Origin of the sequence: uncultured Thiodictyon sp. (assembly GCF_903946935.1) — a bacterium.
Lineage (GTDB): Bacteria > Pseudomonadota > Gammaproteobacteria > Chromatiales > Chromatiaceae > Thiodictyon.
Map to the genome: position 1 here is coordinate 1 of NZ_CAJAXH010000087.1, position 40939 is coordinate 40939.

The window sequence follows — 40939 nt, forward strand, 5'->3', positions numbered from 1 at the left end:
CAAACTCGTTCATGGTAGCGACCGGTGTCCAAAGATCCGACGCCCATGATCGCAGGAAGACCTCGGCTTTTCAACTGAGTGGCCGCCGCTATACATAGATCGCCGGAGCTAACATGAGTAACTTCTTAGTGAACCGTTCCTAATTGATTTGCCGCGGCGAGGATCGCATTGGCCGCGGGCTCCGATAGGGCATAAGGGTCCTGACCCAGGCGTGCCGCCGCGATGCAGAATGCGGTCTCCATCGCATCGGCCGCCTGGATGGTCTGCCATTCCTGGTGCAGACAGGTATCCGTCACGGCCTGCTGGTCGAGTCGCGCCAATACGGTCTCAATCAGGTCGGCGAGGGCGTTACGGATGTCCTCCAGGTCCAGGTCACGGGCGCCGCTGGTGGGAAAACCGACACGCGCCTGCGGCAGCTCCAGTGCGCGCCATTCGATCAACGCGCGCTCCCCCATCGGCTTGATCAGCAAGTCCGGAAGTGCAAAGCCCTCGCGGCCGAAACGCAGATTATGCCGATGCTCATACCCGTCGCGCCCAGGCGCTTGCGCCTCATAAAGCAGGGACCACCAGTGTGTGGCAATCCACTCGGCGAGCGGATAGACCGGAATCAGTAGGTGGTCGCGCAGGCCAAGCGAGCGGTAGTCGTTGACGCGGGTGATGGTGGCGTCCTCAACGCGGATGGCGAGCCGCGCCCAAGTGGCCGCCAGTTCGTCACCGCGGCTACCATCCACCCGTTCCCATTCGATGTCGAAGCGTAGTTTATTCATAGTAGACCGCGATGTCCTTGGGCCACTCGTCCGGCAGCAGGCCATAGCCCTTGTAGTTCCCCTGTGTGCGGTTGACCAGACGGGCCTCATAAACGGTATCCCCTTGCTTATACCAGGCGTACCGCGGAAACTCGCCTTCCCAAGGGCCGCCGATGACGCCCTTGGTGATGGCGGCGCGCAGCCATTGCGTTAGCTGGTCGCGACTGTCGGCGAGCGCGCGATAACACAGGGTTGCGTCGGGCCGCGGGCGCGGCGGACGAGGGCGTGTCCTTGTGCTCGACGCTGCCGACATAACTGGCCACGAGCGTCAAGCGCCCGAGCCGCTGCGGATTGATCGCGGGGAGGATGCTTCGAGCAAGAGGTCGACGGCGTTGGGTGGCTCGCATCGGTTTAAGCTGGATTGATCTGGGGTCTTCGCCATCATACCTGTAAGCGCGGATCGACGGTGGGTCGCCATGGCTGCGCTGAACCTCCGTCGATTTGCGGACGCTCGGTCTTTCTCTTGGGATATCAGCGGTATGTCAGGGGTAGACCACAGATATCTAAGGCGCATGAGCACCGGACCGGTTGTTGCCGGAAAGCGTCCCAACAGCGAGGGTGCCTGGTCGCCATGGCCCCAGGGGTTAGGGTGGCGGCACTACCTCAGCCTCCCGCATTCCCCCCAAAAAACCGAACCTTCAGCTCTCACACCCATCCCCCCTGATCGGGCACCCTGACGGCACCTTCACAGCCGGTCCGGGTCTTCGTCAATGCGCTTCTCCAGGTTTTCAGGGCTTCTCGCCGCGGCACTCGCCGCGCCGCCCCACGCCCTCTGGGCCGAGCCCGCCGCCACCTTGGGCACGATCCTGGGCAGCAGCGACATCGCGATCAAGGACCGCTATTGGTTCCGGTTAGTCCCCTTGCCCATCGGCGAGGACTCCCAGTCTCAGTTGCTGGCCTTACACTGCCTGGCCACCACCGACCGCGCCGCCGCGCTCGCGGCATTGCTGGAACACTGCGCCGACGGCCACCACGATGGCCGTCTGGCTCGCGGCCTGGGAGGACGACAAGGGCGATCGCCACGCGCCGACGACCGTCTATGTCGAGGTGGACCCAACCCGCTGGAGCTATGCCGACCAGTTCACGACCTCGCGTATGAAACCACAAGCACTCCAGTTGGGGCTCTCGCCCCGGCAACACACGACGCTGATGGCCCTCGGCCTGCTGGCGTTGGTGGTCACCCTGATGCTGGTGTCCCACCCCAGCTTTGTCGGTACCGGGGGCGCCGAGTTCAACCCGCTCTACGCGAAGTTGTCCGACTGGATGACCGGCTACCCGGGCCGCGTCGTGGCGGCGGTGTTCATCATCGTCGGGCTGGTGGGGGGGTCGCCCGCGGGTCCGTGATGGGTTTTGTGTTCGGGGTCGCGGCCGGGACCGGCCTGTTCCTGGCGCCGAACGTCATCGACGCCACGGTGTCCGGCACCCTTGATCCATCGCCAGTTTCGCGGTTCGCGTGCGGCCGAACTCTATCCGGTGCTGGCCTATGAACCCTGCCAGCAACGCTTCGTCCTGGACGACCTGTCCCTGGGCTTCGGGTTCGTGTGCGAGCCGCTGTCCAGCGCCGATCACGCGCAGGCCGATTCTTGGTGGTCCGGGTCCTGTGCTCGGGCGTCCGTGTTGGCTCGTCCTGGGCAGTGGCATTTGCCGGTGTCCCGTGAGTGTCCCACGGCAAAGAAAAAGGGCCTAGGTTTTACCCTAAGCCCTTGATTTTATGGTGCGCCCTGCGCGACTCGAACGCGCGACCGCCTGATTAAAAGTCAGATGCTCTACCGACTGAGCTAAGGGCGCGAGGACTGCACAGTATAGGCGAATCGCATCGAGTTTTGAAGCGCGTTGTGAAATTCCAGCAGTTTCAAACTTCCTGTGGCTAAGGGTTACGGCGGGGCGTCGCACTGGTGTGGGGGATTGACGGGGCGTAGCTGGTGGGCTCCTTGCGCTCTGGCCCAAGTTTCTGCAGTCGGCTTTGGGCGAGCCGTGCCTCGGGCGTGCCGGGGTATTTGGCGATGACCTGGCGGTAGGCGTTGCGCGCCTGTTCGCGGGCGTCCTGCTCCGACTGAATGTCACCGATCTTGAGCAGTGCCGCGGCAAGCCTGGTGCTGCCGGGGTTCAACTGCACCAGGCGATCGAATTCGGCCAGGGCCGCCGGGTAGTTGTGCTGGGCATAGTAGGTCTCCGCCAGCCAGTAGCGGGCGTTGTCGGCATACTGGCCCTGCGGATAGCGGCGCAGCAGGTCGTTGAAGGCCGTCACCGCGTCCGGGTATTTGCGCTGCTTGAGTAGCTCGAAGGCGTCGCGGTAGGCGTCGCGCTCGTTGCCGCCGGTGGTCTCCGGGCTGGGCAGGGAAGGGATGCCGACGGCGCCGGGCGAAGAGGGGATGGGGGCGGTGACCGGCGGCGGTGTCTCGTTGCCGACCGGGGGTTTGAGGTCCCTGCCGCTCGCATCGATGGCGCCGTTCGGGCTGGCGGGCGGTGCCGCGCCCCCGGGGCCGCTGTCGGTGCCGTTGTCGGTGCCGGGTGCTGCGGGCGATTGGCCGGCCGGGGCGTCCAGACCCTTGCCGGTGCCCAGGCGGGAGTCGATGTCCAGGTATTGGTCGCGCAGTTGCCGCTGAAGCTTCTGGATCTCGAACTGCTGGGTCTCGACCAGGCCGCGCAATTCCTGCATCTCCTGCTGGAATTGCTGCATCTGCAACTGCTGGCCGGCGGCGCTTTGGTTTTCCATGATGCGCTCGATGCGAGCCACCCGGTCCTCCAATAGCGGGTTGGCAGCGGCGTATCCGGCGGCGGATGCGCTGGTGGGGAGAGCGGTCGCCGCCCCGAGGGCCGCGATCAGCAATAAGGTGGAGCGTGCGTTGTTCATATCGGTCTTGCGCTCATTTGCGGATGAATCAGCCTTCTGTGTCCGGCGTGGCCAGCATGCCGGGCGCCTCAGTATTGAATGGTCACCCGCCGACTGAGCCGCCAGGCATTCTCACTGTGCCCGGGCTCGGCGGGTTTTTCCTCGCCATAGCTCAGGGTGGCCATCTGGCCCGGGCTCACGCCCTCGGCGAGCATCAGCTTGCGCACGGACTCGGCGCGTTGGTCGCCCAGGGCCAGGTTGTATTCCCGGGTGCCGCGCTCGTCGGTATTGCCCTCCAGCGTGACACGCTGACCGGGGGTCGTGCCCAGGTAGGCGGAATGGGTGCGGAGCACGTCCAGGTACTGCGGCTTGATCTCGGCGCTGTCGTAGTCGAAATAGATGGTGCGGTGGTAGAGCGGATTGGATGGGTCCTCCCAGGGGCCGCGATAGGTCGGCCGCGGCGCCTCGGTGCTTGCCACCGGGGCCGTCGCCCGTGGGGTGGCGTCCAGCGTGGGCGGGGGCATGCGCTGCCGGGGCTCGGGTTCTTGTGGTACCTCGGCGCAGCCGCTGAGGCACAGGGTTAAGACCAGGCCGGGGCCGATCAGCCCGGCGGCGATGCGGGCCGTTGCAGGGGCGGGGCAAGTCAGGATCGGTGTCACGGGGGGCATCCTCATTTCATTGTCGGCGACCAGGCGGGCTCGCGCACCTCGCCCGTGTCCTGGGAAATTCGCTGGCTGCCGCCGCCTTCGACCGCGGCGGTCGCGAGTACCCCGCGTCCATTCTGCACGGTGGCATAGATGACCATGCTGCCATTGGGCGCGAAACTTGGCGACTCGTCCAGCCCGCCATCGCTCAAGACCTTGCGGAAGCCGCGCGCCAAGTCTTGGACGGCGATCCGGAACTGGCCGTTGACCCGGGTTACCATGGTGATGGACTTGCCGTCCGGGGCGTAGGAGGCACGGCCGTTATAGTCGCCCTCACCGCTCAACCGCGTGGCCGGCCCACCGGCGGTGGACATCCGGTAGATCTGGGGGCTGCCGCCGCGGTCGGAGGTGAAGATCAGATCGTTGCCGTCGGGGGACCAGGCGGGCTCGGTGTCGATGGCGAAGTGGTCGGTGAGTTGCGTCAGTTCGCGGGTCTGGAGGTTCAGCACATAGATGTTGGCGTTGCCGTCCTTCGACAGGGTCATGGCCAGACGCTGGCCGTCGGGTGAGAAGGCCGGTGAGCTGTTGATGCCCGGGTAGCTGGCGACCAGGTCGCGGCGCCCGCTGGTCAGGTCCTGCACATAGATGGCGGCACGGCGATTCTCGAACGAGACATAGGCGAGCCGACGCCCGTCCGGCGACCACGCGGGTGACATGATCGGCTCATTGGACGAGACGATGGTCTGGGGGTTGCTGCCGTCCGCGTCGGCCACCCGCAGTGTCACCGTCTGGCCCTCCCCGCGTCCGTTGGCGGTGATATAGGCGATGCGGCTGGCGGCGACCCCGGGCTGACCGGTGAGTTTTTCATAGACCTGGTCGGCGATACGGTGGGCGGTGAGGCGCAGCCCCCCGGCCGTGGTGCTGAGGCTGGAGGAGGCGATCTCTTTGCCGCCGACCACGTCGAAGAGGTTATAGCTTACGCGGTAGCCGCTGCCCTCCTGTTCCACCCGGCCGATCACCAGGCTGTTCATCTTGAGCAGGCCCCAATCGCGCAGGTCCACCTCGGCCGCGGTGCTGGGCATGGCCATCATGTCGCGGGTGGGCAGGGCGCGGAATTTGCCGGTGCGCACCAGGTCCGCGGCGATCACGCCGGCCACGTCTTCCTTGGGGATCAGGCCCTCCGAGACCCCAAAGGGCACCACGGCGATCGGCTGGGCGGCCTCGACCCCGCCGGTCACCTCAATCGTGAGCCGGGCCTGGGCGGGGGCGGAGAGTCCCAGCGCGCCCAGCGCCGAGCAGGCCAGGGCGGCGAAAATCGTGAATAATTTGGCTTTAGTCATGGGCCTATAGTCTCCGGGCCGGATCAACACGAGCGAGGTTCGTCCATTGTGCCATAATCCAAGACCGCGGCGGTCGGCTGGGAAATAGGACAAGATTAACCCTAAGAAAGGGTAATTGTCACGTCAAGGCGCCAAGCTCGCCAAGGTTTTTTAGTGTGTTATCGACGCTGGGTCATTCACCCGACGGTCGATCTGGATGCCTGGTCGATCTTTTTGTATTTCTTGGCGAGCTTGGCGCCTTGGCGTGAGCAATTGGCGGCCTTTAGGATAACCGGGGCGGCAGGCAAGGCACGTTACTATCCTGTAAATCTTGCGAAATCCTGTTAATCCTGTCCATTTGTTCTAAGCCTGCCGTAGCGGCTTTGTGGGACGCGCCGTCGTCTTTGATTGCAGTCAGGGCGTGAACTTGAGGTTGAATTCCCGGAAGCGCTCGAAGGCCGGACCGGATGGTATCGGTATCGGCGAGGCATTATAAACCGCTGCGATCACCGATTGGTCGAAGGCGGCATTACCGCTGCTCTGCACCACGCCCACCGAGTTGGGTACCACCTCCCCACCCGGGATCAGCCGCAGCGAGACGACCGTGACCAGTTCGCCGGTCAGCGCCAGGGGGCGGACCCAGAACTCGCGGACCTTGTCCCTGATCACGGGGATGTAACGGTCCACCTCACGGGCGATCTCCTGGGAGGACGACTGCGACTGGTCGTCGGCCTCACGGGCGCGTTGGGCCTCCGCCAGCGCCAGGCGCTGACGGTCCTCCTGCTCCATCTGGCGCGCCTCCTCCTCAATGCGCTGCTGGGATTCCTCTTCCGCCAGGCGGCGCTCTTCCGCGGCGGCCATGCGTTCGGCCTCGGCCTCAATCTGGCGCAGACGCTCGGCCTCCGCCAGACGCTGTTGCTCCTGGCGGATCTGCTCGCGCTCCGAATGCATGCGCCGCGCGGCCTCTTCCTCCTGACGCTGGGCCTCGGCGGCCTTGGCTGCGGCCTGCTGCGCCTGGCGCTGCTCGGCCGCTTGTTGCCTGGCCTGGGCCTCGGCCTGGCGGCGGGCCTGGGCTTGCGCCTGGCGCTGGGCCGCCGCGGCCTGGCGGCGCGCCTCCTCGGCGGCCTGTCGCTGGGCGGCGAGTTCGGCGGCGCGGCGTGTGGCAGTCTCGGTCTCGCGGCGCGCCTGGGCCTGGGCTTCGCGCTGGGCCGCGTCGGCGGCGGCCTGGCGCTGGTCCTCCTGGCTCTTGCGTTGCGCCGCCTGGGTGGCCGCACGCTCGGCCGCGGCCTGACGCTCCGCCTGAAGTTTCGCCGCCTGTGCCGCCGCCAACTCAGCCTCGCGCTTGGCCGCGGCGTCGGCGGGCGGCGGCGACTTGGCCTCCTGGCGCTTCTGATCGGCCGCGCGTTTGGTCTGTTCCGCCTGGAAGCGCGAGACCATCTCCTCCATGGCGCGGTCGCCGACGACGGTTGCCTGCACCACCTTGGGGGTCTGGCCTACCGCGTTGGGGTCCGCCGCGAAGTGGACGCTGACGAACAGGAGCACCCCAAAGAGCAGGTGCAGCAGGAGCGACCAATAGAGTGCGCGCCGGTTCTGGCGCAGGACCTGCCACATGGTCAGGGTGTACGGCGCGCCGGCGGGGCGGTGATCAGGCCCACATTGGGCGCCCCGGCCGCCTGGGCGACCACCATGGCGCGCACCACTCGGCCGTAGTTCACCTCGCTGTCCGCGCGCACCAGGACCGGTGTTTCGCGGTTGTTCTCCAAGACTGAGCGGATGCGGTCGTAGAGCGACTGGTCGGTGACTGGCAGCCGCTTGTCCTGTCCCACATCGACATAGAAATCGCCCATCTGGTCGATCGTGATGACCACCGAGGCCACGGTCGGGCTCGGAATGCCGCCGGCCCGCGCCTGTGGCAGGTTGACCTTCACCCCCTGGGTGATCAGGGGGGCGGTAACCATGAAGATCACCAGCAGCACCAGCATCACGTCAATGTAGGGCACGACGTTGATGTCTGACATGGGCCGACGGCGGCTGTGACGGCGAGAACGCTTGAGCATGGAGAGTCCCCGGGCGCGTCAGCCGCGGCCCTGGCGCTGCAACAGGGTGGAGAATTCCTCCATGAACTCCTCATAGCGGTTGTTGAGCCGCTCCACCTGGTTGGAGAACCGGTTGTAGGCGATGACCGCCGGGATGGCGGCGAATAGCCCGATGGCGGTGGCGACCAAGGCCTCGGAGATGCCGGGTGCGACCAGGGCCAGGGTCGCCTGGTCGACGTTACCCAGTGCATGGAAGGCGTGCATGATGCCCCAGACGGTGCCGAAGAGCCCCACGTAAGGGCTGGTGGAACCGACCGTGGCGAGGAAGGACAGGTTGGCGTCCAGCCGGTCCATCTCCCGGCTCAGGGCCACCCGCATGGAGCGCTCGGCGCCTTGCAGGACCGCCATCAGGTCGCTGCCCTCGACCTTGCGCAGCCGCACATAGTCCTTGAAACCGGCGCGGAAGATCGCGGCCAGGCCCAGGCTGCCCTGATCCTCCGCGCTCAAGTCCTTGTAGAGTGTGCTCAAGTCCCCGCCGGACCAGAAGCGCTCCTCGAATGCGTTGGCGGCCTTGCGCGCGTTGCCAAGCACCCGCCCGCGGTCCAGGATCAGGGTCCAGGACATGACGGAGGCCAGCACCAAGACCAACAGCACCAGTTGCACGACGAAGCTCGCGTGCATGATCAGGTTCAGCAGCGAAAGGTCGGAACTCATCTGGGTCTCTCTTGGGGGTCTCGGCTTAATAGGGTCTCGCACGGCCAGGGGCGCGGTGCGGGGTTGGATGGCGCGCGCGGGTAGCCGTCCTGATTGGGGGCGGAGCTTAACCGGAAATGCCCGTGCGTGCGCGGAAGAAGATGGTTGGACCGGGTTAGCGGCCGATCGACGTTCAGTCGCGCGCGTCTGCAAACAGGTCGCCGATGGCTGGTCCGGCCGGCGGTGGCGTCGACGGGCGCACCGGGACCGGCAGTCCCAGGTGCAGATAGGCGGCCGGGGTCGCCATGCGCCCGCGCGGCGTGCGCATCAGATAACCCTGTTGGATCAGATAGGGTTCCAGTACGTCCTCGATGGTACCGCGCTCCTCGCCGATGGCCGCCGCCAGGCTTTCCACCCCCACGGGTCCGCCGTCGAACATCTGCACCACCGCGGCCAGCAGGCGCCGGTCCATGTGGTCGAAGCCCAGCGCGTCCACCTTGAGCATGGCGAGCGCCTGGTCTGCTACCGTCACGGTGATGCGTCCGTCCGCCCGCACCTGGGCGAAGTCGCGCACGCGCCGCAACAGCCGGTTGGCGATGCGCGGCGTGCCGCGGGCGCGCCGGGCAATCTCCGCCGCGCCCTCCGGGTCGGTGGGGATGGCCAGGATCTCGGCGGAGCGCCGCACGATGGTGGACAGGTCGGCCGCCGAATAATACTCCAGCCGCTGGACGATCCCGAAGCGGTCGCGCAAGGGCGAGGTCAGCAGTCCCGCCCGGGTGGTGGCGCCCACCAGGGTGAAGGGCGGCAGGTCGAGCTTGATGGAGCGGGCGGCCGGTCCCTCGCCGATCATGATGTCGAGTTGGAAGTCCTCCAGGGCCGGGTACAGGACCTCCTCGACCACCGGGCTCAGGCGGTGGATCTCGTCGACGAACAGCACATCCCCCGGTTCCAGGTTGGTGAGCAGCGCGGCCAGGTCGCCGGGCTTTTCCAGCACCGGCCCCGAGGTCTGGCGCAGGTTGACCTGCATCTCGTAGGCGATGATGTGGGCGAGCGTGGTCTTGCCGAGCCCCGGGGGGCCGAAGATCAGCACATGGTCCAGGGCCTCCTGGCGGGCGCGGGCGGCGCCGATGAAGATCTCCATCTGCTCGCTGACCGCCGGCTGACCGACATAATCCGCGAGCCGGCGGGGGCGGATCGCCCGGTCGATGGCGCTGTCGTCGCTTGCGGCCAGGGGGCTGATGACTCGGTCTGGGTCGGTCTGCATGGGGCGTTGGGGGGTCCGTGGGGGAGGGCCGTTAAGATATTCGTCCGCAAATGAACGCAAATGAACGCAAATATCAATTGGTATGCGCGCCTGACACCTCGCCACTCGTGACACCGCTACGAGATTGCGCGCGTGACACCGCTAAGCGGTGTCACGCATGTGTCAGGCGCTCCGCGCCGCGACTGCTCGCTCAGTCTGAGGTTTTCTGGTTGTCTTCGTTAGGCTTTTCGGACGGTTGCCGCGAACTGCCGAACTGATAGAACACCAACCAGATCGCCAGGCCGATGAAGGCAAAAAACTCGATTTTTTCAGCATCGATGGTCATGATTCGATCTCCGTGGGTAGTAGGGCGATCCGGAATCTCTCACGCCAAGGCGCCAAGCTCGCCAAGTTCTTGAGTGTGAGCGCAAGATCAGGCATACCGGCAACCGCGTCAGTGCGTCAGTGCGTCAGTGCGTCAATCCGGGTTCCCGGTATCGACTTATCGACTGTTTTCTTGGCGAGCTTGGCGCCTTGGCGTGAGTAATTTCCTGATTTAGATTGAGTTGCATGCCCGTATTCTGGTCACTGGCGGTGGTGCGCCTCAGGTCCTCGCTCTGGCAACTGCCGATACTCGGAGCAGTGCCGCGGGGTTGGTATCCCCTTGCCTGGGTTCAGCAACTCCAGCGGGTCGAAGGCGCGCTTCACGGCGCGGAACGCCGCGAGCTCCGCCGGGCTGAACTGGATGCACATCTGGTTGATCTTCTCGATCCCCACCCCGTGCTCGCCGGTGATGGTGCCGCCCACCGCGACGCACAGCTCCAGTATCTGCCCGCCCAGGGCCTCGGCGCGCCCCAGCTCGCCGGGTTTGTTCGCATCGAAGAGGATCAGCGGGTGCAGGTTCCCGTCTCCCGCGTGGAAGACATTGGCCACCGGCAGGCCATACTCCGCCGCCAACTCGGCGGTGCGGCGCAGCACCTGCGGCAGGTGACGGCGCGGGATGGTGCCGTCCATACAGTAATAGTCCGGTGAGATGCGCCCCACGGCCGGAAAGGCGGATTTGCGCCCCTTCCAGAAGCGCAAGCGCTCCGCGTCGTCCTGGGAGACCTGCACTGTGGTGGCGCCGCTCGCGAGCAGCAGGGCGCGCACGCGCTGGGCCAATTCAGCCACCTCGTCCAGGGTGCCGTCGATCTCGCAGATCAGGATGGCCGCCGCCTCGGTCGGGTAACCGGCGTGGGCGAAGGCCTCCGCCGCCTGGATCGCCGGCCCGTCCATCATCTCCAGTCCGGCCGGGATGATGCCGGCGGCGATGATGTCGCCCACCGCCTGGCCGGCGCGCTCCACGTCGTCATAGGCGGCGAGCAGGGCCTGGGCGCGCTCCGGCACCGGCAGCAGCTTGACCGTCACCTCCACCGTCACCCCGAGCATCCCCTCCGAGCCGATGATGAGCGCCAGCAGGTCATAGCCGGGCGAGTCCGGGGCCGCGGCGCCGATCTCGACCAGTTCCCCATCCATCGTCACCAGTGTGACCGCCAGTACGTTGTGTACCGTCAGCCCGTATTTGAGACAGTGTACCCCACCCGAGTTCTCCGCCACGTTACCGCCGATGGTGCAGGCGATCTGGCTCGAGGGGTCCGGGGCATAGTAGAGCCCGTGGGCCGCCGCCGCCTCAGTGATCGCGAGGTTGCGCACCCCGGGTTCCACCCGCGCCGTGCGTGCGACCGGATCCAGTGCCAGGATGCGGGTGAAGCGCGCCAGACTGAGCAGGACCCCATCGCCCACCGGCAGGGCACCCCCCGACAGCCCGGTACCCGCGCCGCGTGCCACCACCGGCACCGCGCGTGCGTGACACAGGCGCAGGACCTGCTGCACCTCCGCAACCGTCCGCGGCAGGACCACCAGCAGCGGGAGTTGGCGGTAGACCGACAGCCCGTCGCACTCATAGGGTCGCACCTGTTCCTGCTGCTCCAGCACCGCGTCGGCCGGGAGGAAGGCGCGCAACGCCCGGACCAGGTCCGCGCGGGTGGCGGCCAGCCGGGGGTCGTTGAAGTCCGTCTGGGACGGCTGGGGCAGGCTCATGGCTGGGGCACTCTGGCGCGGCGGCTTGGGCAAGGTTGTAAGATGCGGCATCTGCGCAGCCGCATCAACCGAAGGAACTCTCCACCATGTCCGACGACGAATTTCATGTCCACGGTCCCCACGAGCATCTGGCCCACGAGCCGGGGCATCGGGCGCACCCGCTCGCCCAGTATGTCGCCATCTTCACCGCCCTGCTTTCGACCCTGGGGGCCGTCGTCAGCTATCAGAGCGCTTACACGTTGAGCGAGGCAATGCTGCAGAAAAACGATGCCGTGCTCAAGCGCACCCAGGCCGCCGACCTGTGGAATTTCTACCAGGCCAAGAGCGTGAAGGCCCACCTGATGGAGATGGCCACCGAGCTGGCGCCGCCCGAGCGGCAGGCCAGCTATCGAGCGGAGGCGCAGCGCTACAACCGTGAAAAGGATGAGCTCAAGGCCAAGGCAGATGCCTTTGAGAAGGAGTCGGAGAAGGTCAACTGGGAGAGTGCCGCGTCGCTCGCCCCACACCACCGCCAGGCACAGGCCATGACTCTGATCCAGATCGCCATCTCGGTGGCGTCCGTGACCGCGCTGACTCAGCGCCGCTGGCTGTTCATCGTCGCCGGCATCGCCGCGGCCGGGGGCGTCGGGCTCTGGGTTTGGTCACTGTTCGGCTGATCAATCATCGCAGAACGCCTATTTGTCACGCCAAGACGCCAAGCCGCCAAGGTTATGCAGTGCGTTATCGGCGTCGGGCGATTCACTCAGCGGCTGGTCGCCGAGCGCGGGGATCTGCGTTTTTTTTCTTGGCGTCTTGGCGTCTTGGCGTGAGCACTTCTCTCTTCCAGGTTCAGCCGTCGCGCTGGCCGAGGAACATGGCGTCCCCATAGCTGAAAAACCGGTAGTGCTGGGCGATGGCGTGGCGATAGGCCGCGCGGATGCGCTCGACCCCGCAGAAGGCGCTGACCAGCATCAACAGGGTGGACTCCGGCAGGTGGAAGTTGGTGATCATGGCGTCCACTACCCGGAAGCGGTAGCCGGGGCGGATGAAGATCCGGCTGTCGCCCCGAAAGGGCTGGATTTCACCGTCTGCGGCGGCGCTCTCCAGGCTGCGCACGCTGGTGGTGCCGACGGCGATGACCCGCCCGCCGGCCGCCCGGGTGGCCGCGATGCGGGCGCAGGTGTCCTCGCTCACCTCCAACCATTCAGCGTGCATCCGGTGCTGGTCCAGGTCCTCCACCCGCACCGGCTGGAAGGTGCCGGCCCCCACATGCAGCGTGACCTCGGTGCGCGCCACCCCCAGCGCGGCCAGCCGCTCCAGCAGCGCCTGATCGAAATGCAGCCCCGCGGTGGGGGCGGCCACCGCCCCCACCCGAGTCCCGAAGACGGTCTGGTAGCGCTCCGCATCCGCGTCGTCGTCCGGCCGCTCAATGTAGGGCGGCAGGGGGAGATGGCCTTGCGCCTCCATGAGTTCGGGGAAGGGGCGGTCCAGTGCGCGCAGCCGGAACAGGTCGCCGTCGCGTCCCAGCATCTCCAGTCGCTCCCCGCCGGCCAGCTGGATCAGCCGTCCGGGTTTGAGCGCCTTGGCGGCGCGCGTCTGCGCCAGCGCCTCGTTCGCTCCCAGCAGGCGCTCGATCAGCACCTCGACCGCGCCGCCCGTGTCCTTGTGGCCGAACAGCCGGGCGCGCATCACCCTGGTGTTGTTGAACACCAGCAGGTCGTCGGGGCGCAGCAGCCCCGGCAGGTCGGTGAACAGCAGATCGCGCGGGGGCGAGTCGTCCCCGTCCAGGGCCAAGAGTCGCGAGGCCGAGCGCTGCGCGAGCGGGCGCTGCGCGATCAACTCGGGGGGGAGGTCGAAATGGAAGTCGGAGCGCTTCAAGCGAATCGGTCGGTTGGTGCGGCGAAGCGCGCATCCTCATAGATGGCATCCAGGCCACAGTCGAAACCGATGGCATCGAGGGTGAGCCGTCCTTCCTCCGGTACCTGTTGCAGCATCCAGCCCTCCGGGTGTCGCCGAAAGACCTCGACCGAGCGGGTGCGCGAGTCGATCAGTACATATTCCTCAAGGGTCGGCAGTTGCCGGTAACAGGCGAACCTGGCGCCCCGGTCGTAGGCCTCGGTGGACTCGTCTGCGCGGTGGCGGATCAATTCCAGACCTCGGCGCACTTCGCCGAGTGCGATCGCCGACAGATAGAGGGGCGATCTCGTGGTCTTGGCCTGGGCAAAGAAGCGGCGCACACCTGGATCAGCCTTGGCGGCTTTACGCGCCTCGCTGATCACATTGGTATCAAGCAAATGCATCGTCGGCCCGTTCATCGGCCTGGACGCGCGCGAAGTCACTGTCCAGTCCGACGTTGGGCATGGACGCCAGAACCTCAGCGAAGCTGCGCTTGCGCAGCCGCCGCAGAACTTCCTCCAAAATCAGGCGATGCTCCGCCTCGGCGCTGCGTCCGTGGGCGGATGCGCGTTGCTTGAGTGCGGCGACGAGGTCCGCATCCAGGTTCCGTACGATCAGGTTAGCCATGTTCTTGCCTCCACGCTCGACGGCGATGGCAATGCTAGCACGCCCGCGGCCGATCGGTCGGCGGGCGGCGCGCTCGCCGTCACTCCACCCGCGGCAACCAGCGCTCGAAGGCCGACGTGAGGTCTTGCTGTTTGAACGGCTTGGAGATGTAGTCATCCATACCGGCGTCGATACAGTGCTCGCGGTCCTTTTCCATGGCGTTGGCGGTCAGTGCGACGATGGCGGGTCGGTGCGTCCCGTCCAGTGCGCGGATCAGGCGGGTGGCGGCGAAGCCGTCGAGGATCGGCATCTGGCAGTCCATCAGGATCAGGTCATACTCGGTTGTGCGGCAGCGGGCCACGGCCTCCTCGCCATTCTCCGCCGTGTCGGCCTCGATCCCCAGCTTGCGGACCATGCTCAGTGCGACCTTGCGGTTGATGGCGTTGTCCTCGGCGAGCAGGACCCGCCCGCGATAGTGCCCCAGTACCGGCGCTCGCCGGGGGGGCGGCGTCACGGCCTCGGTCAGTGCGGGCGGCTGCGTCGGCGGCGGCGCAGGCAGGGCCACCCGCGGCGGGGTCAAGACCCGCGCCAGGCACTGGCGCAGGGTCTCGATCAACACCGGTTTGACCAGATAGGCGGCGAACCCGGCCTGGCGGAAGCGCTCGGCGTCCCCGCGCTGTCCGGACGAGGTCAGCAGGACCAAGGGCAGACGCGCGAAGTCCGGTTCGGCGTGGATCTGGCGGGCGAGTTGTTCCCCGTCCAGGTCCGGCATCTGGTGATCGAGTACGGCGAGTTTGATGGGGTCGCCGGCCGCCGCCGCGGCCCGCAGGGCCGCGTGGGCGAGTTGCGGGTCGCCGACGATCTGGGTGCGCATGCCGAAGCTGCGCAACTGCTCCTGGTAGACCCGTTGATTGACTGGATTGTCCTCGACGATGAGTGTGTGGACACCCGCCAGGTCACCCAACGGCGGGGGCGCCACGGGGGCCGTGGCGACCGGCAGGGGCAGGGTGAGCCAAAAGCGGGAGCCCTGGCCGAGCTCGCTGCTGACCCCGATCTCCCCGCCCATTAGTTCGACCAACTGGCGGCTGATGGCGAGCCCGAGCCCGGTGCCCCCGAAGCGGCGGGTGGTGGAGGCATCGGCCTGGACGAAGGACTCGAACAGGCGCGCCTGGACCTCGGGTGCGATTCCAATCCCGGTGTCCTCCACGCGCAGGTGGATGCGGGCGATGTCGCCGGCCTGTGACAGTCGGCGGACGCTGACCAGGACGTGCCCTTTGGCGGTGAACTTGACCGCATTGCCCGCCAAGTTGAGTAGGATCTGGCGGATACGCCCGGCGTCGCCGACGACATAACGCGGGCAATCCGGCCGGTAGTCCAGGATCAGTTCCAGGCCCTTCTCCTCGGTCCGGCTGGCGAGCAGTTGGGCGACTTCGTGGGTGGCGTTGCCCAGATCGAATGGCAGGGGCTCCAACTCCAGGCGCCCGGCCTCGATCTTGGAGAAGTCCAGGATGTCGTTGATGATGGTGAGCAGGGCCTGGCCGGACTTGCAGATGGTCTCCACGAACTCCCGCTGCTCCTCCCCCAATGGCATGTCGGCCAGCAGTTCGGCCATGCCGAGTACACCGTTCATCGGGGTGCGGATCTCGTGGCTCATGCTGGCCAGGAATTCGCTCTTGGCGCGCGAGGCGGCCTCGGCCGCGTCGCGGGCGACCCGCAGTTCGGCCGCGGCCTGGCGGCGGGCCAGCCCGCTGCTGAGCACGTCCGCCACCCGCCCCAGGAACTGGAGTTCACGTTCCGATCGCGGGTGGCCCGGTGACAGGTAAAGGACCAGGACGCCGAGCACCCGGGCGCCCTGCACCAGCGGCACGTTGTAGTGTCCGTGATCGCGCAGGTCGGCCAGGCAGTGGGTGTGGTTGGGGCTGATGCCGTCGCTATGGATCGCCTCGCGGGTGGCCGCGGCCCGGCCGCACAGACAGGTGCCAAAGGGGATGGCGGCGCAGGCCGCGATCCGCTCCGTGGTCAGATTCTGCGTGACGGCGAGCCGCAGTTGGGGCGGGGCCTGGGTGTTATCGGCGAGCAGGATGCCGCCGCGCGGCTGGAGCCGTAGCCAGGGCACCGCCGCGAGCAGAGTGGACAGGCTGGCCTCGAGGAAGGGCCGCGTGGGGGACTCCTCCAGGGCCAGATGCAGCAGACTGCCCAGGGTCTGCTCTTCGGCCACGGCATGTTCGCGGTGGGTGGACTCATCGGCCAGGCGGCGCTCTTGGGCGATCAGGCGCGCCTGGTCGGCGCTTTGGTTCGCGATAGTGCCCTGCAGCTCGCCATAGAGCCCGCCCAGGGTGTCCTGGATGTGTCCGAGATAGAACCAGAAGAATCCGATCAGCAGGGCCGCCAGCCCCAGGGTCAGAGCGGCCAGCGCGACGATGGTGGAGATGACCCCGGCGTAATCCAGGGTCATGTCCGCGACCACCAAGGCGAGCCCAACCCGCCGGCCGGCGATATCGCGCAGCGGCAGCGATTGCACGGCCAGTTCACGCCCCGCCATGCTCAGGCCCTGGGGGCGGCCGGTTGGGCCCGTGGCCACGGCGGCATAGGCGGCGGCCAGGGTGGCCGGCGCCGGGTCCTGCGTACCGCCGGCCAGCACCATCCCCGGGAGCAGGTCCCAGTTGCCGCGATGCCCGGCGGCCTGACGCCCTTCCTCCCAGCGCGCGCGATCCAGGATGCCCTTGTCGATGAGCATGAACACATCGACCCCCAGGACGGCCTTGATCCGGGGGGCCAGGTGGTCGATCTCCTCGCCCAGTTCGAGGTAGCCGACGCGGGTGCCATCGATCACCCAGGGGGCGACCACGCGCAGGGTCAGGGTCCCAAAGGGCCCGAGTTCGACCCCGTGCGCGACGCCCCCAGTGGCGGCGGCCTGGCGCAGGGTGGCGCGCTCGACCCGGTCGCCCTCACTCTCTGGGTTGTGTACACGCAGCCAGGTGACCCCCGCCGCGTCATGCACATAGAAATGGGTGACACGGTCCTCGGCCTTGAGATCGGCAAAGAGGGGTAAGGCGCAGCCAAGCAGGCGCTTGCGGTCGCGTGCCAGGTAGGATTGGCGCAGGCAGGGGTCCGGGGCGAGGGCCTGGAGTAGTCCGGTCAACAGGGCCGCATCCTGGTCCAGTGTCGATTGCAGCAGGGCCTCGACCTGCCGGCCGGTCTCCCGCGTCGCGTGCCGCAGGTCTGACTGCGCGTGGTGGTAAAACCCCAGCACGGCGGCGAGCAGGAAGAGCCCCAGGGCCAGGGCGATCGGCCAGAGGATACGGGTGCGGATGCGCTGTGCGTGGTCCGGGGCGATCATGAATGGCGATGGCTCGCATGGTGGCGCCCCCGTGGTGCGAGGGTCAGGGTTTGTCACGGCCGCCGGCTTGACTGAATCGACCGCCACAGCCGCTGCTACCAGCCGCTGCTACCCTGGGGCGATTCTAACAGCGTGCGGACCCCGATAGCGGGTTCAGCGTCGCAGAATCGCGATCCGCACCTCGCGCGCCAATGCTGGTAACTTAGGCACCGCCCGCGCACCCTCGCCAACGCCTTGCTACCGATCGCCAGGGACTCATCCCATGACCGCACCCGCCATGATCCATCATCAGGTCGCACCCTTCCTTACATGGTGCGACGGGCACTGTCGGGTCCAGTTGTGGCTGGCCGCCGTCGCCCCGCCTCCAATCGGGGTTTACCTGCGGCTGGAGCGGGACAACGAGGAGCGTCTGCTGCCCATGGCGGCGATCACGCAGCGTGGGCGCTTCCAGGTCTATCAGGCGGCCCTCGTCCCCGCTCCGGCCTGTCCACTGACGGTCTATGCATTCAAGGTGTTGCTGGCGGACCGGCAGTGCTGGCTGGACGCGGCCGGACCGAGCCCCCGCATGCCGCTGCGCGAACGCTTCTTTCGCCTCAACACCGAGCAGGCGCCGCCGGATTGGGTGCCTGACCAGGTCTTCTACCAGATATTCCCGGAGCGCTTCCGCAACGGCGACCCCGGGTGCAGCCCGCGCGCCGGTGCCTATGCACCGCGCGCCGAGCGCCCGATTCGGGCCAAGGCGTGGGGGGAGCCGATCGACCCGGAGCGGCCGGACAGTGAGTTCTACGGGGGCGACCTGATCGGTGTGCGCGAGTCGCTCGACTATCTTGACGACCTGGGTGTCACCGCGATTTTGCTCAACCCCATCTTCACTTCGCCCAGCGTACACAAATACGACATCGAGGATTTTGAACACGTCGACCCCTACCTGGGCGGCAATCATGCCCTGGCGGACCTGCGGGTGGCCGCGACGGGGCGGGGCATGCGCCTGGTGCTGGATGCGGTCTTCAACCATACCTCGGACACCCATCCCTGGTTCAACCGCTGGGGTACCCATGCCGCGGTCGGGGCCTACCAGGGCGTGGCGGCACCCTTGCGCGGTGCCTACACCTTCCACGACCCCGCCGATCCCGAGAGCTACCACTGTTGGCAGGGTGCCAAGTCACTGCCAGTGCTGGATTTCGGCGATCCCTGCGTGCGGGAGTATTTCCTCGACGGCGAGGACGCCATCGTCCGCCGCTGGCTGCGCCCACCCTATTCGGCGGACGGGTGGCGGATCGATGTGGCCCACATGCTGGGGGAGGGTACCGGCGCCCGGCACAATGCCCGGGTGCTGCGCGCCTTGCGCCACGCCGTGCGCGAGGAGAGCCCGCGCGCCTACATCCTGGGGGAGCACTTTGCCGAGGCGACCCGCTGGCTCCAGGGCGATCAGGAGGACGGGGCCATGAACTACTATGGCTTCGCCGTGCCGGTGCGTGCCTTCCTGGCCGGGCAGGACGTCAACTATCACCCCATCGCGCTGGATGCCGCCGGGTTCGAGGCGTGGCTTACCGATGCCCGCTCCCGCATTCCGTATGCCAACCAGCTCTGTCAACTCAATCTGCTGGGTTCACACGATACCACCCGCTTCCTCACCCTGGTGGGCGAGGACCCCTTCCTGATGCGCCTGGCGCTCCTGTTGCTCTTCACCTATCCCGGGGTGCCCTGCATCTATTACGGCGACGAGATCGGCATGGCCGGCCGTGACAATCCCTACAACCGTGCCTGCTTCGATTGGGATGAGGACCATTGGGACCGGCCGCTGCGCGCCTGGGTCCAGACCCTGGCCCGCCGGCGTCGGGAACACCGGGCGCTGCGCCGCGGCGCCTACCAGGGCCTGCTCGCCTGCGGCGACCTGTTCGGCTACGCCCGCTACCTAGGGAATGAGTTGGTGATCCTGATCGTCAATCGCGGCGCCCTGCCGCAGAACGGGGTGCGGGTCCCGCTGGATGGCCTGCCGGGCCGCGCGATGAATCTCGGTGTGCTCTTGGGCGAGTGCCCCTGGGGTCTGGGCGGCGACATCCTGACCCTGGACCTGGGGCCGAAGGAGGGGCTGCTGCTGCGGGGTGAGTTGACGGTGGACTTGGAACCCGCATGACCGCCGCCCCCGCCTGGCTGGTCCCTTTCGGGGCCTTTGTCGCCGCCCTGGTGCTGGCGCTTGCGGTCAACGCCGCGGTCGTCGCCTGGCGGCCGGGCCGCGACAGCGGCGAGCTCTGGACCGGGGTGCTGGTCTGGACCGGTGGGTTGTTGGCCGCGTTGCTGCTCTATGGCTGGACCCTGCAACTCTTGGATTCCGCCTGGTGGCAGAAGGGCTGGCACCCGCTGTTCGATGCGACCGGGCTCAAGGTGGAACTACCCGGGTGGCCGCCCTTGGAGCTGAAGGTCCCATCACCGGTGGATCCGGATGGGCAGCGGCTGGCACATCCGGAATGGTGGGCGCTCGCGCTCCCCTTTGCCGTCTGGTTGCTGGTGCTCTTGCTGCGTCTGGCCATGCCCGCCCCGGCGCGGACCCCGGCGCTGACCCCGGAGCAGCCGCGCCCCGGCGCCTGGCTGGCGGGGTCCGCGGGGTTTGAGCATTCCCGGCACTGGGTCCTGTGGGTCCTGGCGTCCCCGTTTCTGTTATTGCTCATCTGGAGCGCGCCCGATCTGGGTGAGGGCCTGGCCCAGCAACGGGCCGCGCCCTGGGGCCTCTCGGCGGTCATCGCTGTCACCCTGATCGTCATTGCCTTGAGCCGCGGCCGCCGCGGCGCGGTCAGCGACAGCGCGGCCGTGGCCGAGCCCGCGGCCCCCGGTGACTGGGTGGCCGCGCTGCGCCGACGCGGCTTTGCCGTCCAGACCCTGTGCCGGCTGGCGCCCACCGACACGGCGGTGGAGACGGCCGATCCCGGGGCGCGGGCGCTGCTTGAGCAGTGGCCGTTCCTGCGCACCCGCCGGGTGGCCCCGGAGCTGATCGAGGCCCTCGCCGACCTGTTCGCGGCGGACGCGGGCCGGCGTCGATCGGGATTGGACCGTCTGGTTCTGGCCCCCGACGATAGCGGACAGTGGGAGGCCCTGGCGGTGGCGATCCAACTGACCCATGTGCGTCTGGAACTGGTGACCCTGGTCATCGTCCCGCAGGCCCCCGAGTCCTGCGTGGAGCGTCTTGCCCCCTGGCTGCCAGGCCCTGAGGCCATCCACCTGCCGCGGGCCGCCGCGCCCAGCGAACCCGCCGCGATGGTCTGGCTGATGGAGGTCGGCACGCTGTCCGACCACCTGGCGGACCTGGCGGACAACCCGCTGTTGCTGGCCCGGATCGGGCTCACCGTCTGGCTGGACCTGGACGCCTATTCCGGGGTCCGGGCGGCCAACTTCTGGGCGGTGTCCCATCGCCTGCATCGACTGCTGCGGCGTAAGGGACACCAGGAGACGCGCTCGCTGACCTTCGCCCGCAGCGACCGCAGCCACGAGGCCAACCTGGCGGCCTTCGTGTCGCAACTGCTGCCCTATGACTACCGGCCCGCGGATCGGGTGGTGGTCGAGCGGCGCCGTTACCACCCCATCGCCATCCACCTGCTGGAGCCGACGGCGGGGCTCAAGGGCGCGGATGCGGCCGATCTGGACCACTGGGACCCGAGTCTGCTGGCCGCCCGCGTAGCCGTGGAGGCGGGCTTGAGTACCTGCTATGAGGCGCCGCGCGCGCTGGACCTGGTCAAGGCCCGCGACTTCATGCAGCAGGCGGTCGACGGGCGCCGGCTGGCCGAGCGGCTGGTGCGCACGCCGGCCGATGCCGCGGCGCGCATCCTGGAGCTCGATGCGGCTCAGGTGTTGTCGCTGACCGATCTGCTCTCCCAGGGCGGGCGCGCACTGGAGCGCTTGCCGATCCACCAGGTGGGCCTGTTGCTGCCGCCCGGTAACCCCTATTGCCGGCGCCTCTTGATGCAGTTGGCGCAGGACCCCGAGACCTTCTTCCGCCAGGTGCGGCGCCTGGTGCCCGGGGTGCCGCAGCCGGCCATCGTACGGCGCCACCTGTTGCTGGCCCTGCGTGAGATGGAGGCAGTGGCCAGTGGCTTGCTCGACACCTTCCAGTGGCGCGACACCATCCTCGACCCGGTGCTGGAGGAGCTCGCCAACCGCCACGAGATCGAGCGGCGCGATGTGCGCTTTCTGGACGAGGACAACACGCTCAAGGTCGATACCGGTTACCGCAGTTCGGCGGCGCAGTATCGGCCTGGCCCGCTGGATACCGTCGGCGATCGGCTGGTCGCCATCGTCCTGCGCGAGGCCGGCGGGGCCGAGGCCGTGCTCCAGCGCATCGATCCGGAGCGCGCCACCATCGTCGCCTACCCCCGGCGCGTCTTCCGTATCAAGGGTCAGACCTATCGCATGAATGCCTGGCCGGCGACGGATGCCGCCGAGATCAAGCGCCTGGGCGTACTCTACTGCACCCGCAGCGACGACCCGGTGCTGACCTGGCGGGTGAGCGAACCGCGCCTGCGCCGCACCCAGGTGGACCCTGGACAGACCCAGGTCTTCTTCGACCAGGGTGGCCTGAACAAGCTGATCATCCAGACCCAGTATGAGGAGGAGGTCACCGGGATCGTCGAGGTGCGGCCGCCGCGCCCGGGCGCGCCGCACCAGAGCGAGCCGCTGTGGGGCGAGCCCATCGAGAGCCTGGCCTTCCCCACCCAGGGGCTCATGCTGCGCTTTCTGGACGAGGACCTGGACGCGTGCCCGGCGGCACTGCACTCGATCGCCCAGGCCCTGGGGCAGGTGTTGGCGGTCCAGGTCGGGGTGGAGGAGGATGCGGTGCTGGTCATGGCGGCCGAGGGGCTCAAGATCGGCCGCCGCCGCGAGTCCGGTCTGGTGATCCTCGATCTGTATCCCCAGGGCCTGGGGCTCATCGATGCGCTCAATGACGACGACGACCTGTTGCGCCGATTGTTGGTCTATACGCGCGATTGGCTGGCGGAATGCCCCTGCGGGGCCGATGCCGGCTGCCCGCTCTGTCTGCAATCCCCGCCCGCCATCGCCGCCACCCGCTACTCGGTGGAGCGCCAATTGAGCCGGCGCGAGGCGGTGCAACTGCTGCGGCGGGTGTTGGGGACGTAAGAATCCGGATGGACGCAAGAGAGACGATACCTCAATGGCAAGCAACCACACCCTGCTAATCGAGCTGCGTGAGCGCCTGCTGGAATGTGGCGAGGGGGTGCCGGCGCGGGCCGAATCCTTCCAGCGCGAGCGCGCGGACTTGCTGGCCGAGGTGGCGACGGCCCTGTCCTGGCGCGGGGTCTTGGGCCTGGGGCAGAGCGCGGCGCGCCTCGTCCCGCGGGTGGACGCGCTGGCGGCCCGCGGCGGGTCACTGCATAGGCTGTTCGACCGCATCGGCGAGATCGAGCAACAACTCACCGTCGCCGCGCAGGCCCTGGAGCGCGTCGCGGCCCCGGCCCTGCATGACCCGGGCGCGATCCCGGCGTTACTGGAACACCTGGGCCTGGAGGCGCGCCGCCTCGGCCGGCAGGTGAAGACCGACGACGACCTGATGGTCGATGAGCGCCGCGGCGAGGCCGCCCGCACCGCGAGTCTCCGTCTCACCGAGGCCCTGGGGCTCTGGCTCAATGCCGAGTCGGCGCTCGCCAAGATCCGCGCGTCCACCCGCACCGCGGCCCTGGAGGCCGCCCTGCCGGAACTGGGTGAGCGCCTGTGCCGGAGCGGACCGACGCCGCAGTGGGCCGCCGAGTTCAAGGCGCTGGTGGACCCGCTGGACCAATTGGCGCGCCGCGAGCAGCCGCGCGAGATCACCGAGACCGAGAAGATCGTCAAGGCCCTGCCGCGCTGGGCGCGGGCGCTCGGCGAGGACGGCGACGACTGCGCGATCCTCGCCGAGCGCTTCAAGGCCAGGCGCAAGGACTGGCCCGGGGAGGATGACCGCACCTTCGCGGAGCTGTTCGAGCAGGCCCGGGCCTTGGAGCAGGGGTTGATGGACCGGGCCGCCGCGGTGCGCCGCGACGCCGTCCTGGACCTGGAGGCGCGCTGTGCCCTGTTCGCGCAACTGGTGGCCCCCGACCCGGGGCTGGATGAGCTGGTGCGCGACCTGCGGGCCGAGACCCCGGAAGATCCGCGCGACCACGAGGACTGGTGCGAGCAGTTGCGCGACGCCAAAGCGGCGCTTGAGAACCGCGTGAAGCGCTCGGAGAGCGCCCTGTTGGGGGGCTTGAGCACGGTCTTGGCCGAGTGTCGGGCGCGGCTTGCGGCACTCACCCCGATCCCCCGGCTGGACGAGAAGGACGCGCAACTGGCCCGGCTGCATGATCGGTTCGATGCACTCACGCGCGCCAGCCAGGGGGTTGAGGCACTGACCTTGTTGAGCCAAGCGGAGCAGGCGCGCGCCCTACGCGCCGACCTTCAGGCACTGGAGGAGGCGATCCGCCAGGACCATGAGGGGCTGGACGAGGCGCGCATCGCCTTGCAGGCGCGGGCGCGTTGGTTGGCGGAGCGCGCCCAGGGGCTCGCCATCGTGCTGCCTGGCCCGGTGGGTCTACTCGCTCAGAATGGCTCACGCCAAGATGCCAAGACGCCAAGCGAGACAACGCAGTCCCCACGCCCTGCGGATCGCCCGACGGATGGCTCTCCTGCGGCCGATGAGGGACCGCATAACCTTGGCGCCTTGGCGCCTCGGTGTGAGACGTCCGGCGTCCACGAGCCCAGTCTCGAACAGGCCCGGCTGCAACTGGCGGAGCAGGATCGCGCGTTGGCCGCGGCCGAGTCCAGGTTCGCGCAGACCTGCGGTGAGCTGATCGCGGCCGCTAGCCAGCGCCTGGCCGCGGTGTCTGCGCTGCTGACCCATGAGTCCATCCGCGCGAGCGGTCTGACCCTCACGCCGCCGCGCCCCGCGGCGGCCGGCGACCTGAGCGGGATCGCCGATCAACTGGTGCTGGTCCGCGCCCGGCTCGCCGGTGCTCAGTCACTGATTGCGGCGGAGGAACAGGCACTGACGGCGGGTGCGGCGCAGCTCCAAGAGGCCCTGGCGGCGATCGCGCCGGAGCGTCTTGGCCAAAACGACCGCGGCGACCGCGAGGCCCTGCTGCGTCAGTTTCAGCATTGGCGGCCGGACGACCTGGCCGATCCGCTGGAGCGTATCGCGGTGTTGCGCGAGTGGCTCGAGAACGCCGAGCACATCCAGCGGCGCATCGAGTCCGCCGCGCGGCGCCTGCGCGAGCGCGGCGAGGCCCTGCGCGAGCGGCTGCGCCGCTTCAACGGACTCTTTCTGCAGGGCTACTGCCCGGAACTGTATGTGCGGGTCGAGGCCCTGATCCATCCGCCCGCCGACACCCAGTGGCCGCGGGGCGCCCAGGCGGTGCAACTGGAGGAGGCGCAGCGGCTGCTGCGGCTGCTGGAACGCCAGGCGCAGCGCCTGGCCGCGCGTGAGATCGGCGAGACCTTGCAGCTCCTGGAGCAGCACGCCAGACGCACCAAGGACCCCGAATCCAGCGCCCTGGTCGCCGAAATCCGCGCCCTGTCGCCGGAGCAGCAGCCGCCGGCGCGGCTGCGCCGGCGGCTCGCGGATCAACGCCAGGCGCTTGGGTCGCAGGGCGCCTGACCCCGTAGGAGCGGCCCCCGGCCGCGACGGGTCGCTGCAAGTGCCGAGGTTCAGGCCGCAGGCCGCAACGTCGCTCGGGCCTTGATCGTCGTTCCGGCCGGGACGCCGGAATCCAGGCCATGGCAGGCAACCTCTCGGCCGCCGCGGACTCGCCGGCAGGATGATCAAGGCCGCCACTCGTGCGAAAACGCGCTAGAATAGGCCGCGTTGACGATGTGGAATCAATTGGTAAGCGCGTATAAGCGGGAGTGGCAGTGGCAGCAGTGGCAGAAGACCTCGGACGGACCTTTGAACAGGCATTCAAGAATATCGACGATGTGCTATGGAAGGAGGCCGGTTGTACCACCGAACTGGACTATACCGAGCAGGCCTCCTGGCTGCTGTTCCTGAAATATCTCGACGACCTGGAGCGCGAAAAGGCCACCGAGGCCGCGCTCGACGGCAAGTCTTATTTTTTCATCCTCGAAGAACCCTACCGCTGGGACGCCTGGGCCGCGCCCAAGACCGCGGATGGCACACTCGACCACAACGAGGCCATGACCGGCGAGGACCTCATCGAGTTCGTCGAACGGCGGCTCTTCCCCTATCTGCACGGCTTCAAACAGCGCGCCAGCGGTCCCAACACCATCGAATACAAGATCGGTGAGATCTTCGGCGAGATCAAGAACAAGGTCCGCAGCGGCTACAACCTGCGCGAGGTCATCGACCATATCGACGAACTGCGCTTCAGCTCCCAGCTGGAAAAGCACGAACTGTCTCATCTCTATGAGGCCAAGATCAAGAACATGGGGAACGCCGGGCGCAACGGCGGTGAATATTACACCCCGCGCCCGCTCATCCGCGCCATGGTGGAGGTGGTCAACCCGCGCCTTAACGAGCGCATCTATGACGGCGCCTGCGGCTCGGCCGGCTTCCTGTGCGAGGCCTTCGTCTATCTCCAGGCGCGCAACCCCGAGCGCACCACCGCGCAGGATCGCACCCTTCAGGAACAGACCTTCTACGGCAAGGAAAAGAAGTCGCTCGCCTATGTGATTGCGATCATGAACATGATCCTGCACGGCATCGAGACCCCGAACATCGTCCACACCAATACCCTGGCCGAAAACCTGGCCGACGTCCAGGACCGCGACCGCTTCGATGTCATCCTCGCCAATCCGCCCTTCGGCGGCAAGGAGCGCAAGGAGGTCCAGCAGAACTTCCCGATCCGCACCGGCGAGACCGCCTTTTTGTTCTTGCAGCACTTCATCAAGACGCTCAAGGCCGGCGGCCGGGCCGGGGTGGTGATCAAGAACACCTTCCTCTCCAATACCGACAACGCCTCCGTCTCGCTGCGCAAGCGCTTGCTGGAAAGCTGTAACCTTCACTCCGTGCTCGACTGCCCCGGCGGCACCTTCCAGGGGGCCGGCGTCAAGACCGTCGTCCTCTTCTTCGAAAAGGGCGCGCCGACCCGTACCGTCTGGTATTACCAACTCGACCCGGGCCGCAACCTCGGCAAGACCAATCCGCTCAATGATGCCGATCTGGCGGAGTTTGTCGCGCTACAGAAGACCTTTGCCGATTCCCCAAAGAGCTGGAGCCTGGATGCGGCGGGGATCGACCAGAGCACCTTCGACCTGTCGGTCAAGAACCCGAACGGCGGCGAGGCGGTGGCCCACCTGAGCCCGCAGGCGATCATGGACGAGATCGCGGCGCTGGATGCGGAGAGTGCTGAGGTGTTGGCGAATATTAGGGCGTTGCTGTCGTGATGGCTATGCCGTCAAATCTGTTCGTGGAGACCTGGCCAAGCGGTTTATGGTCGGTTCGTGGTGAGCTTGTCAAGTCGTTTGCGGTCCGTTCGTGGTGAGCTTGTCAAGCCGTTTGTGGTCCGTTCGTGGTGAGCTTGCCAAGCCGTTTGTGGTCCGTTCGTGGTGAGCTTGCCAAGCCGTTTGTGGTCCGTTCGTGGTGAGCTTGCCAAGCCGTTTGTGGTCCGTTCGTGGTGAGCTTGTCGAACCACGAACGGACCACAAACGGCGTTTGTAACTTGATGGAGAATCGTAATGTCATTCTGGGTCTACATCCTCCGTTGTGCCGATGGAAGTTACTATACTGGTCAGACTGATAATCTTGAAAAACGGATTGCCGAACACACGACTGGCGCCATCACCAGTTGTTACACGTTCAACCGTCGACCGCTGCATTTGGTGTTCTCGCAAGATTTCCCAACTCGCGAGGAGGCCATCGCCTCTGAACAGCAAATCAAAGGCTGGAGCCGCAAGAAGAAGGAAGCGATGATGCGGGGCGATTGGGCGGAAGTCTCCCGCCTCGCAAAAAGTCGAAGCGCGGTTCCCCCCGAGTCCCGCGATGCCGTTCGCCCTGAGCCTGTCGAAGGGCGGTTGCCTGTCGATGGACCTGAGTCATCCGTTCGTCCTTCGACAAGCTCAGGACGAACGGAAGGAGAGTAATCATGAGAACGGGGTGGCAGACGAAGACGCTTGGCGATGTGTTTGGGAAAACGGAGACTGTCAATCCGGTTCAAGCACCAGAGGCTGAATTTCAATATATCGACGTTTCCAGCATATCGAATAAGACATTCCGAGTTGAGCAAGTCCAGCAACTAAGAGGCAAAGATGCACCCAGTCGGGCTCGGCGACTTGTGCGCGCCAACGATGTCCTCTTTGCCACTATTCGGCCGACTTTGCAACGCATCGCGATTATCCCGGAAGAGCTTGACGGTGTCGTTTGCAGTACCGGCTATTTCATCCTCCGTCCGAAATCTGAAATCGATCATCGATTCCTCTTCTACTTTCTCTTTACTGAAGGCTTCATGGGTCAGATGGAGAGTCTTCAAAAAGGGGCTAGTTATCCGGCTGTTACTGATGCTGAGGTTCGGGCGCAGGAGTTTTCATTTCCATCGCTCGCCGAACAACAGCGGATCGTCGGCATCCTCGACGAAGCATTTGAGGGCATCGCCACCGCCAAAGCGAACGCCGAAAAGAACCTGCAAAACGCGCGCGCGATCTTCGAGAGTTATCTCAATGCGGTCTTCACAGAGAAGGGTCATGGGTGGGTCGAGAAAACGCTCGGGGAAGTATGCACTCTCAGGAGCGGGACAACCGTCGATAAATCATTGGAAAAGGCTGCGGGTGATTTACCCTATCTGAAAGTTGCGGATATGTCTCACCTTGGGAACGAGCTGGCAATTTTCAGTTCCTCGCGGTTTCTTAATAAATCAGATATCGGCAAGAATGCTATCCTCCCAACCGGAACCACAATTTTCCCAAAGAGGGGTGGAGCAATCCTCACAAACAAGAAGAGGCTAACCGCGGTACCTATCTGTGCTGATCTGAATATCATGGGCGTAATTCCCTCAAGAGTGTTGCTCCCAAAGTTCCTGTTTTTCTACTTCTTGAATGTTGACATGCGTCAGCTTGGCAGCGGGTCGTCAATTCCACAGATTAATAACTATGACATTGAACCGCTTGTTATCGCGTTCCCGCAAGCAACCGCTGAACAAGATCGTATTGTCAGCATCCTGGAAGACCTGTCTGCGGAAACCCAACGCCTCGAATCCATCTATCAGCGCAAACTCGCTGCCCTCGACGCGCTGAAGAAATCGCTCCTCAACCAAGCCTTCACCGGTCAACTCTAAGCACCGCCATGCGCTCTCCCTTCTCGTTCCCACGCGCCGCGTGGGAATGCCTCCGCACCGCGCCGCGGTGTGCCGCCGGGCGCGGCGCGCCCGGACTGGTTCCCACGCGGCGCGTGGGAACCAGAAACGCAGGTTAGAAGAAATCTCTCACGGAGACACGGAGACACGGAGAACCGGAGTTGTCTTTCTCCGTGCCTTCGTGTCTCCGTGAGAGAAATTCTTCTCGTTCCCACGCCCCAGCGTGGGAATGCAGTTTGGCCGCAGAAGCCTCCCGTGCCGACGCGACGCTGGAGCGTTGCGACTTGCTCCCACGCTGGAGCGTGGGAGCCAGAGTTGTTGGCGCTTGGGCGGCTTTCCTTACTCGTTCTCACGCTCCAGCGGGTTGCAGTTCGGCCGCGGAAGCCTCCCGTGGCGCTTCGCGATGCTGGAGCGTAGGAGTCAGATCAACACTTGCGGCAGCGCTGCTGCCGGACTAGGATCTAGGCATGCGAATCGTTGCGATCAAAGTGCTGCGTGAGTTCTGGGCGCGCCACCCCGGGGCGAGGTCGCATCTGGAGGCTTGGGTGGATGAGGCGCGCAACGCCGATTGGCGACAGCCGACCGACATCAAGGCGCAGTTCCGCAGCGCCAGCATACTCAAGAACCGACGGGTGGTGTTCAATATCGGCGGCAATGCCTACCGGCTTATTGTCGCTGTAGCATACCGTTATGGTGCGCTCTACATCAAATTTATCGGCACCCATGCAGAATATGACACCATCGATGCAGAAACCATCGAAACGGAGTTATGAAATGTCTATCAGGCCGCTTCGTACTGAAGACGACTACCGCTCGGCCATGCGTGAGATTGCGGTATTCTTTGATGATGAACCGGAACCTGCTTCTCCGGATGGCGAGCGCTTCGAGGTCCTCTTGACGCTGGCCGAAGCCTATGAGCTCAAGCACTTCCCTGTGGACCTGCCGGACCCGGTGGAGGCCATCAAATTCCGTATGGAGCAGGCGGGGCTCACTGAGAAGGATTTGGAGCCCATGATTGGGCGATCCAGTCGCGTGTATGAGGTCCTGCAACGCAAGCGCGCGTTGACCCTCCCCATGATCCGCAAGCTCCATGCCGGGCTTGCCATACCGGCGGAGAGCCTGATCCGGCCATTGCGTGGCGCCAGGACACAGTGAATGCGCGCGGCGCGCAGCGCCTGACACAGGCGTGACACCGCTTGAGCGGTGTCACGAGGGTAGCGAGGGTAGCGAATCATCGGATTTAGGAGCCAGCATGAACGAGGCAGAGACCCGCGCCGAGCACATCGATCCGGCACTCAAGGCGGCCGGCTGGGCGGTGGTGGATGGGAGCCGGGTGCTGCGTGAATATCCGATTACACTGGGGCGGATCGAGGGGCATGGCCGGCGCGGTCCGCCGCTGATCGCGGACTATGTGCTGGTGTATCGCAACCACAAGCTGGCGGTCATGGAGGCCAAGGCGTGGGACAAGCCGCTGACCGAAGGCGTGGGGCAGGCCAAGCAGTATGCCGGTAAGTTGCGCGTGCGCTTCGGCTATTCGAGCAATGGCCAGGGCCTCTATGAGATCGATATGGAGACCGGGGCCGAGTGCGAGCTCGAGCGGTTTCCCACCCCGGATGAACTCTGGCACCGCACCTTTGCGGCGGCGAATCGCTGGCGCGATCGCTTTGCCGCTGTACCCTTCGAGGACCGGGGCGGCTACTTTCAGGGCCGCTATTACCAGGATATCGCCATCGAGCGGGTGCTGGCGGCCATCGCCGATGGGTGCGCGCGCATCCTGCTGACGCTGGCCACCGGCACCGGCAAGACCTTTATCGCCTTTCAGATCGCCTGGAAGCTGTTCCATAGCCGGTGGAACCTCAGCGACTGGAAGCAGAGCGGCGAGCCGAACCGCCGGCCGCGCATCCTGTTCCTGGCCGATCGCAATATCCTCGCCGACCAGGCCTATAACGCCTTTTCGGCCTTTCCGGAGGATGCGCTGGTGCGCATCGCGCCCGCGGATATCCGCAAGAAGGGCCGGGTGCCGAAGAATGGCAGCCTCTTTTTTACCATCTTCCAGACCTTCATGAGCGGTCCGCCCAAGGATGGCGTGCCATCGCCCTATTTTGGCGATTATCCGCCCGACTTTTTCGATTTCATCGTGATCGACGAGTGCCACCGCGGCGGCGCCAATGACGAGAGTAGCTGGCGCGCCATCATGGAGTATTTCGCGCCGGCCGTGCAGCTCGGGCTCACCGCCACCCCGCGACGCAAGGACAACGCCGATACCTATGCCTATTTCGGCGAGCCGGTCTATAGTTATTCGCTCAAAGAGGGGATCAACGACGGCTTTCTGACGCCGTTTCGGGTGAAGCAGATTTCCACGACGCTCGACGAGTATGTCTATACACCAGACGACATCGTCGTGGAAGGGGAAATCGAGGCGGGTAAACGCTATGAGGAAAGCGATTTTAACCGCAACATCGAGATCATGGAGCGGGAGCGCAAGCGGGTCGACATTTTCATGTCACAGATCGACCAGCGCGAGAAGACGCTGGTCTTTTGTGCCAACCAGGCGCACGCGCTCGCGGTGCGCGACCTGATCAATCAGGCCAAGACGTGCAGCGACCCCAATTACTGCCACCGGGTCACGGCGAACGATGGCGCCCTGGGTGAGCAGCACCTGCGCGACTTTCAGGACAATGAGAAGACGATCCCCACCATCCTGACCACCTCGCAGAAGCTCTCCACCGGGGTGGACGCGCGCAATGTGCGTAACATCGCGCTGATGCGCCCCATCAATTCCATGGTCGAGTTCAAACAGATCATCGGGCGGGGGACGCGGCTCTACGACGGCAAGTGTTATTTCACCATCTATGACTTCGTGCAGGCGCACCACCATTTCAGCGATCCGCAATGGGATGGCGAGCCGCTCCCGCCGGATCTCTGTGGGCAATGCCATAGCGCACCCTGCGCATGCGTGGCGGAGCCGTCGGCCGCCTGCTATCTGTGCGGGCAGCAGCCCTGCGTTTGCCCGGCGCAGCCGCAGGAGCCCTGCACGGTCTGCGGGGCGCAACCCTGCGTCTGCCCGGGGCGGGGCAAGGTCCGGGTCAGACTGGCCGACGGCAAGGAGCGCAAGATCGAGCACATGATGGTGACCTCCTTCTGGCACCCCGATGGCACGCCCATGTCTGCCCAGCAGTTCATGGAGGCGCTGTTCGGGCGCTTGCCGGATTTCTTTGCGAACGAGGATGAGCTGCGCGCGCTGTGGATCCTGCCCGACACCCGGGCGAAGCTGCTGGCCGGGCTGGCGGAGAAGGGGTTCGGCAAGGAGCAACTCGCGCAGATGCAGAAGATCATCGCGGCCGAGCAGTGCGACCTGTTCGATGTGTTGGCCTATGTCGCCTATGCGGCGGCGCCGCTGCGTCGCGAGGAGCGGGCGGCGCGGGCGAAGGTGATCATCGGTACGCGCTTCACCGGCAAGCAACAGGCGTTTCTCGATTTCGTGTTGCTGCATTATGTGCAGGTGGGGGTGGAGGAACTCGATAAGGAGAAGCTGAGTCCCTTGCTGCGATTGAAGTACGGCAATTCACTCAACGACGCCGTTGCCGACCTGGGGAGTCCGCAGGCGATCAGCGAGTGCTTTGTCGACTTCCAACGCTGGCTTTATGTGGCGGAGGCGGCATAGGGCGGTGCATCGGCCGGTATTTTGGGGGCCTCGCGGCAACCCGTCGCGGCCTGGGGGCCGCTCCTACGCTCGTAGGAGCGGCCCCCAGGCCGCGACCAAAGCCACCCGAGCAGTGTCCGAATCGTGGTCAAGGCCGCGGCCTTGTTGTTCGGCCGGCGGTCGTTGTAGGATGGGCTTGCCTTCGCGCTACCCATCCTACGCCGTTCAAATCATCGCCAGATCAGAGGGTCGTCATGAGTGCGCTCGCAAAGCTCAGTCCCCAGGCGTATCTGGAGCAGGAGCGCCAGTCGGCGCTCAAGCACGAATACTGCAATGGCGAGGCGTTCGCTATGGCCGGGGCGAGCCCGGCACACAATCCGATCATGATGAATATCGGCGCGGCCTTGCACGTTCAATTGAAGCGGCGTCCCTGCCGGGTCTATCCCAGCGACCTGCGCATACTGCTGGCCGATGGCCATGTCTACCCCGATCTCACCGTGGTCTGTGGCGCGCCCGAGTTTGCCGAGGGCGACAACCTGCGCAACCCGACCCTGATCTGCGAGGTGCTGTCGCAGAGCACGGCGGATTATGACATGGGGGGCGAATTCGCCCGCTATCGGCAACTGCCTTCGTTGCGCGACTATCTGGTCGTGGCGCAGGATCGGATGGCGCTGATGCTCTACAGCCGGCAAGACGATCGTCGCTGGCTGTTGACTGACATCACCGATCCGCAAACCACGCTGGAGCTGCCTGGTATCGGCTGCGCCCTGGAGGTCGCGGATGTCTACGACAAGGTCTTTGAAGGGTGAGATAGCCCATGGCCGACCCCGCTTCCGATCACGAATCGCTTAGCGCCTGGCCCGCCCTGGCCGGCCTGCCGCGCGCGCTCCCGGGGCTGCGCTGGGAGCGGGGCGTGCTCGGCAAGGAGCCGGGCGGCCAGGCGGATTTTCAGTGGATCGCTGCCAGCCCCGGCTTCTCGGGTCCGACCTCGGATCTGGCGCGGCAACTCTGGCTCGGGGCCGAGGATGTGGTCCGCGCGACCCTGCTGTGGCGCAGTTCCGCCACGCTGCACCAGGCGGTGCGCTGCTATCCGGGCCGCGCCCCGGATGCCCATGGGCGCCCCTTTCTGGAGAAACAGGTGCTGGAATGGGAGCGCCCGGCGGACCTGCCGGCGGCCCTGGGCGCACTGATCTTGTTGCCGCTGGCGGCCGGTGTGGACGATGCGGTGTGGCAGGGCGGTGAGCGCGATCCATTCGCCGATCGCCTGTTCGTTACCCTGGAGGCCGCGGCCAGCGCGGCCCCCGACCCGGCCACGCTGGTCCGTACCCTCGGCGCCGGCCTTGCGGAGCTGAGTCGCCGCTTCACCGAAGACGACTTAGGCGCGCTCTATGCGCGGCTCCTGGCCGGACAGCGCGCCGTCTTTCCGTCCCAGGCGATCGATCCGCTGGGCCCGGCCGCCCTGGCCGCGCTGCTGCTCCCGCTGCCGCGGGAGTTAGCCGACCGTCTCTCGCTGGTCGGCTGGTTGCCTTGCACGGTGCCCGAGGCGCTGCGGCTCGGTCGCCATTGGGACCTGATCCTGGGCAGCGACGGCAGCCTACCGCCGCCGCCCGCGGACCTGGCCGGGCCGGACGACGAGGCCCAGGCGCGCGGTCGGATCATGGCCCAGGCCATCCTCCGGGGCGACCCGCGAGGTCTGCACCAGGGGCCGGTGTCGGTGCGCTCCACGGCGGCGGGCGAGAGCGCGCGTGCGCCGACCAGGCTCACCTTGTGGGGCCCCTCGGGCTCGGGCAAGACCGTCTTTCTGGGGCAACTTTACTGGCAATTGAGCGGCTCGCAGCGCGAGGATTGGGTGATCTATCCGGGTGAGACCGGGCTGGATTTTCTCGAGTTGATGCGCGATACCATGTATTCCCGCAACGCCTTTCCGCCCGGCACCACGCTGGGGACCTCGCTCAATATCGTCTGTCACCTGGTCCACCGGCACACGGGGGAGCGGGTCACGCTGGCGCTGGAGGATCGCGCCGGCGCGGACTATGAGGGGCTGCACGCCGAGGTCCAGGAGCGCCTGCTGGCGGCCCACGGCATCATCCTGTTGCTGGACCCCAAGCGGCAGGACGATCGGGTGTTCAACGAGGTCTCCCATACCTTCGAGCGGCTGTTGCTGGCGGCGGGGCGGGTCGCCGCCCAGGACCCGCGGCCGGTGGCCGTCTGTGTGACCAAGGCCGACGAACTGATCGAGACCCCGGACGATTACCGCCTGGCCCTCAGCGAGCCCGCGGGGTTTGCCGCGGCGCATGTGGACCAGCGCCTGCTCAACTATCTGGAGACGCGTTTCGCGCGCTTCGCGCTCTTCCCGGTCTCCGCCGCGGGGGTCCGTTTGCAGTTTGGGGCCATCGAGCCGGTGGTCTTCTACGACGAGCGGTTGCGACCCCGCATCAACTGCGGACAGCCGTTCAATCTCCTCGCCCCGATCGACTGGCTGATCCGGCAGGTGGGGCGATGAGCGATCCGTTCGATTGGCCGGCCTTGGCCGGGGCGCCGGCGCAGCTCGGCGAGGCGCTGCACTGCGCGGTCGGCATCTGGGGCAAGGTCCACGGCGCGGCGTCCGATTACCGCTGGATTGCCCGCAGCGAGGGCTTTGGCGGCGGGCTCCCGGACCTGCACCGGCGGCTGCGGATCGGCGCCGAAGACCTGGGCATACGCACCACGGCCTGGCGCGCGCCCGGGCCGGATCGGGGCGAGTCGGTGGCCGGGGGCCGGGACTATTTCGCCATCGGTACCTATCCCAGCCGCGCCCAGGATGCGGCCGGCCGGGGTGCAGTGCTGGAGAAGCGCGTGTTGCACTGGCGTAGCCCGGCGGCGGGCTTTCCGATCGCGCTTGCCGCCGCGGCACTGTTGCCGGCGGTGGCGGACGGCGACGACGGGGCCTGGTGGGGGCGGGTGGGCGAGGGCGACTGGCAGCGGCCGGATTATGCGCTGCCGTTGGGGCCTGAGAGTTGCCCGCGGTTGGTGCTCGGACGGGCCGCACTGGACGGGGTGATTGCGGCCGGCATCGATGCCCTGTCGGCGGTCCTTGACCAGCCACGCCTGGCCGCGCTCTATACGGGTCTGCTCGCCGGGTGGCGGCCGGTGGTGCTCGGCGGTCAGCCGCGGCCCTTGCCCCCGGCCGCCCTGGTGGCGCTGCTGCTACCGCTATCGCCGGGCGAGGTGGCACGCTGTTCGCTGTGCGCCTGGGTCCCGGCGAGCCTGATCGATCCGGCGGACCTCGGGCGCAACTGGGACCTGGTGGTGACCCGGCAGGCGGGGCCGCCGACCCCAGCCGCTGCGCCCGCCGACCTGGAGCGCGGGGCCGTGCTGGCTGCGGCCTTGCTGGCGCGTGCCCCGGGGCGCATCGCGGGCGGGTCGGCCCCGCTGGTGTTCCCGCCGCCGCCGATCCAGGCGGCCGTGGTGGCGGCAGTGCCCATATCCGTTGACCATCCGAATCCGCGGATGCACCTGGAGCCGTTCGCTGCCGCCACCTGGCCGGGCCTCGGCTATCTGTATGAGTTTGCCGATCGCGTCAATCTGCGCCGTCTGGACCTGGCCCGGTTGGCGCAAGACCTCACCGCGCCCGCCGCCTATCCACTGCTGCCGCCGGATGAGGACCCGGTCGGTCACCCGCTGGTCGGCTGGATCGCGACGCTGACGCGGCGGCGGCCTGACTGGGTGGACGCCGCCGAATGGGGCTTTAAGATCGGCCAACTGCGCGCCGCCGCCTTGTGCCTGCTGCCGCATCCGGGGACTCTGGACCTGGTGGGGTTGCCGCTGCACCCCGCCGTGCCGGCCCTGCTCGCGGTGCTCGCCGCCGACCCGGAGCGGGTCGGCGATGACCTGGCGGCCCATGGCGCGCCCGCCCTGCGCCGGATGCTGGAGCATAGCCTGGCCTGCCCTGAACCCTCGGTGGTCGCTGACATTCGCACCTGGATGTATCGCTGGCTGGGCGCGCTCGGCAACCCAGAATTTGCCCGCGGCCTGGGGGATCTCGGTTGAATCGCCTTGACTTGGGCCGTGCGCAAGCCCATGATCGCTGCCCCGATCACCGCCGCGCCGCGACCCTCCATCATTGCAGGTGTCCCAAGCCACGGTGGCCGGAGGCGAGGTGTAAGGGGCCGCACGGCAGTTCCCTTGCCCGCCAACCGGCGACCCCCGGGCCTGCTGGGACTGAATCCGATCCGCTGATCGCTAAACCAGTCGAGATGCTGGTTGACACCCCCGTCGCGCATCCATACAATGCGCGGTCTTGGCTGGCTGGCTTAAGTAACGCCAGTTTGGCCATTTCACCTTCCGGTACCGATTCCGGAGCTTGGCCCGGACTCGTCCGGTCCCCGAAGCACTCGAATCCTCCCCGTGCGGGGCTGTCGTCTCCCGGTTTGTTCTGGGTGGGCGTCAGCGTTTTTTTCGCATGCGATTTGCTGTGTTTGAGACAGGCGCGAGAACGCCGCTGGAGACCGATTGAATGGCAACGATCAACCAACTCGTGCGCAAGCCTCGCAAGCGCGACGTTGAAAAGAGTAACGTGCCGGCGCTGGAGTCGTGCCCGCAGCGCCGCGGTGTCTGTACCCGAGTGTACACCACCACACCGAAGAAGCCGAACTCAGCCCTGCGTAAGGTGGCCCGTGTGCGCCTGACCAATGGCTTTGAGGTCGCTTCCTATATTGGCGGCGAGGGTCACAACCTCCAGGAGCACTCCGTGGTGCTGATCCGCGGGGGGCGTGTCAAGGATTTGCCTGGTGTGCGTTATCACACCATTCGCGGCACCCTGGACACCTCGGGTGTCGAGAAGCGCCGCCAGGGGCGGTCCAAGTACGGCGCCAAGCGCCCGAAGAAATAATGTGCCGTGGTGCCGTCCCCATGGGGTCTGGCGCCAAGCACCCAGTCAGAAGGTCGGAGCCTAGAAGATGCCCAGAAGACGCGTAGCCGCACGCCGTCAGATCCTGCCGGATCCCAAGCACGGAAGCGAATTGTTGACCAAGTTCATCAATATGCTGATGGAAGATGGCAAGAAGTCGGTCGCCGAGCGGATTATCTATACCGCCCTGGACCAGGTGGCCACCAAGAAGGGTGGCCCGCCGATCGGCCTCTTGGAGACCGCGATGGACAACGTGCGTCCGGTCGTCGAGGTTAAATCCCGGCGCGTCGGTGGTGCGACCTATCAGGTGCCGGTGGAGGTGCGTCCCACCCGGCGCAACTCGTTGGCCATGCGTTGGTTGATCGACGCGGCGCGTAAGCGTTCCGAGAAGTCGATGGCCTTGCGCCTGGCTGGTGAGTTGATGGATGCCGCGGATTCCCGTGGGTCGGCCGTCAAGAAGAAGGAAGACACCCACCGGATGGCAGAGGCGAACAAGGCCTTCTCGCATTACCGCTGGTAGTTGTCGGCTCGCAGTTCTTTATTCACTTGCAGGACGGAAATAGTCGTGGCACGCAGCACCCCCATCGAGCGCTATCGCAACATTGGTATCATGGCGCATATTGACGCCGGCAAGACCACGACGACCGAGCGTGTCCTGTATTACACCGGCGTGTCCCACAAGATCGGTGAGGTGCATGACGGCGCGGCCACCATGGACTGGATGGTGCAGGAGCAGGAGCGCGGCATTACCATTACGTCGGCCGCGACCACCTGTTTCTGGAAAGGGATGGATTTGGCCCGCCCGGAGCACCGGATCAATATCATCGATACCCCGGGACACGTCGACTTCACCATCGAGGTGGAGCGTTCGTTGCGCGTCCTGGACGGTGCCTGCGCCCTGTTCTGTGCGGTGGGCGGTGTCGAGCCCCAGTCCGAGACCGTCTGGCGTCAGGCCAATAAATACGGCGTGCCGCGGTTGGGCTTCGTCAATAAGATGGACCGCATGGGGGCCAACTTCCTGCGGGTCGTCCAGCAGTTGAAGGACCGCCTGGGGGCGACCCCGGTGCCGCTGCAGCTGCCGATCGGCGCTGAGGAGAATTTCAAGGGCGTGGTCGATCTCGTGAAGATGAAGGCCATCCTCTGGGACGAGGAGTCCAAGGGCATGAAGTTCGAGTACGCCGAGATCCCGGCGGACATGCTCGACGAATGCCAGGAGTGGCGTGAGAAGATGATCGAGGCCGCTGCCGAAGGTAGCGAAGCCCTGATGGAGAAATACCTCGAAGGCGAAGCGCTGACCGAGGAAGAGATCAAGTTCGGCATCCGGGCGCGTACGCTGAAAAGCGAGATTACCCCGATGATGTGTGGCTCGGCCTTCAAGAACAAGGGCGTGCAGGCGATGCTGGACGGGGTGCTGGACTATATGCCTTCCCCCAAGGATGTGCCGGCGATCACCGGTATCCTGGACGACAAGGACGAGAGCCAGGGCGAGCGCCCGGCCTCGGACGAAGCGCCCTTTGCGGCGCTGGCGTTCAAGATCGCGACCGACCCCTTTGTCGGTACCCTGACCTTTTTCCGTGTCTATTCCGGTGTGTTGAGCTCCGGCGACAGCGTCTACAACCCGGTACGTGGCCGCAAGGAGCGGCTGGGTCGTATGCTGCAGATGCATGCCAATGATCGCCATGAAATCCGTGAGGTCCATGCCGGCGATATCGCCGCGGCCGTGGGTCTCAAGGATGTCACGACCGGCGATACCCTGTGCGATCTGAATCAGATCATCACCTTGGAGCGCATGGAGTTCCCGGAGCCGGTCATCTCGGTGGCCGTGGAGCCGAAGACCAAGAGCGACCAGGAAAAGATGGGTATGGCCCTGCAGAAGCTGGCCCAGGAAGACCCGTCATTCCGCGTCCGGACCGACGAGGAGTCGAGCCAGACCATTATCTCCGGTATGGGTGAACTGCACCTGGAGATCATCGTCGACCGCATGCGCCGCGAATTCAATGTCGAGGCCAATGTGGGTGCCCCCCAGGTCAGTTACCGGGAGACCATCCGCAACGCGGTGCAGCAAGAGACCAAATTTGCACGTCAGACCGGTGGTCGCGGCCAGTATGGACACGTCTATATCAAGCTGGAGCCGCAGGAAGCGGGCAAGGGCTATGAGTTCGTCAACGGCATTGTCGGTGGTGTCATCCCCAAGGAATACATCCCGGCGGTCGATAAAGGTATACAGGAGGCCATGCGCACCGGTATCCTGGCCGGCTTCCCGGTGGTGGACATCAAGGTCACCCTCTATGACGGTTCCTACCACGAGGTAGACTCGAGCGAAATGGCCTTCAAGATCGCCGGCTCGATGGCGTTCAAAGAGGGCTGTGCCAAGGCCAAGCCCCGGTTGCTGGAACCGATCATGAAGGTCGAGGTGGTCACGCCCGAAGAGAACATGGGCGATGTCATGGGTGACCTCAACAGTCGCCGCGGCATGATCCAGGGGATGGAAGATACGCCCTCCGGTAAGACCATTCGTGCCGAGGTGCCCTTGGCCCAGATGTTTGGCTATGCCACGGACCTGCGCTCCGCCACCCAGGGCCGGGCGACCTATAGCATGGAGTTTGCCAAGTACAACGAGGTGCCCGCCAGCATTGCCGAAGCGGTTGCCAAGAAACAGTAACGAGTGACACGGGAAGATCGGGATGTCCAAAGAAAAATTTTCGCGCACCAAGCCGCACTTGAATGTCGGCACGATCGGGCACGTGGATCATGGCAAGACCACGCTCACGGCCGCGATCACCATGCACCAGGCCAAGAAGTTTGGCGGCGTGGCGCGTGCCTATGACCAGATCGACAACGCCCCTGAGGAGCGCGAGCGCGGCATCACGATCGCCACGGCGCACGTCGAATATGAGACCAAGGCGCGTCACTATGCCCACGTGGACTGCCCGGGACACGCCGATTATGTGAAGAACATGATCACCGGCGCGGCGCAGATGGATGGCGCCATCCTGGTGGTGTCGGCGGCCGACGGCCCCATGCCGCAGACCCGCGAGCACATCCTGCTGGCGCGTCAGGTCGGTGTGCCCTATATCGTCGTCTTCATGAACAAGGCCGACATGGTCGACGATGCGGAGCTGTTGGAGCTCGTGGAACTGGAGGTGCGTGAGCTCCTGTCCAGCTACGACTTCCCCGGCGACGACACCCCGATCATCATCGGCTCGGCCAAGTTGGCGATGGAAGGTCAGGATTCCGAATACGGCACGCAATCCATCGACCGGTTGATGGATGCGATCGACACCTACATCCCGCAGCCGGAGCGTGCCATCGATGGCGCCTTCCTGATGCCGATCGAGGACGTGTTCTCGATCTCCGGGCGTGGCACCGTGGTAACCGGCCGCGTTGAGCGCGGGATCGTCAAGGTGGGTGAGGAAGTCGAGATCGTCGGCATCCACAACACCACCAAGACCATCTGCACCGGTGTGGAGATGTTCCGCAAGCTGCTCGATCAGGGGCAGGCCGGTGACAACATCGGCGTGTTGCTGCGCGGCACCAAGCGTGAGGATGTGGAGCGTGGTCAGGTGCTGGCCAAGCCCAAGAGCATCAACCCGCACACCCACTTCGAGGCCGAAGTGTACATTCTGTCCAAGGAAGAGGGCGGGCGTCATACCCCGTTCTTCAATGGGTACCG

At 66.1% G+C, this 40939-nt stretch carries 35 protein-coding genes and 1 tRNA gene; 19 read left to right on the forward strand and 17 right to left on the reverse strand.

Going from position 1 to position 40939, the window contains the following annotated elements; all coding sequences use genetic code 11:
* Positions 1 to 125: 125 nt before the first annotated feature.
* The 3 genes from QZX93_RS07625 to QZX93_RS07635 form a co-directional block, all read right to left on the reverse strand.
* Positions 126 to 767 carry a hypothetical protein gene (locus tag QZX93_RS07625; RefSeq protein ID WP_295386201.1) on the reverse strand — a complete coding sequence of 214 codons (642 nt, stop codon included), beginning with the start codon at positions 765 to 767 and terminating at the stop codon, positions 126 to 128.
* Positions 760 to 1059 (reverse strand): hypothetical protein, encoded by a 300-nt coding sequence (locus QZX93_RS07630; protein ID WP_295386203.1) that lies wholly within the window; start codon positions 1057 to 1059, stop codon positions 760 to 762. Before QZX93_RS07630 ends, QZX93_RS07625 begins: the two co-directional genes overlap by 8 nt.
* A 432-nt stretch (positions 1060 to 1491) precedes the next feature.
* Positions 1492 to 1638, reverse strand: a complete 147-nt coding sequence (locus tag QZX93_RS07635; protein ID WP_295386206.1) for a hypothetical protein — start codon at positions 1636 to 1638, stop codon at positions 1492 to 1494.
* A gap of 143 nt (positions 1639 to 1781) precedes the next feature.
* Between QZX93_RS07635 and QZX93_RS07640 the strand changes: the two genes are divergently transcribed.
* Both QZX93_RS07640 and QZX93_RS07645 read left to right on the forward strand, forming a co-directional pair.
* On the forward strand, positions 1782 to 2150 hold the full coding sequence (locus QZX93_RS07640; protein ID WP_295386209.1) for a TraV family lipoprotein: 369 nt from the start codon (positions 1782 to 1784) through the stop codon (positions 2148 to 2150).
* 81 nt (positions 2151 to 2231) lie between these two features.
* Positions 2232 to 2513: a TraC family protein gene (locus QZX93_RS07645; protein ID WP_295386212.1), complete on the forward strand. Its 282-nt coding sequence runs from the start codon at positions 2232 to 2234 to the stop codon at positions 2511 to 2513.
* A 5-nt stretch (positions 2514 to 2518) separates the two neighbouring features.
* On the opposite strand, the gene QZX93_RS07650 is transcribed toward QZX93_RS07645, so the two are convergent.
* The 10 genes from QZX93_RS07650 to QZX93_RS07695 form a co-directional block, all read right to left on the reverse strand.
* Positions 2519 to 2594: transfer RNA gene (locus tag QZX93_RS07650), tRNA-Lys, on the reverse strand.
* A gap of 79 nt (positions 2595 to 2673) precedes the next feature.
* A complete protein-coding gene (gene ybgF, locus QZX93_RS07655; RefSeq protein WP_295386216.1) occupies positions 2674 to 3660 on the reverse strand; it encodes a tol-pal system protein YbgF in 987 nt (328 codons plus the stop codon).
* 68 nt (positions 3661 to 3728) lie between these two features.
* A complete protein-coding gene (gene pal / locus QZX93_RS07660; protein ID WP_295386219.1) occupies positions 3729 to 4307 on the reverse strand; it encodes a peptidoglycan-associated lipoprotein Pal in 579 nt (192 codons plus the stop codon).
* 2 nt (positions 4308 to 4309) lie between these two features.
* Positions 4310 to 5623 carry a Tol-Pal system beta propeller repeat protein TolB gene (gene tolB / locus QZX93_RS07665; RefSeq protein ID WP_295386222.1) on the reverse strand — a complete coding sequence of 438 codons (1314 nt, stop codon included), beginning with the start codon at positions 5621 to 5623 and terminating at the stop codon, positions 4310 to 4312.
* Between the two features lie 393 nt (positions 5624 to 6016).
* A complete protein-coding gene (gene tolA, locus QZX93_RS07670; protein ID WP_295386225.1) occupies positions 6017 to 7213 on the reverse strand; it encodes a cell envelope integrity protein TolA in 1197 nt (398 codons plus the stop codon).
* A 2-nt stretch (positions 7214 to 7215) separates the two neighbouring features.
* Complete coding sequence (gene tolR / locus QZX93_RS07675) at positions 7216 to 7659, reverse strand: protein TolR (RefSeq protein ID WP_295386228.1); 444 nt, start codon at positions 7657 to 7659, stop codon at positions 7216 to 7218.
* An 18-nt stretch (positions 7660 to 7677) separates the two neighbouring features.
* Positions 7678 to 8352, reverse strand: coding sequence for a protein TolQ (tolQ, locus tag QZX93_RS07680; protein ID WP_295386233.1), 675 nt, complete (start codon positions 8350 to 8352; stop codon positions 7678 to 7680).
* A gap of 172 nt (positions 8353 to 8524) precedes the next feature.
* Positions 8525 to 9595, reverse strand: coding sequence for a Holliday junction branch migration DNA helicase RuvB (gene ruvB / locus QZX93_RS07685; RefSeq protein WP_295386237.1), 1071 nt, complete (start codon positions 9593 to 9595; stop codon positions 8525 to 8527).
* A gap of 190 nt (positions 9596 to 9785) precedes the next feature.
* Positions 9786 to 9920: a hypothetical protein gene (locus QZX93_RS07690; RefSeq protein WP_295386241.1), complete on the reverse strand. Its 135-nt coding sequence runs from the start codon at positions 9918 to 9920 to the stop codon at positions 9786 to 9788.
* A gap of 239 nt (positions 9921 to 10159) precedes the next feature.
* Positions 10160 to 11653 (reverse strand): FAD-linked oxidase C-terminal domain-containing protein, encoded by a 1494-nt coding sequence (locus QZX93_RS07695; RefSeq protein WP_295386244.1) that lies wholly within the window; start codon positions 11651 to 11653, stop codon positions 10160 to 10162.
* Between the two features lie 86 nt (positions 11654 to 11739).
* Here QZX93_RS07695 and QZX93_RS07700 point away from each other — a divergent pair, with 86 nt between their 5' ends.
* Entirely contained in the window at positions 11740 to 12309 is a 570-nt protein-coding gene (locus tag QZX93_RS07700) for a DUF4337 domain-containing protein (RefSeq protein WP_295386247.1), read from the forward strand.
* A gap of 172 nt (positions 12310 to 12481) precedes the next feature.
* Here QZX93_RS07700 and queA read toward each other — a convergent pair whose 3' ends face one another.
* The 4 genes from queA to QZX93_RS07720 form a co-directional block, all read right to left on the reverse strand.
* Positions 12482 to 13510: a tRNA preQ1(34) S-adenosylmethionine ribosyltransferase-isomerase QueA gene (queA, locus tag QZX93_RS07705; protein WP_295386249.1), complete on the reverse strand. Its 1029-nt coding sequence runs from the start codon at positions 13508 to 13510 to the stop codon at positions 12482 to 12484.
* Positions 13507 to 13932 (reverse strand): Uma2 family endonuclease, encoded by a 426-nt coding sequence (locus QZX93_RS07710; RefSeq protein ID WP_295386252.1) that lies wholly within the window; start codon positions 13930 to 13932, stop codon positions 13507 to 13509. The genes queA and QZX93_RS07710 overlap by 4 nt, the downstream gene beginning before the upstream one ends.
* A complete protein-coding gene (locus QZX93_RS07715; protein WP_295386255.1) occupies positions 13919 to 14155 on the reverse strand; it encodes a DNA-binding protein in 237 nt (78 codons plus the stop codon). Before QZX93_RS07715 ends, QZX93_RS07710 begins: the two co-directional genes overlap by 14 nt.
* Positions 14156 to 14234: 79 nt before the next feature.
* Positions 14235 to 17474 (reverse strand): response regulator, encoded by a 3240-nt coding sequence (locus QZX93_RS07720; RefSeq protein ID WP_295386257.1) that lies wholly within the window; start codon positions 17472 to 17474, stop codon positions 14235 to 14237.
* Between the two features lie 262 nt (positions 17475 to 17736).
* On the opposite strand from QZX93_RS07720, the gene malZ reads away from it, so the two are divergent.
* The 16 genes from malZ to tuf all read left to right on the forward strand — a co-directional run.
* Positions 17737 to 19611, forward strand: a complete 1875-nt coding sequence (gene malZ / locus QZX93_RS07725; RefSeq protein ID WP_295386260.1) for a maltodextrin glucosidase — start codon at positions 17737 to 17739, stop codon at positions 19609 to 19611.
* Complete coding sequence (locus QZX93_RS07730) at positions 19608 to 22601, forward strand: Zn-binding domain-containing protein (protein ID WP_295386263.1); 2994 nt, start codon at positions 19608 to 19610, stop codon at positions 22599 to 22601. Before malZ ends, QZX93_RS07730 begins: the two co-directional genes overlap by 4 nt.
* Before the next feature lie 34 nt (positions 22602 to 22635).
* Complete coding sequence (locus QZX93_RS07735) at positions 22636 to 25089, forward strand: hypothetical protein (protein WP_295386266.1); 2454 nt, start codon at positions 22636 to 22638, stop codon at positions 25087 to 25089.
* A gap of 254 nt (positions 25090 to 25343) precedes the next feature.
* Positions 25344 to 26834: an N-6 DNA methylase gene (locus QZX93_RS07740; protein ID WP_295394484.1), complete on the forward strand. Its 1491-nt coding sequence runs from the start codon at positions 25344 to 25346 to the stop codon at positions 26832 to 26834.
* Between the two features lie 291 nt (positions 26835 to 27125).
* Positions 27126 to 27530, forward strand: coding sequence for a GIY-YIG nuclease family protein (locus QZX93_RS07745; protein ID WP_295386271.1), 405 nt, complete (start codon positions 27126 to 27128; stop codon positions 27528 to 27530).
* 2 nt (positions 27531 to 27532) lie between these two features.
* On the forward strand, positions 27533 to 28717 hold the full coding sequence (locus tag QZX93_RS07750; RefSeq protein WP_295386274.1) for a restriction endonuclease subunit S: 1185 nt from the start codon (positions 27533 to 27535) through the stop codon (positions 28715 to 28717).
* A gap of 485 nt (positions 28718 to 29202) precedes the next feature.
* Entirely contained in the window at positions 29203 to 29508 is a 306-nt protein-coding gene (locus QZX93_RS07755) for a type II toxin-antitoxin system HigB family toxin (protein ID WP_295386277.1), read from the forward strand.
* Between the two features lies 1 nt (position 29509).
* Positions 29510 to 29890 (forward strand): transcriptional regulator, encoded by a 381-nt coding sequence (locus QZX93_RS07760; protein ID WP_295386280.1) that lies wholly within the window; start codon positions 29510 to 29512, stop codon positions 29888 to 29890.
* Between the two features lie 97 nt (positions 29891 to 29987).
* Positions 29988 to 32399, forward strand: coding sequence for an EcoAI/FtnUII family type I restriction enzme subunit R (gene hsdR, locus QZX93_RS07765; RefSeq protein ID WP_295386283.1), 2412 nt, complete (start codon positions 29988 to 29990; stop codon positions 32397 to 32399).
* A gap of 233 nt (positions 32400 to 32632) precedes the next feature.
* Complete coding sequence (locus tag QZX93_RS07770; protein WP_295386286.1) at positions 32633 to 33187, forward strand: Uma2 family endonuclease; 555 nt, start codon at positions 32633 to 32635, stop codon at positions 33185 to 33187.
* 8 nt (positions 33188 to 33195) lie between these two features.
* A complete protein-coding gene (locus QZX93_RS07775; protein WP_295386289.1) occupies positions 33196 to 34881 on the forward strand; it encodes a hypothetical protein in 1686 nt (561 codons plus the stop codon).
* Positions 34878 to 36407, forward strand: coding sequence for a hypothetical protein (locus QZX93_RS07780; protein ID WP_295386291.1), 1530 nt, complete (start codon positions 34878 to 34880; stop codon positions 36405 to 36407). The genes QZX93_RS07775 and QZX93_RS07780 overlap by 4 nt, the downstream gene beginning before the upstream one ends.
* Before the next feature lie 466 nt (positions 36408 to 36873).
* Positions 36874 to 37248 carry a 30S ribosomal protein S12 gene (gene rpsL / locus QZX93_RS07785; protein WP_100921356.1) on the forward strand — a complete coding sequence of 125 codons (375 nt, stop codon included), beginning with the start codon at positions 36874 to 36876 and terminating at the stop codon, positions 37246 to 37248.
* A 67-nt stretch (positions 37249 to 37315) separates the two neighbouring features.
* A complete protein-coding gene (gene rpsG / locus QZX93_RS07790; protein ID WP_295386296.1) occupies positions 37316 to 37786 on the forward strand; it encodes a 30S ribosomal protein S7 in 471 nt (156 codons plus the stop codon).
* 45 nt (positions 37787 to 37831) lie between these two features.
* Positions 37832 to 39928, forward strand: a complete 2097-nt coding sequence (gene fusA / locus QZX93_RS07795) for an elongation factor G (protein WP_295386299.1) — start codon at positions 37832 to 37834, stop codon at positions 39926 to 39928.
* Between the two features lie 22 nt (positions 39929 to 39950).
* Positions 39951 to 40939, forward strand: a 989-nt coding sequence (tuf, locus tag QZX93_RS07800) for an elongation factor Tu (RefSeq protein WP_295394487.1), incomplete at its 3' end; no start/stop codon positions are given.

Excerpts from the sequence above, each read along its gene's own strand:
- QZX93_RS07625 (WP_295386201.1), bottom strand. The coding sequence starts at position 767 with ATGAATAAACTACGCTTCGACATCGAATGGGAACGGGTGGATGGTAGC.
- QZX93_RS07630 (WP_295386203.1), bottom strand. The coding sequence starts at position 1,059 with ATGTCGGCAGCGTCGAGCACAAGGACACGCCCTCGTCCGCCGCGCCCG.
- QZX93_RS07640 (WP_295386209.1), top strand. The coding sequence starts at position 1,782 with ATGGCCGTCTGGCTCGCGGCCTGGGAGGACGACAAGGGCGATCGCCAC.
- ybgF (WP_295386216.1), bottom strand. The coding sequence starts at position 3,660 with ATGAACAACGCACGCTCCACCTTATTGCTGATCGCGGCCCTCGGGGCG.
- pal (WP_295386219.1), bottom strand. The coding sequence starts at position 4,307 with ATGCCCCCCGTGACACCGATCCTGACTTGCCCCGCCCCTGCAACGGCC.
- tolB (WP_295386222.1), bottom strand. The coding sequence starts at position 5,623 with ATGACTAAAGCCAAATTATTCACGATTTTCGCCGCCCTGGCCTGCTCG.
- tolA (WP_295386225.1), bottom strand. The coding sequence starts at position 7,213 with ATGTGGCAGGTCCTGCGCCAGAACCGGCGCGCACTCTATTGGTCGCTC.
- tolR (WP_295386228.1), bottom strand. The coding sequence starts at position 7,659 with ATGCTCAAGCGTTCTCGCCGTCACAGCCGCCGTCGGCCCATGTCAGAC.
- tolQ (WP_295386233.1), bottom strand. The coding sequence starts at position 8,352 with ATGAGTTCCGACCTTTCGCTGCTGAACCTGATCATGCACGCGAGCTTC.
- ruvB (WP_295386237.1), bottom strand. The coding sequence starts at position 9,595 with ATGCAGACCGACCCAGACCGAGTCATCAGCCCCCTGGCCGCAAGCGAC.
- QZX93_RS07690 (WP_295386241.1), bottom strand. The coding sequence starts at position 9,920 with ATGACCATCGATGCTGAAAAAATCGAGTTTTTTGCCTTCATCGGCCTG.
- QZX93_RS07695 (WP_295386244.1), bottom strand. The coding sequence starts at position 11,653 with ATGAGCCTGCCCCAGCCGTCCCAGACGGACTTCAACGACCCCCGGCTG.
- QZX93_RS07700 (WP_295386247.1), top strand. The coding sequence starts at position 11,740 with ATGTCCGACGACGAATTTCATGTCCACGGTCCCCACGAGCATCTGGCC.
- QZX93_RS07710 (WP_295386252.1), bottom strand. The coding sequence starts at position 13,932 with ATGCATTTGCTTGATACCAATGTGATCAGCGAGGCGCGTAAAGCCGCC.
- QZX93_RS07715 (WP_295386255.1), bottom strand. The coding sequence starts at position 14,155 with ATGGCTAACCTGATCGTACGGAACCTGGATGCGGACCTCGTCGCCGCA.
- QZX93_RS07720 (WP_295386257.1), bottom strand. The coding sequence starts at position 17,474 with ATGATCGCCCCGGACCACGCACAGCGCATCCGCACCCGTATCCTCTGG.
- malZ (WP_295386260.1), top strand. The coding sequence starts at position 17,737 with ATGACCGCACCCGCCATGATCCATCATCAGGTCGCACCCTTCCTTACA.
- QZX93_RS07730 (WP_295386263.1), top strand. The coding sequence starts at position 19,608 with ATGACCGCCGCCCCCGCCTGGCTGGTCCCTTTCGGGGCCTTTGTCGCC.
- QZX93_RS07735 (WP_295386266.1), top strand. The coding sequence starts at position 22,636 with ATGGCAAGCAACCACACCCTGCTAATCGAGCTGCGTGAGCGCCTGCTG.
- QZX93_RS07745 (WP_295386271.1), top strand. The coding sequence starts at position 27,126 with ATGTCATTCTGGGTCTACATCCTCCGTTGTGCCGATGGAAGTTACTAT.
- QZX93_RS07750 (WP_295386274.1), top strand. The coding sequence starts at position 27,533 with ATGAGAACGGGGTGGCAGACGAAGACGCTTGGCGATGTGTTTGGGAAA.
- QZX93_RS07755 (WP_295386277.1), top strand. The coding sequence starts at position 29,203 with ATGCGAATCGTTGCGATCAAAGTGCTGCGTGAGTTCTGGGCGCGCCAC.
- QZX93_RS07760 (WP_295386280.1), top strand. The coding sequence starts at position 29,510 with ATGTCTATCAGGCCGCTTCGTACTGAAGACGACTACCGCTCGGCCATG.
- hsdR (WP_295386283.1), top strand. The coding sequence starts at position 29,988 with ATGAACGAGGCAGAGACCCGCGCCGAGCACATCGATCCGGCACTCAAG.
- QZX93_RS07770 (WP_295386286.1), top strand. The coding sequence starts at position 32,633 with ATGAGTGCGCTCGCAAAGCTCAGTCCCCAGGCGTATCTGGAGCAGGAG.
- QZX93_RS07775 (WP_295386289.1), top strand. The coding sequence starts at position 33,196 with ATGGCCGACCCCGCTTCCGATCACGAATCGCTTAGCGCCTGGCCCGCC.
- QZX93_RS07780 (WP_295386291.1), top strand. The coding sequence starts at position 34,878 with ATGAGCGATCCGTTCGATTGGCCGGCCTTGGCCGGGGCGCCGGCGCAG.
- rpsL (WP_100921356.1), top strand. The coding sequence starts at position 36,874 with ATGGCAACGATCAACCAACTCGTGCGCAAGCCTCGCAAGCGCGACGTT.
- rpsG (WP_295386296.1), top strand. The coding sequence starts at position 37,316 with ATGCCCAGAAGACGCGTAGCCGCACGCCGTCAGATCCTGCCGGATCCC.